Source organism: Paenibacillus silagei (assembly GCF_017874735.1).
In the GTDB taxonomy this organism is placed as follows: domain Bacteria; phylum Bacillota; class Bacilli; order Paenibacillales; family Paenibacillaceae; genus Paenibacillus_AQ; species Paenibacillus_AQ silagei.
Window position 1 is genome coordinate 287,730 of the sequence record NZ_JAGGLV010000002.1, and the last position, 57,671, is coordinate 345,400.

At 50.2% G+C, this 57,671-nt stretch carries 55 protein-coding genes (2 of these 55 cut by a window edge); 9 read left to right on the forward strand and 46 right to left on the reverse strand.

All coding sequences use genetic code 11. From position 1 onward, the window contains the following. The 8 genes from nth to J2Z70_RS04630 all read right to left on the reverse strand — a co-directional run. Positions 1-503, reverse strand: the 5' portion of a protein-coding gene (nth, locus tag J2Z70_RS04595; RefSeq protein WP_036697993.1) for an endonuclease III. It extends 205 nt beyond the left edge of the window; the window shows 503 of its 708 coding nt (coding positions 1-503); the start codon lies at positions 501-503; its stop codon lies beyond the left edge, outside the window. Positions 504-715: 212 nt separating this feature from the next. Beyond that, on the reverse strand, positions 716-3,472 hold the full coding sequence (locus tag J2Z70_RS04600) for an S-layer homology domain-containing protein (protein WP_209869892.1): 2,757 nt from the start codon (positions 3,470-3,472) through the stop codon (positions 716-718). A gap of 84 nt (positions 3,473-3,556) precedes the next feature. Continuing rightward, complete coding sequence (locus J2Z70_RS04605) at positions 3,557-4,216, reverse strand: GerMN domain-containing protein (protein WP_209869895.1); 660 nt, start codon at positions 4,214-4,216, stop codon at positions 3,557-3,559. Positions 4,217-4,321: 105 nt separating this feature from the next. Continuing rightward, a complete protein-coding gene (locus tag J2Z70_RS04610; protein WP_036727191.1) occupies positions 4,322-5,761 on the reverse strand; it encodes an N-acetylmuramoyl-L-alanine amidase family protein in 1,440 nt (479 codons plus the stop codon). A 199-nt stretch (positions 5,762-5,960) separates the two neighbouring features. Continuing rightward, positions 5,961-7,538 (reverse strand): N-acetylmuramoyl-L-alanine amidase, encoded by a 1,578-nt coding sequence (locus J2Z70_RS04615; RefSeq protein ID WP_209869898.1) that lies wholly within the window; start codon positions 7,536-7,538, stop codon positions 5,961-5,963. Positions 7,539-7,729: 191 nt separating this feature from the next. Next, a complete protein-coding gene (gene leuD / locus J2Z70_RS04620; protein WP_209869901.1) occupies positions 7,730-8,332 on the reverse strand; it encodes a 3-isopropylmalate dehydratase small subunit in 603 nt (200 codons plus the stop codon). A 29-nt stretch (positions 8,333-8,361) separates the two neighbouring features. Beyond that, a complete protein-coding gene (leuC, locus tag J2Z70_RS04625) occupies positions 8,362-9,786 on the reverse strand; it encodes a 3-isopropylmalate dehydratase large subunit (protein ID WP_036727197.1) in 1,425 nt (474 codons plus the stop codon). A gap of 170 nt (positions 9,787-9,956) precedes the next feature. After that, positions 9,957-10,706: a LytR/AlgR family response regulator transcription factor gene (locus J2Z70_RS04630; protein WP_209869904.1), complete on the reverse strand. Its 750-nt coding sequence runs from the start codon at positions 10,704-10,706 to the stop codon at positions 9,957-9,959. A 175-nt stretch (positions 10,707-10,881) separates the two neighbouring features. On the opposite strand from J2Z70_RS04630, the gene J2Z70_RS04635 reads away from it, so the two are divergent. Genes J2Z70_RS04635 through J2Z70_RS04650 form a run of 4 tightly spaced genes read left to right on the forward strand, consistent with a single transcriptional unit; the run spans position 10,882 to position 15,905 of the window. After that, positions 10,882-11,556 (forward strand): response regulator transcription factor, encoded by a 675-nt coding sequence (locus J2Z70_RS04635; RefSeq protein ID WP_209869907.1) that lies wholly within the window; start codon positions 10,882-10,884, stop codon positions 11,554-11,556. Continuing rightward, positions 11,544-12,692, forward strand: a complete 1,149-nt coding sequence (locus tag J2Z70_RS04640) for a HAMP domain-containing sensor histidine kinase (protein WP_051478161.1) — start codon at positions 11,544-11,546, stop codon at positions 12,690-12,692. The genes J2Z70_RS04635 and J2Z70_RS04640 overlap by 13 nt, the downstream gene beginning before the upstream one ends. A 58-nt stretch (positions 12,693-12,750) precedes the next feature. After that, positions 12,751-13,425: an ABC transporter ATP-binding protein gene (locus tag J2Z70_RS04645; protein WP_036727203.1), complete on the forward strand. Its 675-nt coding sequence runs from the start codon at positions 12,751-12,753 to the stop codon at positions 13,423-13,425. Beyond that, a complete protein-coding gene (locus J2Z70_RS04650) occupies positions 13,422-15,905 on the forward strand; it encodes an ABC transporter permease (protein WP_036727205.1) in 2,484 nt (827 codons plus the stop codon). The genes J2Z70_RS04645 and J2Z70_RS04650 overlap by 4 nt, the downstream gene beginning before the upstream one ends. Before the next feature lie 52 nt (positions 15,906-15,957). On the opposite strand, the gene J2Z70_RS04655 is transcribed toward J2Z70_RS04650, so the two are convergent. The 5 genes from J2Z70_RS04655 to J2Z70_RS04675 all read right to left on the reverse strand — a co-directional run bounded on the left by J2Z70_RS04655 (position 15,958) and on the right by J2Z70_RS04675 (position 21,216). Continuing rightward, on the reverse strand, positions 15,958-16,947 hold the full coding sequence (locus J2Z70_RS04655) for a S8 family peptidase (RefSeq protein WP_209869910.1): 990 nt from the start codon (positions 16,945-16,947) through the stop codon (positions 15,958-15,960). A 124-nt stretch (positions 16,948-17,071) separates the two neighbouring features. Then, complete coding sequence (locus J2Z70_RS04660; RefSeq protein WP_179090430.1) at positions 17,072-17,230, reverse strand: hypothetical protein; 159 nt, start codon at positions 17,228-17,230, stop codon at positions 17,072-17,074. 40 nt (positions 17,231-17,270) lie between these two features. Next, positions 17,271-18,305 (reverse strand): radical SAM/SPASM domain-containing protein, encoded by a 1,035-nt coding sequence (locus J2Z70_RS04665; RefSeq protein ID WP_209869913.1) that lies wholly within the window; start codon positions 18,303-18,305, stop codon positions 17,271-17,273. 3 nt (positions 18,306-18,308) lie between these two features. After that, complete coding sequence (locus J2Z70_RS04670) at positions 18,309-19,562, reverse strand: radical SAM/SPASM domain-containing protein (protein WP_209869916.1); 1,254 nt, start codon at positions 19,560-19,562, stop codon at positions 18,309-18,311. Continuing rightward, positions 19,528-21,216, reverse strand: coding sequence for an ABC transporter ATP-binding protein (locus tag J2Z70_RS04675; RefSeq protein WP_245367975.1), 1,689 nt, complete (start codon positions 21,214-21,216; stop codon positions 19,528-19,530). Before J2Z70_RS04675 ends, J2Z70_RS04670 begins: the two co-directional genes overlap by 35 nt. Before the next feature lie 301 nt (positions 21,217-21,517). Between J2Z70_RS04675 and J2Z70_RS04680 the strand changes: the two genes are divergently transcribed. Then, positions 21,518-22,429, forward strand: a complete 912-nt coding sequence (locus J2Z70_RS04680) for a LysR family transcriptional regulator (RefSeq protein WP_036727207.1) — start codon at positions 21,518-21,520, stop codon at positions 22,427-22,429. A gap of 79 nt (positions 22,430-22,508) precedes the next feature. Here the strand turns inward: J2Z70_RS04680 and J2Z70_RS04685 are convergent, their stop codons facing one another. After that, on the reverse strand, positions 22,509-22,706 hold the full coding sequence (locus J2Z70_RS04685; protein ID WP_209869923.1) for a hypothetical protein: 198 nt from the start codon (positions 22,704-22,706) through the stop codon (positions 22,509-22,511). Positions 22,707-23,148: 442 nt separating this feature from the next. On the opposite strand from J2Z70_RS04685, the gene proB reads away from it, so the two are divergent. From proB to proC, 3 genes are read left to right on the forward strand one after another with little or no spacing between them, the layout of a single operon-like run. After that, a complete protein-coding gene (proB, locus tag J2Z70_RS04690) occupies positions 23,149-24,252 on the forward strand; it encodes a glutamate 5-kinase (protein ID WP_209869926.1) in 1,104 nt (367 codons plus the stop codon). Positions 24,253-24,311: 59 nt separating this feature from the next. Beyond that, positions 24,312-25,559: a glutamate-5-semialdehyde dehydrogenase gene (locus tag J2Z70_RS04695; RefSeq protein ID WP_036727212.1), complete on the forward strand. Its 1,248-nt coding sequence runs from the start codon at positions 24,312-24,314 to the stop codon at positions 25,557-25,559. A gap of 30 nt (positions 25,560-25,589) precedes the next feature. Continuing rightward, positions 25,590-26,456, forward strand: a complete 867-nt coding sequence (gene proC / locus J2Z70_RS04700; RefSeq protein ID WP_036727214.1) for a pyrroline-5-carboxylate reductase — start codon at positions 25,590-25,592, stop codon at positions 26,454-26,456. A 326-nt stretch (positions 26,457-26,782) separates the two neighbouring features. On the opposite strand, the gene J2Z70_RS04705 is transcribed toward proC, so the two are convergent. From J2Z70_RS04705 to J2Z70_RS04810, 22 genes are all read right to left on the reverse strand, one after another. Then, positions 26,783-27,550: a DnaD domain protein gene (locus tag J2Z70_RS04705; RefSeq protein WP_209869929.1), complete on the reverse strand. Its 768-nt coding sequence runs from the start codon at positions 27,548-27,550 to the stop codon at positions 26,783-26,785. 24 nt (positions 27,551-27,574) lie between these two features. Next, complete coding sequence (gene asnS / locus J2Z70_RS04710; protein WP_076156680.1) at positions 27,575-28,870, reverse strand: asparagine--tRNA ligase; 1,296 nt, start codon at positions 28,868-28,870, stop codon at positions 27,575-27,577. A 21-nt stretch (positions 28,871-28,891) separates the two neighbouring features. After that, positions 28,892-30,100: an acetate/propionate family kinase gene (locus tag J2Z70_RS04715; protein WP_209869932.1), complete on the reverse strand. Its 1,209-nt coding sequence runs from the start codon at positions 30,098-30,100 to the stop codon at positions 28,892-28,894. Beyond that, on the reverse strand, positions 30,097-30,969 hold the full coding sequence (locus tag J2Z70_RS04720) for a 3-hydroxyacyl-CoA dehydrogenase family protein (RefSeq protein ID WP_173128977.1): 873 nt from the start codon (positions 30,967-30,969) through the stop codon (positions 30,097-30,099). Before J2Z70_RS04720 ends, J2Z70_RS04715 begins: the two co-directional genes overlap by 4 nt. Before the next feature lie 132 nt (positions 30,970-31,101). After that, a complete protein-coding gene (locus tag J2Z70_RS04725) occupies positions 31,102-32,604 on the reverse strand; it encodes an AAA family ATPase (protein WP_209869935.1) in 1,503 nt (500 codons plus the stop codon). Then, positions 32,597-33,139 (reverse strand): hypothetical protein, encoded by a 543-nt coding sequence (locus J2Z70_RS04730; RefSeq protein WP_245367976.1) that lies wholly within the window; start codon positions 33,137-33,139, stop codon positions 32,597-32,599. Before J2Z70_RS04730 ends, J2Z70_RS04725 begins: the two co-directional genes overlap by 8 nt. Before the next feature lie 718 nt (positions 33,140-33,857). Then, positions 33,858-34,379 carry a cell wall elongation regulator TseB-like domain-containing protein gene (locus J2Z70_RS04735; RefSeq protein WP_076079203.1) on the reverse strand — a complete coding sequence of 174 codons (522 nt, stop codon included), beginning with the start codon at positions 34,377-34,379 and terminating at the stop codon, positions 33,858-33,860. Positions 34,380-34,408: 29 nt separating this feature from the next. After that, positions 34,409-35,710, reverse strand: coding sequence for an amidohydrolase (locus J2Z70_RS04740; protein ID WP_209869938.1), 1,302 nt, complete (start codon positions 35,708-35,710; stop codon positions 34,409-34,411). Further along, entirely contained in the window at positions 35,700-36,350 is a 651-nt protein-coding gene (locus J2Z70_RS04745; protein ID WP_036698060.1) for a redox-sensing transcriptional repressor Rex, read from the reverse strand. The genes J2Z70_RS04740 and J2Z70_RS04745 overlap by 11 nt, the downstream gene beginning before the upstream one ends. Before the next feature lie 149 nt (positions 36,351-36,499). Beyond that, positions 36,500-39,361 carry an ATP-dependent DNA helicase DinG gene (gene dinG / locus J2Z70_RS04750; protein WP_209869941.1) on the reverse strand — a complete coding sequence of 954 codons (2,862 nt, stop codon included), beginning with the start codon at positions 39,359-39,361 and terminating at the stop codon, positions 36,500-36,502. 115 nt (positions 39,362-39,476) lie between these two features. Then, on the reverse strand, positions 39,477-40,115 hold the full coding sequence (locus J2Z70_RS04755; RefSeq protein WP_036727236.1) for a tetratricopeptide repeat protein: 639 nt from the start codon (positions 40,113-40,115) through the stop codon (positions 39,477-39,479). 114 nt (positions 40,116-40,229) lie between these two features. After that, on the reverse strand, positions 40,230-40,613 hold the full coding sequence (panD, locus tag J2Z70_RS04760) for an aspartate 1-decarboxylase (RefSeq protein ID WP_036727238.1): 384 nt from the start codon (positions 40,611-40,613) through the stop codon (positions 40,230-40,232). Continuing rightward, entirely contained in the window at positions 40,606-41,496 is an 891-nt protein-coding gene (gene panC / locus J2Z70_RS04765) for a pantoate--beta-alanine ligase (protein WP_209869944.1), read from the reverse strand. Before panC ends, panD begins: the two co-directional genes overlap by 8 nt. A gap of 1 nt (position 41,497) precedes the next feature. Continuing rightward, a complete protein-coding gene (gene panB, locus J2Z70_RS04770; protein ID WP_209869946.1) occupies positions 41,498-42,364 on the reverse strand; it encodes a 3-methyl-2-oxobutanoate hydroxymethyltransferase in 867 nt (288 codons plus the stop codon). 1,076 nt (positions 42,365-43,440) lie between these two features. Next, on the reverse strand, positions 43,441-44,241 hold the full coding sequence (locus J2Z70_RS04775; RefSeq protein ID WP_245367977.1) for a biotin--[acetyl-CoA-carboxylase] ligase: 801 nt from the start codon (positions 44,239-44,241) through the stop codon (positions 43,441-43,443). After that, entirely contained in the window at positions 44,234-45,841 is a 1,608-nt protein-coding gene (locus J2Z70_RS04780) for a CCA tRNA nucleotidyltransferase (RefSeq protein WP_209869952.1), read from the reverse strand. The genes J2Z70_RS04775 and J2Z70_RS04780 overlap by 8 nt, the downstream gene beginning before the upstream one ends. Positions 45,842-45,851: 10 nt before the next feature. After that, entirely contained in the window at positions 45,852-47,009 is a 1,158-nt protein-coding gene (bshA, locus tag J2Z70_RS04785) for an N-acetyl-alpha-D-glucosaminyl L-malate synthase BshA (RefSeq protein WP_036727254.1), read from the reverse strand. A gap of 95 nt (positions 47,010-47,104) precedes the next feature. Next, positions 47,105-47,809 (reverse strand): bacillithiol biosynthesis deacetylase BshB1, encoded by a 705-nt coding sequence (gene bshB1 / locus J2Z70_RS04790; protein ID WP_209869954.1) that lies wholly within the window; start codon positions 47,807-47,809, stop codon positions 47,105-47,107. Further along, on the reverse strand, positions 47,806-48,231 hold the full coding sequence (gene mgsA / locus J2Z70_RS04795) for a methylglyoxal synthase (protein WP_036727258.1): 426 nt from the start codon (positions 48,229-48,231) through the stop codon (positions 47,806-47,808). The genes bshB1 and mgsA overlap by 4 nt, the downstream gene beginning before the upstream one ends. A gap of 17 nt (positions 48,232-48,248) precedes the next feature. Further along, positions 48,249-49,052, reverse strand: a complete 804-nt coding sequence (dapB, locus tag J2Z70_RS04800; protein WP_036727259.1) for a 4-hydroxy-tetrahydrodipicolinate reductase — start codon at positions 49,050-49,052, stop codon at positions 48,249-48,251. Positions 49,053-49,084: 32 nt separating this feature from the next. Continuing rightward, positions 49,085-49,606: a tetratricopeptide repeat protein gene (locus J2Z70_RS04805; protein WP_036727261.1), complete on the reverse strand. Its 522-nt coding sequence runs from the start codon at positions 49,604-49,606 to the stop codon at positions 49,085-49,087. A gap of 59 nt (positions 49,607-49,665) precedes the next feature. Continuing rightward, positions 49,666-49,995, reverse strand: a complete 330-nt coding sequence (locus J2Z70_RS04810) for a nucleotide pyrophosphohydrolase (protein WP_036698080.1) — start codon at positions 49,993-49,995, stop codon at positions 49,666-49,668. A 167-nt stretch (positions 49,996-50,162) separates the two neighbouring features. Between J2Z70_RS04810 and J2Z70_RS04815 the strand changes: the two genes are divergently transcribed. Then, complete coding sequence (locus tag J2Z70_RS04815) at positions 50,163-51,035, forward strand: YitT family protein (protein ID WP_200869567.1); 873 nt, start codon at positions 50,163-50,165, stop codon at positions 51,033-51,035. A 91-nt stretch (positions 51,036-51,126) separates the two neighbouring features. Here J2Z70_RS04815 and J2Z70_RS04820 read toward each other — a convergent pair whose 3' ends face one another. The 10 genes from J2Z70_RS04820 to J2Z70_RS04865 all read right to left on the reverse strand — a co-directional run. After that, on the reverse strand, positions 51,127-52,026 hold the full coding sequence (locus tag J2Z70_RS04820; RefSeq protein WP_051478163.1) for a sporulation protein YpjB: 900 nt from the start codon (positions 52,024-52,026) through the stop codon (positions 51,127-51,129). Between the two features lie 55 nt (positions 52,027-52,081). After that, entirely contained in the window at positions 52,082-52,729 is a 648-nt protein-coding gene (locus J2Z70_RS04825; RefSeq protein ID WP_209869957.1) for a DUF1405 domain-containing protein, read from the reverse strand. Between the two features lie 87 nt (positions 52,730-52,816). Beyond that, positions 52,817-53,692, reverse strand: coding sequence for a menaquinol-cytochrome c reductase cytochrome b/c subunit (locus tag J2Z70_RS04830; protein WP_036727265.1), 876 nt, complete (start codon positions 53,690-53,692; stop codon positions 52,817-52,819). A 23-nt stretch (positions 53,693-53,715) separates the two neighbouring features. Then, on the reverse strand, positions 53,716-54,387 hold the full coding sequence (gene qcrB / locus J2Z70_RS04835; protein ID WP_036727267.1) for a menaquinol-cytochrome c reductase cytochrome b subunit: 672 nt from the start codon (positions 54,385-54,387) through the stop codon (positions 53,716-53,718). A 5-nt stretch (positions 54,388-54,392) separates the two neighbouring features. Then, positions 54,393-54,947, reverse strand: coding sequence for a Rieske (2Fe-2S) protein (locus J2Z70_RS04840; protein WP_036727269.1), 555 nt, complete (start codon positions 54,945-54,947; stop codon positions 54,393-54,395). Between the two features lie 221 nt (positions 54,948-55,168). After that, on the reverse strand, positions 55,169-55,594 hold the full coding sequence (locus J2Z70_RS04845; RefSeq protein WP_209869960.1) for a DUF2487 family protein: 426 nt from the start codon (positions 55,592-55,594) through the stop codon (positions 55,169-55,171). A gap of 123 nt (positions 55,595-55,717) precedes the next feature. Next, entirely contained in the window at positions 55,718-55,897 is a 180-nt protein-coding gene (locus tag J2Z70_RS04850) for an IDEAL domain-containing protein (RefSeq protein ID WP_036698090.1), read from the reverse strand. Positions 55,898-55,915: 18 nt separating this feature from the next. After that, the gene (locus J2Z70_RS04855; protein WP_209869963.1) at positions 55,916-56,422 is read right to left on the reverse strand and encodes a gamma carbonic anhydrase family protein; all 507 of its coding nucleotides are present in this window, start codon (positions 56,420-56,422) and stop codon (positions 55,916-55,918) included. An 11-nt stretch (positions 56,423-56,433) separates the two neighbouring features. Continuing rightward, positions 56,434-57,522 carry a hypothetical protein gene (locus J2Z70_RS04860; protein ID WP_209869966.1) on the reverse strand — a complete coding sequence of 363 codons (1,089 nt, stop codon included), beginning with the start codon at positions 57,520-57,522 and terminating at the stop codon, positions 56,434-56,436. Between the two features lie 90 nt (positions 57,523-57,612). Continuing rightward, positions 57,613-57,671, reverse strand: the final stretch of a protein-coding gene (locus tag J2Z70_RS04865) for a histidine phosphatase family protein (protein WP_036727275.1). Its footprint extends 529 nt past the window's final position; the window shows 59 of its 588 coding nt (coding positions 530-588); its start codon lies off the right edge, out of view; it ends in the stop codon at positions 57,613-57,615.

Consider the following 57,671-nt stretch of genomic DNA (forward strand, 5'->3'; position numbering starts at 1 on the left):
ACCGCCTTCATCAGCTTCTTCTCCACTTCCAGCACGGAATCTTTCCAGCCCGCAAGTGCGAGCCGTTTGGCTACCCGTTCTACATGAGTATCCACGGCAATCGCCGGAACGCCAAACGCATTGGAGACGACCACATTGGCAGTCTTGCGTCCGACACCAGGCAGGGTTACCAGCAAATCATGGGCCTGCGGCACTTCACCCCCGTACTGCTCAATCAGGATTGCGCAGAGGTTCTGAATATGCTTGGCCTTGTTGCGGAATAGACCAATCCGCCGGATATCCAGCTCCAGCTCTTCCAGCGGCACTGAGATATAGTCGATCGGAGCCTTGTACTTCTGAAACAGGTCCTCGGTCACCTTGTTCACTGTTGCATCCGTACATTGAGCTGAGAGCAGCACGGCTATAGTAAGCTCAAAAGCGTTGCTGTGATTCAGCTCACAATGTGCATCAGGGAACATGCCTCCGATAGTGTCCAGGATGTGGCGGACCTCTGCAGCTTTCATAGCGTCCCCTCCACGGAGCAGGTATGACTGCAAGTTCTCTTACAGCATATCTTCTCAAATCTGAAGAAATATAAGCAAAGATACATTATATCGTATACTTTCATAGCGTTCAAGCGAACACCCTGCTGCCCTTATATTTCAAAAAAAACGCCTTGATCCAAGGCAAAACCAAGGATCAAGACGGTGTTTCACACGGAAAATCACCAAAACGATTATTGTTTCACAATTTCTACAACCTTGCCGTTGTTGAAATACATTATAATATTATCATTTTCTTTGAGAGATTGCACGGATAAAGTCGTGTCACCTTGATGAATATATACATTTGGGGCAAGCCCAAACGTATAATTCTCAGTCAGCGTGGCGCGTTTGGTCAATATTTCATTCGTTGCGCTCTCATAACGGGCGAACGTCCGGTTCAACTGACTGAACACGGAGATGATCACTACACCGCTGGCATCCTTACGCACCAATACCCGGTCTGCTGTGGTAAGTCCGCTTAGAGCGTTCGTTGCAACACCGTCCCGGAGGATTCTCACCCCGCTGCCCGCAGTGAAAGGCTGGGAGGCTCCCGTATAATCCTTCACGGTGAACGTACCTGCTGCGGCATCCACTGCCGTTACCTGTCCGGCAACCTGTTTAACCGTCTGCAGGGACAGCGGTGTGGAACCGTCGAAGCTGAGATTCACGAAATCTCCGGCCTTCAGCTCAGTCAGCGCGATCTTCTGGCCTGCTTCGTTGGTAAGCGGCACATTCGCCAGGTTCAGCTCGCTGCTGTTGCTGCCATCCTCAAGCTTCACGGTCATTTTATTAGTGCCCGCATTGATGGTAGCAATCTCGAACTGGGACGACCCGTTCACACGCAGCACAGAGATGAGCTCCTGATTGCTGGCAAGCACTGCCGTTACCGGCACATTGAGCGGAACATCGGTGATGACTGCCCCGCTTTTGCCAAACATTTCAATGGCCTGCGGATAAGACATCGTCAGCAATTGTCCGTTGCCCAGCTTGAACACAATCGTTCTGGCCGAAGTATTGATAGCCGTCAGGGTGCCGGAATATTTGGTCGTCAAATCAACAGACATTGCACGCTCATTAATGGAGGTCACATCAATCTTGCGGTTCTCCACCAGTCTGGACCCCATCGTGGTCAGCGAAGTGGTAAGCAGTCCGCCGTACGACATCTTTGTTTTCTCATCCATTTTGACCACATGAGCCTTGCCGTTATTGTCCGTGAAGGTCAGGTACTGGGTCTTAGTGTTATAATCCACAACGGTAGCAGCAGTGTACTGTTCAATTTGACGGCTCAGCACCTCAATCTTGGTCACCTGATCATTGCTGTTCAGCGTAAGCTGCACATTGTCTCCGCCTGTTTTGTCAGCAATCAGGTCAGCCATCACCGGACTTACGGCGTTCGGAATCACAATGGCCGGATTAGTAGCAAGCAGATTAACCTCACGGGTGCCATCGCTCTTCTGATAGACTATCGTCGAATCTGTCAGCTCATAGATGAAGCCCTTCACTATGCGTTCCACTCCCGAGGTTACTTCCACGGAACGGATCGCATTATCCTTGATGGTATAAGAGACAGCAGCACCGGCTTTCAGCTCTGCGGGCTGAATAATAGAGCTCTGGGAGCTGAACAGCGTAGTCCCTTCTTCCCATTTGAAGGTTTCAACTGTGCCGTCGGCATTCTTGAATGTAATGCTCTTGGCAGCAGTGTCAACGCTTTGAACCGTGCCTTTAGCCGTCTTGTTCACAATACCGGAAGTGACCTGGACCTTCACAACCTTGCGGGAACCGGTGAAGGTTTCACGCAGCAGCGTAAGCTTGCTGCCGGCGGTAATCGAAGCAGGCTGAATAACGGCTCCATTCACATCCAGGAAAGCCGTGCCTGAATCGTAGGGATACTGATCATATCCGTTCGCGGAATCGACCCAGATGATACCCGGCGTATGCTTGGTGAATACACCTTCCGCCTGCTCAACCTGAACTGCCGAGTCTGTCAGCTCTACATATGCTGCGCTATAGGTGGCTCCAATTACAGTTACTTTCGTATAGGGCTGGATCTCGTTCAATGTGATGCGATTCTCGGAGGCACTGGTGTAGTAGGCGGTATTGGCATTCAGAGTGAATTCTAGCGTATTGCCGTTAGTGTACAATCCCAGCTTGCCGTCTTTGAGAGCACTTATTGTTCCTTTGAACGTATTGTCGTATTCCAGGCTATTATGCGCTTCAGCACGGCTGAAGAAGGTAGCCAGCTGTGCACGGGTCACAGCGCCTTGCGGATCGAAGCGGTTGCCGGTTAGCCCGTTAGCCAGTCCCAGCTCCACCGCTGTGTTAATATAGCCGCGTTTGTTCGCGGACACTTTGGCATCATCAGCAAAGCCTGTCGGCCGTCCCGCAGCCGCAGAAGCGGATGCACTCTGGCCAAGCGCACGGATCAGCAGCTCAGCGACCCATTCACGGCTGGCCTTTCGCTCGCCCCACGAGCTTTTTAGATTATCTGCAGCCATCTCCGTGGTCTTATCCAGCAGTCCTTGCTGGAAGGCCAGGATTACATATGGCTTATAATAGTTCGTAACAAGGAAATCATTAGGCAGCGCAACTTCGGTACTGGTGTTCACATTTCCCTGCAGCTTCATGAAGCGTAGCGCCATCAGCACCGCTTCCTGCTGGGTCACAGAATCGCCAGGACGGAACAGGCCGTTATTGCCGACCACAATTCCCTGGGTTGCCAGCTTATAGATATGCTTTTCGGCCCAGAAGCCTGTCTTGACATCACTGAAGATCCCTGAACCAGTTGCAGCCGTCTGCGAAGTCGCTGCAGCAACGGTTGCTCCGGTTGAAGCGTTGTCGGCAAAGGCAGCGCCTGCCCCGCCAAGCACCATCGCACCGGCCAGAACGGCAGATACCGCTTTTACAGAATAAGATTGAACCGTACGCTTTAATCGTTTTGGACCGGACAATTCGATATTCCCCTCTCTATGGCTTATCTGGATTTTCTATGTTGTTAATTTCGTTAGCCATCCGGCTTATTCCTGCCAAATAGCCTACAATCCGTTGTTCTCGCGGGTGATGGGATGCACAAGATCCACATGCCCCATCAGACTCTCCACCTGTTCTCCGTCTACCAGCACATCGATATTTTTCACTTCATCGAACTGGAAGAACATCTTGGACAATGCGTCGATCGCCAGAGCCTCGCCGCCTGCGCCAAGCTGTGCCTCATCCGGCTTATGAATATCCATCACAATCTGTCCATTGGAGAACTCAAGTGATTTCAGTTCAATCTTGTTCCACAGCGGAATCTGGTCAGCATTATCGCTCTTCTGGAGTGTTTTGAAGGCTTCCTTATATTTCTCCTCCGCATTCTTGAAGGTGATGGAGACATCAGCAGGAATCAAGTCGTTCTGTTGCAGGTCTGTATAATACGTCTTGATCTTAAGGCTCTGCTTCTCAGGCACTGCCGGTGCCTCCGTAGCCGCCGGAGTAACCGTTGCTGCAGGCTCAGGCGTGCTTGTAGCTGCCGGTGTGGCAGCGGGACTAGCGGTACTGTCATTCCCGGCATTGTTTCCTTCAGCGCCGCTGGATACCGAGGTTGAATCCTGACCGGACGCATCGGCCGGTGCAGCAGTAGGTTTGTCGCCGCAGCCCGAAATTACGAGAAGCAGCAGCGCAGCGATCCCTGCATATGTCAATTTCTTGTTCATTTGATTAACCCCCTCAGATGAATATGGGCAGGAGGGACCGCAAAGTCCTTTTGACCGCAATATAGGGTCTTTATCCGACTCTGCGGCCCCTGCTGCCGCCTGTTGTTATTGAATCCCGAGATACTCTTTAATTCCGCTGACCATCGATGCGGCTACATTGTTCTGCAGTGCTTCAGTGAACAGCAGAGCCTCGTCTTTCTTATTGCTGAGATAGCCCACCTCAAGCAGTACCGCAGGCATCTTCGTCTCGCGTATCACATGGAAGTTGCCGTAACGCACTCCCCTGTTGCTAAGCCCGGTCGCCTGCACAAGATACTTGTGCATCACATTGGCCAGAGCCTTGCTCGCGTCCCGCTGATAGTAGGTCTCCGTTCCGCTCGCAGCCGCTGATCCGCTGCTGTTGGCATGAACGGATATGAACAAATCTGCACCGAGGTTATTGGCGATTGCCGCCCTTTCCTTCAGTTCCAGGAAGGTATCATCGCTGCGCGTCAGCACCACGTCAATCTTGTTCTCCTGCCTCAGCAGCGCAGCCGCCTTCAGAATCACAGCCAGGTTGAAATTCTTCTCATATTTGCCGGTAACGCCAACAGCCCCTGAATCCTTCGCGCCATGTCCGGCATCGAGCACAACCAGCTTACGCCCGCTGTTGCCGGGCTGCGTTGAAGTGTCGCCTGGAGCCTGTGCGTTCAAATCAATGACAATGAGCTTGGAGGAATCTCCCGATACCTCTACGCTATAATTTTTGGGGGTATTAAGATCAATTACAAATCGGACAGTATAAGGATTAGTGCTATACAGCGAATAGCGGATACCGGAGACATCCGGATAATCCGTAACTGTCAGGTTCCCGTTCAGGTCAGGATCAAGTATTTGTCCTGTTCCGAATATATCCGAGAACGTGGCATTCGGCAGATCAACGATGATTCGGTCCGGTCCGCTGATCTTAGAGACCTTAGGCTCGGCATTGCCGTCTATGGCAATCGTGAACCGGTTCTCATTGAAGCTGATGCCGTTGATCATGCTCAGGCTGCTTGAGGGTTCTCCCGGCGGCACTACAACCGTCCCTCCGTCCCCATTACTTTGTTCGGGGTCAATGTTAGGCTCGGAAACCGGCGGGGTAATAAGATCTACAACCTTCTTCGTGTTATCCCATTTGACCGTAAGTCCGAACTGCTCACCAATGAACCGGATCGGTACGAGCGTCGTGCCGTTCCGCAGGAGAGGGGCCGTTGACATAATTACCGTCTTGCCATCGACGGATGCCGCAGTCTGATCTACGATCAGCTGAATGGCCTTTCCCTGCTGTTCAATCTTGATGGTCTTGCTTGTCTGATTCCAATCCACCTTGTACCCAAGGTTCTCAGCGATCATTCTTAGCGGCACCATGATGGAGTTATTTACATTTTCCACCGGAACGTCTTGTCCTGCATTCAGTTCCTGGCCATCCAGGAAGATCTTGTTCTGGCCAGCAGCGGCTTGTCCATGCCCTGGCAGCACCACAACAAAGAGCAGCAGCAACAGCATAAAAGCAAATTTCTTCATTCTTCACCTCTAAGACTCTAGTATTCCGCCCCCAATCGAGCGTTCTTGATGGCATGCCAACTGACAACCTTCGACATAGTGTAGACGCCTTTAGAACTTAAAAGTTGCGAATAAATCCCAACCAAAGTGGAAATGTCTGTGTATTCCCTATAGTTAAAAGGTATGTAGTACGGTTACAGACAACTCCGCTTATGCAGTGTTACAAACCAAGATATTCCTTAATTCCAGCTACGATTTCCCGGGCCAGATTATTCTGCAGCTGTTCACTATACAGGCCTGCTTCATCCCCCGCATTGGTCAGATAACCCGCCTCCAGCAGAATAGCAGGCATCCGGGTCTCCCGGGTGACATGCAGACTCTTCGAGCGGACGCCGTTGTCTTTGAAGCCGGTTCCCGCTACCAGATGCTTTTGCATAATCTCGGCAAGCGGCAGGCTCTCACTGCGGCTATAGTACGTCTCACTTCCGTTAACTTTGCTCCGGTTCGGATAGGATACATCCAGTGAATTCGCATGAAGGGATACGAACAGCGTAGCATTCGCCGCTTGGGCAATCTTCACACGATCCTGAAGTCCCAATGTAATATCCGATGTACGGGTGTAGACGACATCAGCCCAGCCTTCCTGCGTCAGAATAGCTCCCGCTTTCAGGATGACCGCGAGATTGAAGGTCTTTTCCAGCTTGCCTGTAAGGCTAACCGCACCCGATTGCTTTCCCCCGTGTCCGGCATCAAGCGCAATAACCGGTCTTCCGGTGAATCCCGGATTCACGGGTGCCCCCGTTTCGCTGCCCGTTACATTCAGATCGATTGTGACTAGTCCTGTACTCTCATCTGTACTTACCTGATAATTCTGGTAGCCCGTAGTCTGGATTACGAACCTGACCGTCGGGGGATTCGTACTGAATAATGCATAACGTATTTCAGTTACAAGCGGGTAGCCGCTCACATCCAGCTTGCCCTGCGGACTTCCTCCAGTAGATACGCCCGGGAAGCTCCCGCTGAAATCAGGGGCAAATGCCGCTCCGGCAAAATCCACTACGATCCGGTCGGGTCCGGTAACTCTCGTAACCGTAGCCTTGGCTCCTCCGGCAGCGGCTACAATCAGCCGGTTCTCGCTGAATACCGCCCCTTTCACTACAGGGGATGTAGCTGGCGGAGTCGGAGCAACTATAACACTTCCGTCCAATTCCTCCAGAGTCTCTGTGCCGCTCTGAGGCGGAGTGGTTGGTGACGGGGACTGAACTGCCCCTGGAGCCGCTTCGGTTGTTTCTGATGGAGCTGGGGTGGCTGACGGCAGCGGATCTGAAGCGACTGGCGCTGTCTCCGTTATTCCTCCGCTCAAGTACACCGTCTTATCCGTATTGTCCCACCCGACGCTAAGACCGAATTGCTCACTGACAAAGCGGATAGGCACCAGTACCGTCCCGCCGTTCTGCTTAGGCGCAGCATTGAGCGTCAGGTTCACTCCATCGGCTTGTGCGGTGGTACTGCCGACTGCAAGCTGTACGGATTTGCCGTCCTGCTGGACAGTTACCTTGCGGCTGCTCTGTTCCCACAGCACTTCGAAGCCCAGATTCTCCACCACTACACGGATCGGAATCATAACGCTTCCATTCACGTTCTCGAGGATTACCCCCTTAGGCAGTGCAAGCTCCTTGCTGTCCATCACGATCTTACCGGGGGTTGTTCCGGCTGCCGCAGCTTTGTGGCCGGCGAATGACAGGAGGAGCAGTGGCAGCAGCAGTAGAAGCAACACCCGTTGTCCGGCTTTCTTCATCCTTTCCTCTCCTTTGGTCCATTGATAGATTTGCAGATAAGATTAAGACGACAATAATCCCCAAAAGTTGCCTTCGCAGGCAATAATATCTCGATTATAGCAAAAAAACTTCTATTTCCGACACCCGGAAATAGAAGTTTTGTGTAAATACTAAGAATAAATATGCTTCAGCCGTTAACTTAACTTAGCTCTTAGGCAAAAAGCTTGGCTGCATGACGCTCTTCATAAGCAGCAATCTCATCGGCATGCTGAAGTGTCAGGCCGATATCATCCAGCCCCTGCAGCAGGAACTGGCGGCGGTGCTCATCCAGCTCAAAGGTGATGGCCAGACCATAATCATCACTCAGCTTGTTGTTCTCCAGATCCACTGTAAGCGTGTAGCCCTCATGCTCTGCCGTGCGGCTGAAGAGATCGTCTACCTGGGCCTCTGAGAGCTTGATCGGCAGAATGCCGTTCTTGAAGCAGTTGTTATAGAAAATGTCGGCATAGGATGGCGCTATGACCACTCTGAACCCGTAATCCATGATGGCCCAAGGCGCATGCTCCCGGGAGGAGCCGCAGCCGAAATTCGCGCGGGAAATCAGCACAGAGGCTCCCTCATAACGCGGTTTGTTCATCTCAAATGCCGGATTGTCATTCCCTGCTTCATCAAAACGCCATTCGTAGAATAGAAATTGGCCAAAGCCTGTGCGCTCGATCCGTTTCAGGAACTGCTTGGGGATAATCGCGTCCGTATCTACATTAACCCGGTCTACCGGGGCTACAATTCCTGTTAACTTCTTGAATTCTTCCATTGCTGAATCCTCCTGCTCTCTCAATTATTCTATGAGTTGACGGCTTCCGTCTTGTAGTTCCAGTCACGCACATCCGTGAAGCGTCCTTTGATGGCTGCCGCAGCCGCCATGGCAGGAGAGACCAGATGCGTGCGTCCGCCGCGTCCCTGACGTCCTTCGAAGTTACGGTTAGAAGTAGAAGCGCAGCGCTGGCCCGGCTGCAGAACATCCGGATTCATCGCCAGGCACATACTGCAGCCGGCTTCACGCCATTCAAATCCAGCTTCGGTGAATACTTTGTCCAGACCTTCCTTCTCGGCCTGCATCTTCACGCGCCCGGAGCCTGGCACAACAATAGCTGTAACTTTGTCAGAGACCTTATAGCCTTTGGCTACTTCAGCCGCAGCCCGCAGATCCTCAATCCGGCCGTTGGTGCAGGAGCCGATGAAGACATAATCAATTCCGATCTCGGAGATCGGTGTACCGGGAGCCAGATCCATATATTCAAGCGCCTTCTCGGCTGCTTTGCGTTCATTCTCGGTAGTGAAGTCAGCAGGGTTCGGTACGGTGGAGTTGATATCCGTTCCCATACCAGGGCTAGTTCCCCAGGTAACCTGCGGGATAAGTGTTTCTACATCGAATTCGACCACAGTATCATACTGGGCGCCTTCGTCACTAACAAGACCCTTCCAGGTCTCAACGGCGGCATCGTACGCTTCACCCTGCGGCACATATTGACGTCCGCGCAGATAGTTGAAGGTTGTCTCGTCCGGTGCGATCAGGCCCGCTCTTGCTCCGCCTTCAATCGACATGTTACAGACGGTCATACGCTCTTCCATCGACAGCTCACGGATAGCTTCGCCGGTATATTCGATAACATAGCCAGTTGCAAAGTCCGTTCCGTATTTGGCAATTACGCCGAGAATCATGTCTTTGGCAGTCACACCCGGATTACGTTTGCCGGTGAAGCGCACTTCCATGGTCTTGGCCTTGGATTGCTGCAGACATTGGGTGGCAAGTACATGCTCCACTTCGCTGGTGCCGATCCCGAAGGCCAGTGCACCGAAGGCTCCGTGTGTGGAGGTATGGCTGTCCCCGCAGACAATCGTCTTGCCGGGATGGGTCAGGCCAATCTCAGGTCCCATGACGTGAACGACACCTTGGTCAATATCATTCAGGTCAAACAATCTTACGCCAAAATCACGGCAGTTCTGCGAGAGCGTATCAATCTGCTGCTTGGAGATCGGATCGGTAATATTGTAACGGTCCTTGGTAGGCACGTTATGATCCATTGTGGCAAAGGTAAGTCCCGGACGGCGGACTTTACGGCCGCTCAGGCGCAGCCCTTCAAACGCCTGCGGAGAAGTAACCTCATGAACGAGATGCAAATCGATATAAATAATGCTCGGCTTGCCTTCTTCCTGATGAATAACGTGATTATCCCAAATCTTCTCAAACATTGTCTTGTTGCCCATGAATTTCACCTCATAATAGTAGAATCGTTCCTATGAAGAGAGCGTGGAGTCTCTCTTGAATGTTCTAAATATAACATCGCCACGTTTATAATTCCAAGATATGATTTCTATAGCGCTGATAGGCTGTACCTATGAGACACAAGATTTTAACAAAAGGCTCTTGCAGGATTTCACTTCCTAATATTCATACCCTCACTAACCTTCTGAAGGAACTTGTCCAGCACCAGAGACCTTTTCCGCCTGCTTAAGGGAAGCAAGGTTCCATCATCAAGACGAATTTCAATATCATCAACCGAAAAAATATATTGAATATTTACTATACAAGTTCTATGTATATCAACAAAACCCTGCTCGCTATATTGCGCTATTAAATCTATAAATTTAAATCCGTGCAATAAGTAGGTTCTCCTTTTGGTATGTAAATAGCTTTTCCTGTTTACACTTCCAAAAAACATTATATCATTTAAGGGAACTTTGATTAACGCTCTTTTATCGCCTGTGATGGTAACTTTAAAAACTTGAAGTTGCGGGTTATCATCTTTTATAGCAGTTACCACACGATCTATTATTAAAAATAATCTTTCGTTCATGAGTCTTTTAGGTAAAAAACCGCTTATATCATACTGGAAGGTATTTAAAACCTCTTGTTCGGAAGAAGTAACAAATACCAGCTTGAATTTTTTATCGAAAAGGCGCAGTTTTCTCGCCACTTCTTTCCCATCCATTACCGGCAAGTCTAACTCCAAAAAAATGATATCGTAATACGAATGATATTGCTCAAAATCATCAATTAGTTTTTTACCATTTGTATAAGTGTAGATGGTTGTATTGACTTTTAGCCTTTTGAATATTCTTTTTGCTTCAGATACAATGCTATTCAAAAATTTAACATCATCATCACAAAATGCAACATTTAGCATTCAACCACTACCCTTCATTATTTTTGTGGCATTAAATTTGGTTCGAGTCGAATCTATTATTCTTCATCCATCTGCCATTATTACCATATTTTCCTTATAATAATAGCATAAAATCAGAATCAACATTGGTCAAGATACTAGTCATAATTAAAGATTCTTAAGGAGGTTTTTTAGATTGAAGAGTAAAATTTTGCTCATTGATGATGAAAAAGGAATTATCTCTATTCTGAAGAATTACTTTGAGTCATCAGGTTATCAGGTATATTCAGCTCTTAGCGGAAATGAAGCACTTGAAAGAGTCCATTGTCAGCCCGATATTATCCTGCTTGATATCAATATGCCAGACATCGATGGTATTACAGTTTGTCAGCGAATTCGCAAGTATATTTCCTGTCCAATCCTTTTTCTAACGGCTAGAGTTGAAAGTAACGATAAAATTATCGGTTTTCGCGCAGGAGCAGATGACTATATCCTCAAGCCCTTTGATATTGATGAATTGGGGGTAAGAGTAGAAGCCCATTTACGTCGCGAAAATCGTATGCATAAGCAATCTATAATCCGTTTTTTTGGAGATCTTACCGTAAATTATTCTAACAGGGAAGTTTCTGTCTCCAGTTTTGTTGTACCACTGTCAAAGAGAGAATTTGAAATTGTAGAACTGCTTTCTATGAATGCCGGGCAAGTTTTTGACCGCGACCACATTTATGAAGCCATTTGGGGAACTGACGGAGAAGGAAGCAGCGATACGATTATGGAACATATTCGTAAAGTTCGTGCGAAACTCGCGGTATTTACTCAGAAAAGCTACATTGATACGGTATGGGGGGTAGGCTATAAATGGAACGGATAAACCATATGAGTTTAAAAAAAGCATTCTTTTTTCTATCGGCCATATTTTTACTTATCGCTTTGCTCCTGAGCGTCATATCAATTTGGGGGATCAGCGAAATTTCCAGGCATTATGGGCCGTCTATTGAATTAAAGATGGATGGCAATGATGTCAGAGCCACACCAGTGCCCCCAGAACCTGCTTACCCGGCATGGTATCACATTTTTAGCATCCTGCAATTTGCGCTTCCCACTCTATATGTACTAACAGGATTATTTTTAGCTGATTGGCTTTTTTATAGGATTAAGCTTAAAATGCCCCTGGCCGCTCTGCAAAATGGAGCCCGGCAAATTATGCACAACAACCTGGACTTCTCGATTGTATCTTCTGCAAGTGATGAGCTTGGACAGCTCTGTGACGCATTTGAAACGATGCGATGTGAGCTTCTGAAAAACAACAGGGAACTGTGGCGGCAAACTGAGGAGCGAAAGAGGTTAAATGCTGCTTTTTCTCATGACTTGCGGAATCCCGTAACCGTAATCAAAGGCTCGGTAAAGCTGCTTAAAATGGGAATAACAAGTGGAAAACAAACAAAAGAAGAGATCGGTGATACACTTTCATTACTTGAAGAGTATTCCGGCAGGATTGAAGCTTTTATAGAAACGATGAGCAGTGCCCAGAGATTAGAGGAAATGCAATGCAATTTAAAACAGGTTCAGTGGTCGGCTCTAATCCAAGAGCTTTCGGTAAGTCTGACGATATTACGTAAAGACAAGAAGCTTAATCTGCATGATAATAACGCCAACAAAAACGAGTGGATTTGGGTTGATCGGTCCATTGTTTATAATGTGGCAGAAAATCTCGTTTCGAATGCCGTCCGGTACGCCCGTAAGCAAATTAGTGTTGCTGTCACCTGCGATGATTCCAGTATGCTTCTTACTGTTCAGGATGATAGTGAAGGCTATTCTCAAAATATGTTATCCCGCGGTACAGAACCGTTTTTACGCGGAGATCATCCTTCTGGGGATTCAGGGCATTTTGGGATGGGACTGTACATTTGCCGGCTGCTCTGTGAAAAACACGGAGGCACCCTAGCCTTACAAAATACAGAGAATGGTGCAATGGCAACGGCTTCATTTAATATTTTGAAATCTTGAGCATTTTTTGAGATTTATATTCTACACTCTCCTTATCAATTGAAAAGGAGAGTTGTGTATGTATATTGAGGCAAAAGACCTTTCAAAACTTTATGGCAACGGCGAAAACAGTGTCATTGCCCTTAATCATGTTAATTTAGAAATTGCGCCTGGAGATTTCATTTCCTTTATGGGGCCTTCGGGTAGCGGGAAGAGCACATTGCTTCATCTGTTAAGCGGTCTGGACAAACCTTCATCCGGCAGTGTTATCTACGATGAGAAAGATATCTACCTCACCAGTGACAAGGAGCTTTCCGCTTTTCGTCGCCAGAAAATCGGATTTATTTTTCAACAATTCAACCTCTTACCTGTCCTGACCGCAAGGGAAAATATTATCATGCCTCTGCTGTTGGACAAACGCCAGGTGGATGAGGCTTATCTTAAAGACCTAACAGATATGCTTGGAATCAAAAGTCGAATGACCCACTTGCCCAGCGAACTCTCTGGTGGCCAGCAGCAACGTGTCGCCATTGCCCGAGCACTAATTGCAAAACCTGACATTGTCTTTGCTGACGAACCCACGGGAAACTTAGATAGTAAAAGCGGCAACGAGGTTATGAGTTTACTCTATGATATTTGGCGTACGATGCGCAAAACCCTTGTGGTTATTACCCATGACAACCAGATCGCACGCATGGCGGAACGACAATTTGTTATTGTAGACGGCCTCCTTTCGGAGGTGGCGGCGAAATGAAATCCTATCGTTCTCTTGTATGGAAAGAGTTGAATAACCAAAAGATCACTTCCGTCTTAATTTTAATTGCAATTATTCTATCTACAATTATGACTACGGTTATCGGCCAATCCCTTGGTATATTAAGTGCTTTGCGTCAACAGCAGGCTGCAGCACTTAATGGCAACCGTTATGTTACTTTTCATCAACTTACACAAGAGCAAAAAGAGAAGCTTAACTTCGATAATAGATTGTCGTTCTCAGGTAGCTTTATGAATATCGGCACCTCAGTAATACCGAATACTAAACTTTCTATTTGGCTTCGTGAATATGAAGATGATACACTTTCAGTCTACCCATCCATAACACAACTTTCATCCGGACGCTTACCTCAGTCACCCCATGAAGTTGCCTTACCACAAGATGCATTAAATCTATTGAATTTTTCCGGCAAACTTGGAGACCACATTACATTGCCGATCCGTATCTCGCTTATACGGGACGATCAGGCTCCCTTTGAATATAAGACTACCTTCACTTTAACCGGCATTTTAAAAAGTAATTACTTAGGGTATGTATCCGGCGGTGTTAACGGTATTGCCGGTCAAGGAACAGCGGAACAGCTGCTGCCGAAAAAATACCAACTGTACTCCACAGATGTTCGTATGATAAACAAAAATCACTTCCAGAACACGGTTGATGATATCGCCGCTCAATTTGCTCTGCCTGAATATTGCATTCAGTACAACGACATCCTTCTAGCAGCAGTGGGTATTGATTACACCCATAAGAGCGATGACTCAGACAATGGTTCCGGTTTTCCCTTTATGGCCGTTGCAAGCGTTCTCGTTGGTACTCTTGTTCTTTTAGCCTCCGGTCTTGTTATTTATAACATTTTGAAAATCTCTGTAACGAAACGCATCCGCGAATACGGTACATTACGCGCTCTTGGTGCGGAACGCAGTAAACTATATATATTAGTATCGCTACAGCTTGCCCTACTCTGTGGAATAGGTGTTCCTGCAGGGATCACTTTTGGCATATTGTTTGCCAAAGGAATTACCATCTCCGCAACCAGCCTCTTGTCTCCGGACCTGTTTCTAACAAGTTCATCGGAAGAATTAGCCCTGTTGATAGCCAAAAATAGTTCCGGGAAAATACTTCCTCTGCTCATCAGTACAGTAATTACATTATTGTTTGCCTATCTTGCAGCATTCCCTGCCGCAAGATATGCGGCAAAGGTTTCTCCGACGCTCGCAATGTCAGGTCCGTCAATACGGGTTGGACGAAAAAATCGAAAGGCTCGGCGTATACGTTCCTTCGAAGCCTTCTACGCAAGAATGAATATGAAGCGAAATAAAGGCAGAACGACAATTACTATCTTATCATTATTTATGAGTATAACGGTATTTATAGCATTACAGAGTTTTTCCACATTATTGGATACGAGCACTGCCGTACAAAAAATGCATATTGGTGATTACTCCATTACCAATAAGACAACTGGTTTTTCTCCAGAAGTGGTGAAGGAACTCAAATCCTTAGCAGATATAACTTCCGTTTCCACCTTGAAATATAGCCTGTATACACAGGATAGCAAGGGGCAGATGCCAATTTCCACATCTTTTTCACTACAGCCAGGCGAGGCGCTGCATATTATTGGTGTTGATGAAGATCGGTTAAAAATGATCGCACCAGCACTTACCCAACCGGAACTCCAGGATTTAAAAGCAGGAAAAGCCTGTATTATCAAAAATCCCATCGCCATAAATTATGGAGATACCCGATTAAGCAGTACCTTAATTTCCGTAGGCGATAATATATCTGTCAATAACTTGACGTTACAAGTTCTGCATGAAAGCAGTAATTCAATCACACTGGATAATGACGGATTTGTAAACGGGGTTCAAATCATTGTATATGATACGATCTACGATCAGATTACAGAAACAATCAATTATTCGGAGTTGTATCCTGTCTTGTCACCCAACGCTGATAAGGAAAATGTTGAGAAAGTTATTACTCAAATAAGTGAACAAGCTGGAGGGGGCCAATGGCTTTCTTATCAAGATACAGATACACAGCTTGCAGAAAGCTATCAGCAGATCAAATGGTTAGCATGGGGATTGATTCTGTTTATCGGGCTTATAGGAATTCTAAATATAATTAATACCGTGTACACAAATATTCATACCCGTATTACTGAAATCGGGGTTCAGCGAGCGATAGGCATGAGCATTTCAAGCTTATACAAGACCTTCCTTTGGGAAGGCGCCTATTACGGAATTATCGCAGCTATCGCCGGTTCTATAGCAGGGTATTCATGTTCAATCTTTGTAAGTGCTGCTAAAACAGACACCATAGAGCTTATCCCCGTTCCATTTCTCCCCATTATGGGAGCTGCATTTATTTCTATTGTGGTTTGCTTAACCGCAACATGTATTCCACTCCGCAAAATCGCAGACATGAGTATTGTGGATTCCATAGAGACCGTTCAATAGCGGATGAACAACTTCAAAAATACATCAGCAGAAATACTCCTGATGTATTTTTTTATTCGTCATTCATTTCTTTAGTATGTTCAATAAATTTGGTTAATGTGCTTATTGAACTAAAAACTCTATAATCAACACCATTATAATTAATGCTGACACCTGTAATCGCTTCTATTTCTTTTAAAATCTCAAAAAAATCATTTGGATACAATAAATCAATTAATTTAGTGCTCGCTAGTTGCTCTGCGGTAATATCTCTATCTCTTTTCTTAAAATATGAGAACAATATTTCTTTTATTTCGTTATTTAGTTTGCTTTGGCCTAGAACTTCAACCGAATCGAAATTTAGTGTATTAGCACCAATAACATCGTTTGTTTTCCATAGTTTTCTTTCGGCAAATGTTTGCAATAATACTTCCAGTTCCTCGTATTTCAAATCAGGTTTCTTGATTAATATATTCAATACTATACCTGTAACAGTTGCGGTAGCCTTACTCGTTCCGCCAAACATTTTATATGAATCACTTATACTCTTTACTAAATTAGGCGTTTTATTAGCGATACATTGGATCACCTTGCTTTTATTGTACCAATAATCACTGTTCCCCTGAAGTATAGCACCATTTATACCGATTGCTCCATCGCATGCAGCTGGATAACCCAAATAACCTTGATTAGGTGCTGAAGATATTATGATCTTACCCTCACTCTTGAGTTTATGTATAATTGGTTGTAGCCTTGATCTGCTTTTTTTCTTAATTGTAGTTAAGCTAAGATTAATTGTCCGAATATTAAGTTTACGCGTATACTCCAAGGCTTCTATTAAGGTATCAAGTGAACTCTCCATATTTTGATTTAATGCTTTAATCGCAAAAATATTGGGCTGCGCTTCACACATTTGCGCTATTATATTCGCACATTGAGTACCATGACCATTATCGTCTTCGAAATCGCTATCTTCATCAGTCAAACCCATACCACCGATAACATTTCCAATGGAGTTCTCTTGAACTATTCCCGTATCAATAATGATTACATCAGGATTCATTTTTGATCTCCCTATAGTTGCATATAATAAGTATGGGTAGTGATTTTAATCACTACCCATTATATAAAAATAGACTAGGAATGCTGAAATGGTTTTTTTAAGTAAATTTACCTACTTGTTCACATTAAAATGCGCAAGTAATTTTACAGCTGAATGTAACAGAGCAACCTGCTGGGTTAGAGGCACTTTTTCCAGACCAATCGGCACAATCATCTTTACAACCTTGCCCTTTTACTTCTAATGCATTAATTTTGTCCGCAATTTTTTTAATCTTTAAACTCATAATAAGTCCTCCTTCTTCGCATTCCTAGCTACTTCTATCTCTAAACTGATTTTAAAAAACTATAATTGGCATTTTCAAAAGCACATATTGTTGCTGAAGGACACAATCCGTCATCAGTTAATAATTCATTGAGGTATCGGCATCTTACAGTAAGACAACTGCTATAATTATTGCACCCTTCACATTCCATCATGTTGCAGTCATTAATTCTTGAGATATCTGCTAAGTAATCATTATTAATTCCTCCTAGATGTACTGAACCGATTTTATATTTAGTATCTCCTACAACATAGGAACACGGATAAATCTCTCCGGTTGGGTCAATGTGAATACTGCTATAACCGCCAGAACACTTATTTTTCTTGAAAATATTATTTTCTAAGATTGGAATTTCCACATTTTTTTCATCTAACCTATTCCTTAAATAATATTCTTTCAACAAACCAAGCTGATCTAAATAAGCATCTATATGTTTCTCATCCCAACTCTTATCGAAATAGTCAGGGATACAGACAATCACTAAGAATCCCAATTCTATCAAATGTTTAATACTTTCAAATAAATGAGAAACTGTTTGAGCACCAAATGTAACTCTAGCCCTAATATTCTTCCTTTTTTCCAATGTCATATTAACCTTATTTATAATTGCATCATAAGAACCTGTACCATTTGAGAATAGCCTTGTTTGATCGTGAACCTTTTTATCGCCATCAATACTTATTGAAAAATCGTAATTCATATTTTCCGCCAAGAATTCAATCTTCTTTTTGTCAAGTAACACTGCATTTGTTGTAATACCAAACATAACTATTTTTTTATATGTGGCGAATAATAATTTCAGTCGTTCAGTAATGTATGTTATTAGGTCATAATTTAATAATGGCTCCCCTCCATGGAATTGTATAATTAATGGATCCTCTGACCAATTATCATTAGTACTATAGTTCTCTTGGATAAAATTAATTATTTGATCCGCAGTATTGCGATCCATATCTATTTCCTTTTTGTCGTTTCCTTCATAACAATAGCTGCATCTCAGGTTGCATGCTTTAGTTACCCAAATTCCTATTAACATTGCTCAATCCTCCCATACAATCCTTTGGAAGTTACGTTTCAGTTCTGGACAAACACTTTCATAAAAACCATCATTGCTCTCTATAAGATCTAAGTAATGCAAGCAATTCCAGCAAAATAAATTAACATCACAATCTTTACACTTTTCATGTTTATCAGGCTGTAAATACTCCCAATTTTGATATCCATCATATTTTTTAAATTCACCACTCCCCAGAAAACTGCTTAAATCTTCTATCTCCAATATATTGCCTACATAATATTTATCTCTCTCCAATAAACCGCAAGGATATATCTGTCCTTTACTATTTATATAAATCTCTTTAAATACCCCCCCACAGAGACAAATATGAACATCATCAATGTCAAGATTCATCATTCTTATTTCTTCAATTTGAACTTCTTTTTCTTTAGGCTGCAATGAATCTTTATTATCTTTTCCTCTTCCAATTGGGCTAAAAGCCCTTGCAATGCCACGGGTTCCTAATTCTTTATTTAATTCCTCAAATTGATTGCGTAATACATAGTTCTCCTTAGTCAAGACCATTGATAATGAAATTTTATCGAAATGGTGATTTTTTAATAATTCAACCGAATGCAAGACCTTGTTAAAAACTCCTTTTCCACGTATTGTTGAACATGTGTCTTCATTAACACCATCAATACTAAAATCTATTGCTGATACATGCGCCACTAGTTGTTTCACATTTTCACTATTAATTAATGTCCCATTCGTCATTACTCTGATTTCACCATCGTAAATATCATTCAGGTGAGATAGAATCTCAAAAAAATCCTTCCTAATTAAAGGTTCTCCACCCGTTAAGCAAATACTCTTGGGTTTTGATTTAACCACTTTATTCAAAACCGTTTTTAGAACATCCGTGTCCAACGGATCGCTCAAATTTGTTAAGTCAGAATCCACGCAGCAATGTTTGCATCTGAGATTACATCTGTTGGTAATTGCTATATCAACACTGAAATTTTTATCGAACAGTAACATCTCTTCCGTATCGGCCAGCAAATTTTCTTTGTACAAAAGTTGCAACAGCTCGAAGAAGTATTCCTTATCTTCCTGGTCTTCAAACGCTTCAATCAGTTCATTAGTCGTTGCGCTTTCCTGCATGGCAAGTTTAAGTATTTCATAACATTCCTGACTCATTTTCATCCATTTTCCATTCCTTCGATTCCCTAAAATCACTTTGTTTCCATGAGTCAAAACTTTAGTAAACTGACCTAACATAATATTCCTGTTCATTTTCTTGTTCCTCCGCTAGCATTATTTTTCTATCACATATATTTAAGATTTGCTCTCTATGTGTAATAATTAATGCTGTTTTTCCTTCTAGTTTTCTTCTAATCACATTGCAGATTACCTTTTCTGCTTCAATGTCCATAGCTGAAGTGGGTTCATCTAACAAGTATATAGATTTATTCTGAAGGAAGAGGCGTATTAACGCTATCTTTTGTACTTGTCCACCCGAAAGATTTAATGAATTTTCTTTAATCATTGTATCGAGCCCATCAGGAAAATCCTTTATTGCTAAGCAAAATTCCTTCATCGTCTCAATAATCTCATGATCACTATAGCGATTTTTAGTATCCAGAACATCCCTTAAAGAACCGCTTAATATAAATTCACTTTGTAATAAGCAACCGACTTGATGATGCAGATAATCCGTTTGGTAATCTCCAATAATCACTTCATCTATTAGAATTTCCCCTTTTTGAGGTACACAGAGCTTCGTAAAGAGTTTCATTAAGGTTGTCTTCCCGCATCCATTTTTGCCTACGATTCCTACTACTTCACCCGGTTGGACCTCCAATGATAACCCTTTCAATATTTGATTGGATTCTTCATAGCTAAAATCAATTCTATTCACACTAATCTTGCCTGATAGATCGAGGTCAGGGGTGTAATTTCCTTCTTGAATAACCTCTTTATTATCCAAAACTTCAAATATCCGTCTAAAAATAGGAATGTTTTTTTTGAAAGATATATACTCACTACCAATCGAATTTATTGGGCCAAACATTCTTTGTACATAAATGATTAAACTGAATAAAACACCTACTGTCATCGTCCCTGATAATACTCTTTGCGCCCCCATGAGCAGCACTACAAAAATAATGATTACGCTATAACTTGAAACAATACTAAACAACGCAGTAATCATTCTTAATTGTTTTATTGCTTTTTCTACTACAGACCGGTTCTTCTTGCAGTAACCACAATAAGCACGTTTTACTTCACCTGCCATTTCAATATGATTCACATTATTTAGTATTTCATTTGTATAGGATGAGAAATCTGCAATTTCTTCTCTTAATGGCACCACATATGCTTCAATTTTTTTACCGTATTTTTTTTGAATTAAAGCAAATGAAAAAGTAAGCAATATTAAAATGATTCCAATAGTTTTATCTATGTAGATTAAATATGCGGAAATGCCTACTGCAATTAATGTATTGGATAAAATTCCGCTTATTGATTTTGTGAAAAGGCTTTCTATTGATGAGATGTCTTCTTCTAAAACTGTAAACATGTCTCCAACCTTGTGCTTGCTCCAAAAAGCTACATTGGTATTCATTAATTTTTCAAAAACCATTTCTTTTATTTCAGAAACAAAGCGTTGTGAAAATTTATAGAAGCTAACTTGATATAAATATTGGAAAGCAACCATCGTACATCCTACAATCAGCATAGTAATAGTGTAATTGGCAATATCTCCAATGTTCCTATTGCTTATTCCTAAGTCAACTATTTTACTTATGTAACTTGGAAATATAATTGACGAAACACTATAAATTAAAACAAATATTATGCATTTTATTTGTTGAAGTGTAAAATCCAAATATCTGAGTCGACTAGAACCGTTTAAGTACTGTAAGCACTTTATCCAGTAATACATTTAGTTTTATCCCTTCGATTTGTGTATTATTTTACTTTTTTAACATTATTATTATCTATAAGACAATCATTTTCTTTCAATACACTCATAATAAACATAAATGTAGAAATATGCCATATTCCTCGACCGAATGGTGCTTTTTTCTCACCCAATGGTTGGTTATGCCAAATTTAAATCATTTCCCCAATATGACAGCTACTGCAACCCTTGTAAAAACCGATGTAATCAGACCGATTTATAGGATATACTTATAAGAAAGCGGATTACTATTGATGGTACCTAACCTGTAAGGAGGTTTGAAATGGAACTGCGTCAACTGCAATATGTCCTGCAAATTGCGGCTGAGCGTAATTTTTCCCGGGCAGCAGACAAGCTGCATATCGCTCAGCCTTCACTCAGCCAGCAACTCTCCAAACTGGAAAAAGAACTGGGTGTCCTTCTTTTCCAGCGCAATACCAGTTCAGTAGAGCTGACTCATGCCGGTAAGAAATTCGTCGAGCAGGCTCAGACCATCATTGATGCCGTAGAACTGCTGCGCCAGGAGATGTCGGATATATCCCAGCTGCGCACCGGACGGGTTGTGGTTGGCAGCATGCCGATCACCGGTGCGCATCTGCTGCCGCATGTGCTGCCTGCCTTCAAACGCAAATACCCCGAGATTGAAATCACGCTGCTGGAGGACTCCTCCATGAATCTTGAGAAGCTGACAGCCAGCGGCCAGACAGATCTCAGCCTGCTATCCCTACCACTGGAGATTCCGACTCTAGCTCATGAGGTTCTTGGAGAGGAACGGATCGACCTGGCAGTCCCGCCTGAGCATCCGCTGGCGGCGCGGATGCTGCTGGGTACACGAACTTCGCTGACCGAGCTTAAGGATGAACCGTTCATCGTGCTCAAAGAAGGACAGGGCTTCCGCAAAATGACGGTGGAGCTATGCCGTGGAGCCGGATTTGAGCCGCGGATTGTCTTCGAGAGCAACAATATGGAGACCGTCCAATCGCTTGTAGCCACCGGAATGGGCGTAACGCTCGTGCCACATTTCATTGCACGGGCACCGCGGAGTGAATTCGTGCCTGTCTACCTGCCTTTGGCTGAACCGGTACCCAGCCGTACTCTGGTTGTCGCTTACCGGCGCGGACGCTATTTGTCCCGTGCTGCGGAAGCTTTCATTGAAACCTTCCAGACAACGGTCGCCGGACTGGCAGGCGAATAAGCCGGCGGAAACAAATGCCCATCCAGCTCTTATCATGAGGCCGGATGGGCATTTGCTGTATTTTGGCAGAAGCAATTATTTATTTGCGCAAATTATACTGCGTGATCATACGGTTCTGGTCATCGGGCATACGGGTAGTACTCTCTTCAACCGGTCCTTCTGTGCGGGAATCTCCGGCTTTTTCCTCGACAAATTCTCGGATCGCTTTGTTTTGAAATTCGGCGGCTTCTTTGGAATTCTGATTCTGTTCCTGTCGGACATTAGTCTTCTTACTCAATTCAATCCACCTCCTGGTAACTGATTATAAATACTTTACCCGTTCCCCTGAAGGACAACCAGGAAATCCGCTCCCTGCCCCAGCAGAAAAATATTCGTCCGGAGCTCTTTGCAAACCCTGCTTCCCCATGGTATTCTAAATGACAAATAGTGAAACGTGCTGACGGGACCAGTAAGAATGGACGTATATTCGTGTGCAGAGAGTAAATTCCTGAAGGCTGGGAGAATTTACCGCGAAGGTCATTCTGAATCCTACCCCTGAGCGGCCTGCCCTGCAGGACGGATACTCCCGTTATGAGAATGAAGTCGGATGAACCCTCATCAATGAAGGTGGTACCGCGGAAGTTAATCAAGCTTTCGTCCTTTGCTAAGTCTAAGGATGGGGGCTTTTTGTCATTTCCGGGTGTTACAGGCATTTCAATTCGAGAGGAAAGTGAAAGACAATGACGTCAAGAATTGTGGTCAAAATCGGCAGCAGCTCACTCACAGGTCCCGAAGGCGGCCTTAATCGTGAGGCGGTCGCCTTCTTCGCCGCCGAGATTGCAGCGCTCCGCAAGGACGGCTGTGAAGTGCTGCTGGTCACCTCCGGGGCGGTCGCAGCCGGCTTCCGGGGCATCGGCTATGCTTCCCGCCCAAGGCTGCTGCATGAGAAGCAGGCGGCGGCGGCGGTAGGACAGGTTATGCTGATGCAGGCTTATCAGGAGGCCTTCGCAGGCCACGGTATACCCACTGCTCAGATTCTCCTGACCCGTACGGACTTCTGCAGCCGCCGGGCCATGAACAACGCCATGATGACGGTTGAAGAATTGCTCCGCCAAGGCGCCGTGCCCGTGTTCAACGAGAACGATACTGTATCGGTGGATGAGCTGAAGTTCGGTGACAACGATACCTTATCGGCGCTGGTTGCCAATCTGCTGAAGGCCTCGCACCTGCTGGTGCTGACCGATATGGACGGCGTCTACAGCGGCGATCCCCGCAAGCACCCGGATGCTGTGCGGTATGAGCATATAGAAGAGATTACACCTGAGATCTATGCCATTGCAGGCGGTGCGGGCTCAAGCGTGGGCACCGGCGGCATGCGCTCCAAGATCGACGCGGCCAAGATCGCCACGCGGGGCGGCGTTCCGGTCTTCGTGGGCCAGGTTAAGGAGCCAGGGGATTTATCACAGGCCGCAGCAGGGACGGGCAAGGGCACTTATTTTGCCACCACACTCTCCTCTCTGCCGGTCAAAAAACAGTGGCTGGGCTTCATGTCTACCCCTCTCGGATCACTGTATGTCGATGACGGTGCTGTTGAAGCGCTGCTCCACGGGGGCCATAGCCTGCTGCCGGTCGGGGTTAGACGGATTGAGGGAAACTTCCATTCAGGGGATGTCGTCGAAGTGCTCGGCCCGGATGCGAAGCTGCTTGGGCGGGGCATCGTCAATTATGATGATAGCCAGCTCCGCAGCATTCAGGGGCTTCCGAGCCGCGAGATTGTGCCCAAGCTCGGTGAAGTGCACCGGCTGGAGGTGATCCACCGGGACGAATGGATCACACTGCGTTAATCTTGCACAACCTATTGTATATCCATGTGCCAACATAATTTTTTTGAGGAGGAATTGCCATGAGTGAAGTGGTTAACAAGACAACGCTGGCCAAAGCAACCACAGGGGTACTCGCAAGCCTGACTACCGCCCAGAAGAATGAAGCCCTGCTGGTGATGGCTGCCGCCCTGCGTGCCGAAGCTGATTACATTATTGCCGCCAACGCCGAAGACCTGGAGCGCGGCCGGTTGAACGGAACACCGGAGTCGATGCTCGACCGGCTGGCCTTGGATGCGGGACGGATTGACAGCATAGCCGAAGGCTTGCAGCAGATTGCCGTTCTGCCTGATCCGGTTGGAGACAATTTGGAGACGATCGAACGGCCAAACGGCCTGCACATTGAGAAGGTACGGGTTCCGCTTGGAGTCATCGGCATTATCTATGAAGCACGCCCCAACGTCACCGTTGACGCTGCCGGACTGTGCCTTAAGACCGGCAATGCCGTGGTGCTGCGCGGCGGCTCCTCCGCCCTCTCCTCCAACCGTGCCATTGCCGAGGTGCTGCACCGCGCACTTGCTGGTACCGCCCTTCCGCCGGATGCCTTGCAGCTGATCGAAGATCCTAACCGTTCCTCCGTGGATGAAATGCTGAAGCTGAACGGACTGCTGGATGTCATCATCCCGCGCGGAGGAAGCTCTCTGATTCAGAATGTGGTTCTGAACGCCACCGTACCGGTTATTGAAACAGGAGCAGGCATATGCCATACTTATCTGGATGCAAGTGCCAATCCGGAAATGGCCCGGCGTATTAGCGTGAATGCGAAGGCCCAGCGGCCTTCGGTCTGCAATTCAATGGAGACACTGCTGGTTCACCGTGCTTACGCCGAAGAACACCTCGCCGCACTTGCCGAAGCCTTCCGCGAGGCCCGTGTGGAGCTGCGCGGCTGCCAGGATACCGTTGCTCTTATCCCTTGGGCTGTGCCTGCCACACCAGAGGACTTCGCTACAGAATACAACGATTATATTTTAAATATTCGTATCGTTGACACGCTGGAAGAGGCTCTCGGACATATCGCGGAATTCGGCACCAAGCATTCCGAATGTATTGTAACTGAAGACGCGGCGAATGCTGCACGCTTCCTGCAGGAGATTGACGCTGCAGCGGTATATCACAATGCATCTACCCGGTTCACAGACGGCTTTGAGTTCGGCTTCGGTGCCGAGATCGGCATCAGCACCCAGAAGCTCCATGCCCGCGGGCCAATGGGACTGCCTGCATTGACTTCAAGCAAATATATGATTCACGGCTCCGGCCAAATCAGGGGTTAACTCACTCAACTTATAGGGGGACTGCCAGCCATGTGCCAGCAACCAGCAATTCCGCTCATCAATCATAATATCGTTTTTTACGGCGCAGGCTCGATGGCTGAGGCCATTGTGCGGGGATTGATCGCCCGGAATGTAGTGGAATCGGGCCGAATTATTATGCTGAACCGCAGCAGCAGCGAGCGCCTGGCTGAGCTCCGCAGCCGTTACGGCGTGCTCGGCTATAATGCTCCCGAGTCCAAGCTCGAGGCTCTGCGCACTGCGCCGGTCATCGTTCTAGCCATGAAGCCCAAAGACGCTGCCGAAGCGCTCCGTTCACTGGGACCGCTGCTGTCGCCGGATCAGCTCGTCATCTCCGTCATTGCCGGGTTGACCATACGTACGATGCAAGGCTTACTGGGTAATCCGCAGCCTGTGGTCCGCACCATGCCGAACACCTCTAGCTCCATCGGCCTTGGGGCTACCGGGATTGCCTTCTCCAAGGAGGTTGGCGAAGACAGCCGCCGTACAGCGCTTAACATCTTCGAAGCGATCGGCCTGACGGCGGTCATTGACGAAGAACGGATGGAGACCTTAACAGGGATCTCCGGCAGCGGACCGGCTTACATCTATTACATGATGGAAGCGATGATCGCTGCCGGTATCCGCGGAGGGCTGCCGCTTGCGCAGAGCCGTGAGCTGACCGTCCAGACCGTGCTTGGCGCAGCCCGGATGGTGCAGCAGACCGGTGAAGAGCCTGCCGCCCTGCGCAAAAAGGTCACCTCGCCGAATGGATCTACCCAGGCGGCCATTGAAGTACTGGAGCGCGGCGATTTCTTCGAGACCGTCATTTCCGCCGTCAACCGGTGTGCGGAACGTTCCCGCGAGATGGGCTCGGCTCTGGAGCAGGAGCTGCACTAATTTTTCGGCCTAGTTATTGATAACTTTCCACATTACAAACAGCCCGCAGTCCCTTCCATGTGAAGGGACTGCGGGCTGTTTGCGGGTTGTGATGCATAATCCCGCCAGCTTCAAGTGCATTTATGCCCTTCATTTTGCTCAATAAGCCACTTTTGCTCAAATCAAGTGCATTTATGCCCCTCACCCCCGCTCCCCGCCCACTCTCGGCTAACTCATTAGCAACAAAAGTAAAAAAAAGTGCCCCTTAAGCCACATACATGACTTAAGGGACACCTTAACCGGCCGGAACTTGCCCTGGACCGGCGTATATCACTAATTCGCTCCGCTCATCTGCCTCCGCCCCGGAATTTCTGGGAATAGGCTTTGACATCCTGGGCATTCTTCACCCGGTTGCGGGCCCATTCCAGCAGAATGCGGTCAATGTAACGGAAATGAACCTTTCCTGCAAAGACCGACTCCTTCAGCGCGAGCAGAATCAGCTCCTCGGGATAGCGGTCTTCATCCACCCAACCGGAAATAGATTCACATTCCATGGGGGACAGCGGACGTCCGAATTCCTTCTCGAAAATGCTGAACAGACTCCGTCCGTCTTCTGACTCCTTGTCACCCGGCACAGCCGGGCGGCCATAGCCGCCGTCCGGTGCGGTAGCCCCGGAGTAATGAGCCACTGCCCGGGCCCCCGGCTCCCGCCCGCTCTGGCCGGGCTTCTCCTGGGCATTCTCCCGCGAGAGTTCTGCCAGATAAGCTCCCAGCTTCGCGTACAGGCCGGAGAAGTTATAGCGCTCATAATGGATGTCCCTCAGCTCGTCGTTATCTCCGTCGATGCTGATGAACCCCTCCTTCATGAGCTTCTGCAGCTCTCCGGCAATCACCGGAATACTGCGCCCGGTTACTGCCTGCAGCTCCTCCAGGGAAGGGAAATCAATCCCCTCTACCTGTCTGAAGGAGAGCAGATGAATCAGCAGCATGGATTCACTGCCGGTCAGATTCAGCTTCCGGTAATATTTCAGGAGTGCATAAGGAATGACGGCCATTCCGTTCTCCAGGCCGAAGGCTACGCCCTCGCCCCAGGTATTCCAACCTTTTCCGTCCATACTTAAGCCCCCTTTCCCTATTCTTTAAGGGTAAAGACGGTACAGTGTACGAGGGAAGGCAATCGTCTCACGAACATGGTCCAGACCGCAGATCCAGGCTACTGTTCGCTCCAGCCCCAGACCGAAGCCGGAGTGTGGAACCGTGCCGTAGGTGCGCAGATCCATGTACCATTTGTAGGTGTCCATCGACAGGTTATGTTCCTTGAAGCGGGCTTCCAGCAGCGCCGGATCATCAATACGCTGTGATCCGCCGATGATCTCCCCGTAGCCTTCAGGAGCGATCATATCCGCACACAGCACCACTTCCGGACGATCAGGATGCGGCTTCATATAGAAAGCCTTGAAGGAAGCCGGATAGTGGGTAATGAAGACCGGTCTGTCGCTCATCTCGGCAATCGCCGTCTCATGAGGAGCCCCGAAATCATCGCCCCAGGCAATTTCATAGCCTTTTTCGTTCAGGAACTTAATTGCATCGTCATAGCTTATACGCGGGAATGGTGCTTTGATGTTCTCAAGCTTCGAGACATCGCGGCCCACTGCTTCCAGCTCGGCGCGGCAATTCGTAAGCACGGACTGCACGACAAAGCTGATGAAATCCTCCTGCACGCACAGGCTCTCTTCATGATCGGTGAAGGCCATTTCCGGCTCAATCATCCAGAACTCAATCAAGTGGCGGCGGGTCTTGGATTTCTCTGCACGGAAGGTAGGCCCGAACGAATAGACGCGTCCCAGAGCCATGGCTGCGGCTTCCATGTACAGCTGTCCGCTTTGGGTAAGATAGGCGTCCTCTTCGAAGTACTTGGTGTGGAACAGGTTGGTCGTACCTTCTGCTGACGTTGGGGTCAGAATCGGCGGGTCCACCTTCGTGAAGCCGCGCTCATTGAAGAACTGCTGAACCGCGCGGATAATCTCCGCACGAATGACCATTACCGCCCGCTGCTTGGAGGAACGCAGCCAGAGATGACGGTGATCCATCAGGAAATCGACGCCATGCTCCTTGGGTGTAATCGGGTAATTCTCGGTAAGATGCAGGACCTCAATTCCCGTAACCGTCAGCTCGTAGCCTGACTGGCTGCGGGGCTCCTCACGGATGATTCCGGTCACATACAGGGAGCTTTCCTGGGTAAGGCTCTTGGCATCATCCCAGACCTGCTCAGGGACCTCTGATTTCACCACAACCCCCTGGATATAACCGGTACCGTCGCGAAGCTGCAGGAACTGAATTTTACCGCTGGAGCGTTTGTTGTTGACCCAACATCCGATGACAACAGTCTCTCCGACATGCTCATTCACGTTCTTGATTACACTCTTGTTAGCCATGCCTGTAATCTCTCCTCTAATTTAGCTGTTAATTCCTTGCACAATACGATAGGTATCGCGTGCAATCACCAGCTCTTCGTTCGTTGGAACCACAAGTACCTGTACCTTGGAGCTTGCAGTAGAGATACGGCGCGGATCGCCCGAACGAACCTTGTTGGCTTCAGCGTCCAGCTCAATACCCAGGTAGGACAGGTTGCGCAGGACCTTCTCACGAAGCAATGACGCATTCTCCCCTACACCGGCAGTGAAGACGATAACGTCTGCACCGTTAAGTGCTGCGGTGTAAGCCCCGATGTATTTGCGGAGACGGTATTCGTACATTTCGAAGGCCAGCGAAGCATTCGGCTCGCCCTTCTCGTATCCTTCGATAATTTCCCGCATGTCACTGCTGATCCCGGAGATCGCCAGCATACCGCTGTGCTTATTAAGCATAGAGTTGACTTCACCATGAGTCAATTCTTCCTTGTTCATGACGTAAGGAACAATAGCAGGGTCGATGTCACCGCTGCGTGTACCCATCATCAGGCCTTCAAGCGGAGTCATCCCCATCGAAGTATCTACAGAGATACCCCCGTCTATAGCCGTGAGGCTGGCACCGTTACCGATGTGGCAGGTAATGATCTTCAGCTCTTCCAGCGGACGTCCGACAAACTCAGCCGCAGCCTTGCTTACATAATCATGGGAAGTCCCATGGAAGCCGTAACGGCGGATCTTGTATTTGCTGTACAGTACTCTTGGAATGGCGTACAAATATGCTTTCTCAGGCATTGTGGAGTGGAAGGCCGTGTCGAAAATAACGGTCTGCGGCACACCCGGCATATTGCTCTCAGCAGCCAGAATACCAAGCAGCGCGGCAGGGTTATGCAGCGGAGCCAGGTCGAACAGACGGCGGATTTCGGACTTGGCTTCCGTAGTAACAAGTGCGGATTCCTTAAAGCTCTCTCCTCCGTGTACTACACGGTGGCCTACAGCATTAATCTCGTTAATGGATGCAATGACGCCGTGTTCCTTGTCAGTCAGATTCGCCAGAACCTTGCGGATCGCTGTAGTGTGCTCCAGAATTTCGCTAACCTCGGTAACTTCCTGTTTGCCGGTTGGTTTGTGGGTAAGAATGGAGGAATCCATACCGATACGCTCAACCAGACCTTTGGCAAGTACGGATTCATCCGTCATGTCATAGAGCTGATATTTCAAAGAAGAACTGCCTGCGTTAATTACTAATACTTTCATACCCGGTCACCATCCTTGTCATACTTGAAGAAGCCTTCGCCCGATTTCGTACCCAGTTGTCCTGCACGCACCATCTTCTTGAGGATTGTCGAGGGACGGTACTTGAGCTCGCCGTATTCACGGAACATGTTCTCAAGTGCGGCAAGAACAGAATCCAGACCGAAGCGGTCTGCCATTTCAAGCGGCCCGTTTTGGAACTGGTAGCCGATGCGCATAGCGTCGTCAATATCTTCGGGAGAAGCGACACCTTCCTGCAGGACATGCATAGCTTCGTTGATGAACAGGCAAATGAGGCGTGAAGATACAAATCCGGGGGATTCGTAGATCATAACGCCTTTTTTCTCAACAATCTCATCGACAAAGGCTTTGGTATCTTCAAATGTGCTGTCCGAGGTTTTCAGACCACGCACGATTTCAACCAGATCAACCTTACCTACAGGGTGTATGAAGTGCATGCCGATAACGCGTTCCGGATACATTGTAGAGCTTGCAAGCTCAGTCAAGCTAAGCGTTGACGTATTGCTGGCAAGAATAATGTGGCTCGGACACACCTGATCGAGCTGATTGAATACCTTTTGCTTAGCTTCCAGATCTTCAACGATGGTCTCAATGACCATATCGCAGGAGCTCAGTTCAGCGAAGTGTGTAACCTTCTGGATACGGGCCAGGATGAGCTTCTTCTCCGCCTGGGTAATCGCCCATTTCTCCAGCTGCTTGTCGAGACTGGTCTCGATCATTTCGTAGGAGTAGTTCAGCCGTTCTGCAGTTTTTTCCACCAGCATGACATCCAGGCCTTTGGCTGCCAGCATTTCAGCAATCCCTTGTCCCATTGTGCCTCCGCCGATGACACCGATCTTCTTAAAATTCATGTAAAAGTCTCCATCCTTTCAGGTATCTATACTTCTGTATTGTACCTTGTCTGTCGAAAAAAATAAGTAGCCCGACATATAATGATATCTTAGCATGTCTGAAAAGTAAAAAAAAATAACCGGCATAAAGAATTATGCCGGTAAAAGGACACTGTCACGAAATTGACAACGAAATTGCTCTCCGGAGAGGACTTCTTCCTTCATTAAAATGTCAAGGGAGTAATCAAATATATTTCTCTGCTTGTCCAGCAGGTCATTTGTACGGATCATAAGATCATCCAGTATTTTACTGTTTTCCTTCATTAATTCTTCGGTGGTAACCATTTGCAGATTCGCAATACCCAGCGAAGTGAGCCCTGACTTCATCATGGTCTCCACGATATTCAGTGCCTGATCGAAGTCTCCACGGGAACCGGTACTGCGTCCGCCGTAATACAACTCTTCGGCAGCCGCTCCTCCAAGAGCAATCATGATCTGGTTCTCCAGGTAATCCTTCGTGTACAGATACTGCTCGGTCTGCGGATTATGCCGGACATACCCTAGAGCCTGACCGCGCGGGGTCAGTGTGACCTGGCTAACGCTTCCGGGGCGCAGCAGCTCAGCCATAATAGCATGTCCAAGCTCATGGATCGCTACCCGCTTCTTCTCTTCATGGTTGGTCTCACGGTCGGTCTTCTCACCCATCATGACCTTGTCGATCGCCATCGACAGATGACGCTGCTCTACCAGGGTCAGATTCTCGCGCATCATGTAGATCGCGGCTTCGTTCATCACGCTCTCCAGCTGAGCACCCGAGAAGCCGTAAGCTTCTTCGGCGATTTTATCCAGATCCACGGTATCATGCAGCGGCTTGTTCTTGGCATGCAGGTCGAGAATCGACTTGCGGCCCTTCTTGTCAGGCATATCCACCTGAATATGGCGGTCAAAACGCCCCGGGCGCAGCAGCGCAGAATCAAGCATCTCCTTGCGGTTCGTTGCGGCTACCAGCAGGATGCGCGGGGTATCGTTGTTATAAATTCCGTCCATCTCCGTCAGCAGCTGATTGAGGGTCTGATCATATTCACGCTGTTGTCCGCCTTCGCGCTTCCCGCCGATGACGTCGATTTCATCAATGAAAATAATGGCGCTTTGCTTATTCTCCTTGAGTGCGCGTGTGCGGGCATCCTTGAACAAATCGCGTACGCGTCCCGCACCCACACCGACATACATCTCAACGAATTCACTACCCGAGGCAGCTACAAACACGGAGCCCGTATAATGTGCCGCAGCCTTAGCCATCAGCGTCTTTCCTGTTCCCGGAGGACCTGTAAGCAGAATTCCCTTGAGCGGGCGAATCCCGAACTTGCTGATTTCTTCATGCCGGATCAGGAAGTCCAGCGCTTCACGCAGCTCCTGCTTGGCATTGTCCTGTCCGCCGATCTCTTCAAAGGTCAGCTTAGAGGGGCCGTTCTTCTTGCGCTTCTTATCTGCACCTGCATTAACCGTCAGACCGCCGCGGGCATGAGCAATGAACAGGAGCGCGGCAACCATGCCCAGCGCTATGATTACAGGGAAGATATTGATCCCCACAAAAGCCATAAAAATCAGCATGACCGGAACGAATCCGGCTACAACCTCTTTCCAGTACTTAGGCATTGTTCCACACTCCCATCTTGGCTGCTGCACGCGGCAGAATGATAAATTTGCTCTCTGTGCCGTTGCTCAGGCTTACATATACATTATTGTCGTCAATCTCTGTGGTAGCTGTAACCCCGCTGTACTTACTGTCCTGCTCCTTCAATCCGTCCAGCTTGGCTGGTATCAATGTATACTTCCGGCTCTCCATCGCTTCTGCTACAGAGAACATCGCTTTATCCCAATACTCATCCAGCAGTTCACTCGGCTTCTGTTCCACATCCAGCTTCAGGGTCCGTCCGTCGATAGCAGTGCTGCCTTCTCTTGATACGTACTGCACCAGCTCACGTAATTTCGTACCCGGCTGCAAATCCAGTTTCAAAGTGACCTCATTGCGTTTAATAGTAATATGGGAATCCTTCACTCCCTCGTAGGATGATACCAGCTTCTGCAGCGGCTCCTGCACCGCGAATGTACGGTAAGAATACCAGCCGCCAAACAATAATGCAGCAGACAGCAGAGACGTTAGCAGTACAGGCATAAGACGCAGTTTCAAGAAACGTCCTCCTCTCAATAATGACCGAGCATAACTTTATAATAAAGACCAGCCAGCGTGTCTAGCGCCCATCCGAGACTGACATGCTCTTAAGCATGTCTTAGTACAAGTAGTAGTATATCATAGGTGTATATACGATTTTACATAAAGTTGTGAATATATTTAAAATTTTTGATACTAATTTCTGGATGTTTCATGCGCTTATCATTTTTACCCGGTCAATCTTCAGTTCGGAGTCCGCTTGATTTCAGCCATCATATATTCCGCAAAATCAGTTAATTCGCGCGGTTCATAGCCTTCGGCGACTGCCGCACCGCTATATTCCTATTCCGCAATTATTCGGCAGACTGTCATGAAAGGCTACGATACGCCCGGCAAGTCTATGATTGACCTCTGCGGACAGCTTGTCCTCTACGACAATGAGCAGATCAATGTCGCTTGAACCTGGTTGAAAACAGCCCGATGTACATGAATGGTACTGCAATCTATATATACTGGTATATGTACACATTGACAACAGAGCAGTAGGGAGCAGCTCCGATCAATGTCTCCCCTTTATTAAGTAAGCCACAGATCCCGGCGCCTCTCAAATCCATAAACAGCTCTAGCCTATTCTCTACTCGTATATAACACGCTAAAAAAGCGGGAGTACAGTATCACTGTATCTCCCGCTTCTAAATATAGTTCAAGCCTGAACGCCCGGCCGCTTAAAGTGACGCTAGCGGTTCGGCAGACTGTACCCCTCACCGATGGCGCTGCCATCCTTGAAGCGGTAGAAGTTGTAATAGAATCGCCCGTCTTTTTTGTAAAATAGCTGCCAGGCATATTCCCCGTTGTATACACCGGGCAGCAGCCGTTCGATCGTAATGTCCGGCAGCTGAGCGGCTATGATTCCGCGCATTTTCTCTTCTGAGGTGCCATTGCTCAGTTCCTCAGCATACAGATCGTTGTCGCCTCCGGCAGGCTTGCCCTCCAAGGTGAAACGGACCCACACCATCAGCTCGGTCCCTGCTTCATTTTTACCGGTCAGCACCCAGTAGATCTCATTCTCATTCCAGACAGATTTCTGGGCCTTGGTTACCTCTGTTAGTCCGGCACGCGCCCGGGCCAGCTCCTTGGCCTCACTCCGCTCGTTCCACTGGTCCTTCATAATGTAGGCATAGAACTGGCTAAGTCCGAACAGAAGGAGCAGCACCACGGTAATCCCCAGCCAGATCCATTTTCTCCTCTTCTTCTTCACCACGCTGCTTCCTTTCCCGTTCCCCTGAATTACCGTTTAAGCAGGCTCTCGAACGTCTCCTGTGCTTTGCGGCGGATGGCTTCTTCATCAAGTGTCAGGCATTGTCCATGCTTCACAACCTGCTGGCCGTTCACCCATACATGCTCTACATCCTTGGCACTTGCAGAATATACGGCATGGGAGAGCAGATCGGTATGCGGCAGCAGATGAGGCTGGTCAATATCAAGTGCGATGAAGTCGGCCTTCATTCCTGCTGCAAGCCGGCCCACCCCGCTTAGGAAAATAGACTGCGCCCCATACTCCGTAGCCATCAGAAGCGCCTCAGGAGCCGGTACCGCTGTAGGATCACCGCTTACGCCCTTGTGGATCAGAGCCGCCAGCCGCATCTCTTCGAACATATCCAGATTGTTGTTGCTTGCCGCACCGTCTGTCCCCAGAGAGACCTTAACCCCGGCTCTCAGCAGCTCAGGAACACGGGCTACCCCGCTGGCCAGCTTCAGGTTACTGCCGGGGTTATGCGACACGCCAACGTTATGGCGGGCCAGGATCCCGATCTCTTCATCGTTCAGATGAACCCCGTGAGCAATGAGCGAAGGACGGGTGAACATCCCGAGCTTCTCCAGATGCGCGACCGGACGCAGGCCGTAGTCGGCCACGTTCTGTTCCACTTCATGGCGCGTCTCGGACATATGGGTGTGCATTGGCAGGTCCAGATCATGGGCAGCCTGCACAAACTTCATGAAAAACTCTGGAGGACAGGTGTACGGGGCGTGCGGTGAGAGCATGGTCGTAATTCTGCCGTCAGCCTTGCCGTGCCAGTTACGGGCAAAAGCAATCGCCTCAGCAAGCTTCGCTTGCTGTACCTCTTCCGGGCACAGCCCAATTACGCCGCGCATCAGCACCGCACGAATACCGGACTGCTCGGTCACTTCCGCTACCCGGTCCATATGATCATACATATCGAGGAAGGTGGTTGTGCCGCCCTTCAGCATCTCCAGCACGGACAACGAGGTTCCCCAATATACATCATCACCAGTGAATTTCTCTTCCATCGGCCACATCTTCTCCTGCAGCCAAGTCTGAAGCACCATATCATCGCCGTACCCGCGCAGCAGTGACATTGCAGTATGACCATGGGTATTGACCAGACCAGGCATGAACAGCAGACGGCTGCCGTCTACGACCTGTGCGCCATCCTCCACTACCGGCTCAGCTTCACCTATGTAAGTAATCAAATCATTCTCCAGGGTCATGTACCCGCTCAGAACCGGCTTGTCACTGCCCGGAACCAGGAAGTGCCCGTTCTTGATTATCGTGATTTTACTGCTCATCTTCAGCCTCATCCTTTCCATCATGCAAATAATAGGCCAAGCTCTGCAGATCTGTGGTGAAATCTGCGGCATGAATCCGGATATTGGCAGGCGTCTTGAGAATAACCGGTGCGAAGTTCAGAATCGCTTCGATACCGGAATCCACAAGAATATCAGCTACGTTCTGGGCTTCGCTGTCGGGCACGGTAATAATCCCGATCCGGATGCCCTGCGAACGGATGGTACTGCTTAGCTCCTCCATCGGCTGCACAACCAGCGAGTTGATCTGCTGGCCCACCTTCGGCGGGTAGGCATCGAAGATGGCAGTAATCTTCATCGTATCCTTCAAGTAAGCGTTGTAGTTAGACAAGGCATGACCGAGGTTACCGGCTCCAACCAGTGCAACATTAATTTGCTGGTCAAGCTTCAGGATATGGCGGATCTTCTCAATCAGATAAGATACATCATAGCCGATGCCTTTTCTACCAAAATCACCGAAATAAGCCAAATCCTTACGGATCTGGGCGGGATTTAGGTCAAGCTTCTGGCCCAGCTCCTGAGAAGAGACTGTCGAGATTTCACGTTTTTGGAGATCGTTCAGGAAACGCAGGTACACTGGGAGCCTGCGCACGACGGCCTCCGATATTTTATCCGATTTCATGTATTCTCCTCCTTAAAAGTTTTGTTAGCCTACACTTCATTCCGTACAATTATAGCAACCGTGCCCCGCCGCCTGCCGGAGTGGCAGGACAGGCGGGAACGGATCTTCAGGATAATCATGACTTATTAATAATAGCAATAGCAGATGAATTAGGAAACCCCGCCGTCATCCAGCCATTCGGCAATTCTCGGGACCATCTGCTCGGTGAGCATATGCTCCATCTTGGGACCGGGGAGCGAGTACAGAAAGTACTTTCCGTAATGCGATTCAATCACTCGGGTATCGTACACAATTACGATGCCCCGGTCCTGCGCCGTGCGGACCAGCCGCCCGAAGCCCTGCTTGAAGCGGATGACAGCCTGCGGCACGGACAGCTTCATGAACGGATTCTTCTTCTGTGCCTGAAGCAGCTCTGACTTCGCTTCTGCCAGCGGGTGATTCGGCGGCTGGAACGGCAGTCTGACAATCGCCAGGCAGGTCAATGCTTCTCCAGGGATATCCACCCCTTCCCAGAAGCTGCTGGTACCCAGCAAGACCGAAGCCGGGCTGTCCTGGAAGCGGCGGATCAGCTTGCTCCGGCTGCCGCCTTCCACACCTTGTCCGAGTACCGCGATATCCTGTGAGGCAAGTGCCTCCTTCAGCGGTTCATACACCTGGCGCAGCATCTTGTAGGAGGTGAACAGCACCAGCATCCGCCCCCGTGTTGTTACAGCTGTCTCAGCAAGGGAGTGCACGAGGGTGTCCACAAAGCGGGCATCCCCAATACTCCCCTTGACGCTCGGGAAGTCCCGGGGGATGACCAGGAGAGCCTGCTCACGATACTTGAATGGCGACGGAAGCAGTGCAGTCATCAGACGCCGCTGCTCTGCAGCCTCGCCAAGACCCAGGTTATCAATCATGAACTGGAAGGATTTATCCACGGATAAGGTGGCCGAGGTCAGGATAATGCTCTTCTTCTTATCGAAGAACAGCTCCCTGAGCTGGGTGCTGACATCTACAGGAACAGCATACATATGCAGCGACTTGCCCTTATAATTACCGCTTCCCTCCAGCCAATACACGATATTCTCATCGTTCAGACTCATGAAGAAGCGGATCTGCTCTCTAATGGATGCCAGATCCTTGAATAACCCGCCGATATCGGTCACAAGACTGTCTGAGGAGGATTGGCTGTCCGTGTCACGCATCTCACTGAGCATTTTGTCGCCCTTGCGGATGATATCGCTCAGACTGAGGTTCAGTGTATTCTCAAGGGCAGCCAGCTCCTCCCAATCCTTCGGCTTCTTGCCCGGCTGCAGGCGTGCCACCAGCTGGCCTGCTTCACCGGCCCCGGCATCGCTGCGCTCGGGCAGCAGGCTGAAGAGCCGGTCGCTGAGCGCATCCCAGGACTCCTTCACCGTCAGCAGATCGGGATAGATCCGGTCGATCACGCCGCTCCATTCGGAAGCCTGCTCACTGCCCGAAGACTGCAGACTCTGACGGAGGGCAGGCAGCTGCCCGCTCCGGCTATCCTTATAGAGTCGGGTGAGGGTATGGGCGAATGTGAAATATTTCATCTGCATGCCAAGATGCTTGCCGGCAATATCCTCCAGATGATGGGCTTCATCAATCACAAGATGGTCGTACGCCGGAAGAAGCTGATGCCCGGCTTTGACATCTGCGAACAGCTTGGAATGATTGGTGACCACCACATCGGAGATCCCGGCTTCATGCTTGGCCCGGTGGTAATAGCATTTGCGGAACCAGGGACAGGCGCGTCCCAGGCAGGAGTCAGTATCACTGGCTACCGTCTCCCAGAAATCGCCGCCCCGTCCGCTTAAGTTAAGCTCCTCATCATCGCCGGTCGTCGTCTGAGTCAGCCAGACAAGCATTTGCGCAGCGGTGAGCGCTTCTTCCCTTGGACTCGTAAAGTCCTTTTTGTTCATTCGATGTTCGAACTTGCGCAGACACAAATAGTGCCCTCTTCCCTTAAAGATGGAGGCCTTGAACGGGAACGGCACAACGCTGGTTAAGAGCGGAATATCCCGCTCCCGCAGCTGGTCCTGAAGGTTAATGGTATGCGTGCTGACCATCACCTTCTGATCGCTTTTCACACTATGGTAGATGGCCGGAAGCAGATAACCCAGCGATTTGCCGGTGCCTGTTCCCGCTTCAATCAGCAGATGCTTGTCCTGCTCAAGCGCTGTAATGACCTCATGGATCATCAGCTCCTGGGCTTCTCGGCTCTCATACTGGGGAAGAACAGCCTTCAGCCGCTTGGTTACCTCATCCATATATTCTTCAAAGGTAATATTCTCCAGCGGATTGACGCTTCCATCCTCCCGTGGCGTAGCCAGCTCTGCCCAGTCCCCCACAGCCAACGCAAGCTGGCGGTAGAAGCTCAGCTCACCTTCCGGCTGAAAGGTCTCCATCTCCCGCTCCCGCAGCAGCCCGTCGAAATACCAGGCCAGATCACTGTCTTCGTCCGCGAACAGCTCATTCAGCCGCTGAATCGTCAGCAGCGGCAAACTCTGCAGCTCTTCCAGACATTTGAGCAGCACAATAGCCGTGGCAAGCGCATCACTGTCCGCCTGATGGGGACGGTCATGCGTAATGCCGAAGTGGCTGCTTACCGCGCCAAGCTGATAGGTGCTCAGCGAGGGAAAGCATATTTTGAGAAAATCGATCGTATCCAGAATCCGCCCCTGAAACGGCAGGTAGCCGCAGCGGTCCAGCGCATTCTGCAAAAAATGAAAATCAAACGCGACATTGTGTCCGACGAGGACTACATCATCCAGCAGCGGCACCAGCTCCATCATCATCTCATCGAGCTCCGGCGCATCCTGTACATCGCTGTCTGTAATTCCGGTCAGGCCCGTAATAAAAGGAGGAATTGGCGCTCCGGGCTTGACATAGGAACCATACACCCGGGAGATCGTCCCGTCTTCTTCTATAATGGCAAGGCCAACCTGGATGATCTCTCCCACAGATTGGGTTCCCGTAGTTTCAAAATCAAGCACGGCAAATTTCATTATAAGTTCTATTCCCTTTCACTTGAGACTCTTTATCAGCATAACAGAAGTTACGAAAAAAGGCGATGCACACCCCGGGAAGTGGGGCGCATCGCCTAAAGAAACCGAGGATAAATTATAAAAGCGAAACCAGCTGATGGCCAAACTCCAGCTTCCCGCCCCGTCTGCGGCACACCTCCAGATTCACGTTCGGCTCCGGCAGATCAGGATCATGCAGCAGCGACAGGCTGAACAGCTCACTGGCTTCATTGAAGCGTTCCTGGGAAGCCCGGATACAGCCCAGCGCATTATAGATCATCGCCTTCAGCTTCACCTCACGGATCAGGCCCAGCATGTGATTCAGATGTCCCCAGGCGGTATCGCCTTCTCCCTCCTGCAGATAAGCCATGGCCAGATACAGGCGGGCAGCGAGGCTGTCCGGATATTGTGCCGTAACCTCCCTGAACTGTTCAATGCACTTGCGGTACATCAGCAGCTTATAATAGCCCTGGCCCCTGACAAAAGCATCCATCCCAAGCTCAGGGGCCTCCTCTTCCGGCAGCTCCTCCGGCTGAACCTGAAAATCCGCCTGTTCCCGGAACTCGCTTAGCTTCTCGGCGAAGACCAGCCATTCGTCCATTACATTATCACTGATGCGGTGGAGCATATTATACTTGGATAAAAGATCGCTTCGGCGGGCACCCTCCGCAGTAGGATAGTCGGCTTTGATCTCCTGGAGCATCTTGTTCATCTCAGCAAATAAATGTTGAAACACCGGACATCCCACCCTTACTGATAATGAAGTCAGCTTAAGCTTGCCTTACTTCATTATCAGCAAGTACAGGGGTCTTCATCCCTGCCATTGATTACATGGCTCAAAGCTCAGAATTCAGGCAATCGTCGCATGAATCTCATGATCCGCCAGCTTCACCGGCTTGTTGCCCGCATCAACGAACACTACAGTCGGCTTGTGTGCCGCCAGCTCCTCGGAGGACATGACAGCGTAGGATATAATAATCACTGTATCGCCAGGCTGTACCAGACGCGCCGCTGCCCCGTTCAGACAAATGACGCCGCTGCCGCGCGGACCTGGAATGACATAGGTCTCCAGACGGGAACCGTTATTATTGTCCACGATCTGCACCTTCTCGTTCTCCAGCAGGTCTGCGGCTTCCATCAGATCTTCATCAATGGTAATGCTGCCCACATAATTGAGATTGGCTTCAGTGACCGTTGCCCGGTGGATTTTGGATTTCATCATATGTCTAAACAAGGGCGTGTGCCTCCTTAGGAATAAATACATTATTATCAATCAGACGGGTTCTGCCGAACTTCACAGCCAGAGCCATTATAACCTCTCCTCCCGCATCCGTCAGCCTGCTGCCGCCTTCCAGCTCTTCCAGATCAGGGAAGGTTAGAATCTCCGCATAATCAATGACCGCAAGCGGCGATTCAGAAATGACCGAGACCAGCAGGGCCCGTGCTTCATCTACGGTACGAATGCTGCCCTCTTCCATAGCCTGGCGCACCTCGCGCAGGGAACGAGACAATACCAGGGCCTGTCTGCGCTCCTCGCTGCTCAGATAGACATTGCGGGAGCTAAGCGCCAGCCCATCTTCCTCGCGCACAATGGGACAGGAGATAATGTCCACGTTCATGTTAAGGTCAGACACCATCCGGCGGAGAACCGCTACCTGCTGGGCATCCTTCAGTCCGAAGAAGGCGTAATCCGGCTGCACGATATGAAACAGCTTGCTGACCACAGTAGTTACTCCGTCAAAATGTCCAGGACGCGAAGCGCCGCAGAGCTGCGACGTAAGCGAGGAGACCGATACGCCTGTACGGATCGGCTGCGGATACATCTCTTCTACACTTGGGATAAACACCAGGTCCGCACCTTCACGTTCAGCCAGCGCCAGATCACGCTGCTCATCCCGCGGATAGGAAGCAAAGTCCTCATTCGGGCCAAATTGCAGCGGATTGACAAAAATACTCATCACCACCGTGCCGCTCTTCTCCCCTGCCTTACGCAGCAGACTGGCATGTCCTTCATGCAGATATCCCATGGTAGGTACAAAACCAATAGGACCATGGCCCCCTTGACGCATATATTCGAGCGCTTCGCGCAGTTCAGCAATCGTTCGGATCACTCTCATTTTATTTCACTCCTTTGCCGGCATTGCCGTATAAAGATTCCAAAACGGTCTCGTCCGCGCGAAACACATGCTCTTCCGCAGGAAACGAGCGGTCCTTCACTTCCTGAACGTAGCTGGTGATGCCTTCACGAATTAGAGTGCCTACATCGGCGTAGGTTTTGACGAACTTTTTCTCCCGGTAAGGTGAGGCATACCGCAGGACATCATGGAATACCAGAACCTGTCCGTCACAGTAACGCCCGGCACCGATGCCGATGGTCGGTATGCTGACTGCCTTGGAGATGGCTTCTGCCACTTCCTCCGTGACCAGCTCCAGTACAATGCCGAATGCCCCGGCTGCTTCCAGTGCCTTCGCTTCGTCCATCAGCCGCTGCGCATCCTTGGCATCCTTCCCCTGAATCCGGTAGCCGCCGATCATATTGACCGATTGCGGGGTCAGGCCGATATGGCCGAGCACCGGAACTCCGGCTGCTACTACAGCCGACACTGCGGAGCAGATCTCAAGACCGCCTTCCATTTTGATCGCATGGGCCTGGCCTTCCTGCATCAGTCTGCGCACACCGCGCAAGGTCTCATCCACGCTTCCGTGGTAGGTCATGAACGGCATATCAGCCACTATAAAAGTATTAGGCGCCCCGCGCTTCACCGACCGGGTATGGTAGACCATATCCTCTATGGTAACCGGCAGCGTGGTGTCATAACCAAGCACGACATTTCCCAGGGAATCACCGACCAGAATCAGGTCGATTCCGGCTTCTTCCGCCAGCAAGGCTGAAGGGTAGTCATACGCGGTCAGCATGCTCAGGGGCACCCCGTCCGTTTTCATTTTTTTCATTTTGATAATATTCAGTGCGTGTTTGTCTGCCATGTCGCTCTCATTCCCCTTTTCCATAAAATACGCGGTATCCGCGCAAACAAAAAAACCCTTTAGCATGGTCCGCTAAAAAGGTCCGAAGGGCAAAAAAGAGTCACTCGCGATCGTCCCTTCTGTCTCGGTCCTTACGGCTCAGAGCAGAATCCAACGTAACCGTTACATCCAGTTATGAAGGTAAATCCGGTAAATAGGTGTCCTGTTAAAAGATACAATTGCGTGAGTACAGCTCGCCATGCGATGCCGCCTCATGAGGACAGTATACCAAAAAAACACAAAAATAAACACCTCAAGTGGAAACAGCTTTGCCGTCCTTATAAAGGACGGTACCGTTTCAGTGAGAAATAGAAGGATAAGTTATCGTGTGAAACAGATAATTCTTATATTTTAAAATATGACAAGGCCGCTCCCGTGGTCGTGAGGAGCGGCCTAGTTGACAATTTTCGAACTATATAAATTGCAAAATAATTTCAGAATGTGATGGTCGTGACTCCAGAGAAGTTTTGGGCTTCCGGCCGCTGTTGTCCCCAGATTCCCTGATTTAAACCGCTGTTCGCGGTAGAAATCCGGTGACTAGCTTATGCTTACGATGCGAGCTTTCCTAAGGAAAGCTTTCAGGCGGACGCTACCGCTCCTACAGCTCCAAAATTCCCCTCCGCCACTTTTCCCTATCTGTTTAAACATTCTAAAATCCTCTAAAATGCGGCAGTTCCAGCCACCTAGTAGTTCATCAGATCTATACGTATGAGAAATACTTTAACTAATGGCTTGCTGAGGGTTTACCTCACCCTGATTAAGGTGCACGGAGTAGTCTTAGTTGTAATTTGTACAACTAAATCGCCGGATGTGCTGCCGAATCTCTGTTTAGTTGTATTTCCTGCAATTAAAATGCCTCTATTTCTGGATTTTCGCCAATCCGAGCAAATTTAGTTGTACAGACTACAATTAGAAGAGGAAGTCTGCCCGTTTCACTGTTTTTAGTTGTACAGAATACACTTATCCCTGTTTTTTCGCTACGAACGTAGCTTCATCCCTTTATGGAATGAAATCACTTGTTCAATTCTGATGGTCTACTAGAACATTTCAATTTCGCCGGACAGTACACTCACTACCTCACCAGATTCGTTACGCAGCAGCAGCCCGCCGTTATCGCTCAGTCCGACAGCAGTGGCTTCAGTGCGGCCTTGGGGAGTGTTCACATATACCTGACGCCCCAGTGTCACCGACATGGACTCCCACAGCTCCTTCACGGGCTGGAAGCCTTGCTCCATATATACATGATACAAATACTCGAGTTCCTCCAGCACGGCTTCCGCAAGCCTTGTGCGGTCTACAGGAATGCCCCCGCCTTCGATCAGCAGCGATGTACCGATCCCGCGCAGCTCCTCCGGATAGTCTTCCTCCGTCAAATTCGCAGCGATGCCGATACCGGCGATGCAATAATGCAGTCCGCCTTCGCGAAGCGAGGATTCCAGCAGGATTCCGCAGATTTTGCGGCCGCCGGCCAGCAGGTCATTCGGCCACTTGATGCCGGCCGGCACACCGGTAACCTCACGGATGGCTGTACAGACAGCTACTCCGGCGAGCAGCGTCAGCTGCGGAGTCAAGGCCAGCGGCAGAGCTGGACGCAGCACCAGGCTCATCCAGATTCCTTTGCCGTGGGGGGAATGCCATTTACGGCCCATCCGCCCGCGTCCGCCGGTTTGCGCTTCGGCCATGACCGTTGTTCCCTCCATGGCGCCGCCCTCGGCGAGTAGTTTGGCTTCCTCCTGTGTGGAACCGACAGTATCCAGCCGCTGAATGCCTTTGGCCCAGCCGGGAACGAACGCCTCCCGCTTCAACGCGCCGGAATACTGCGCATGACCGCTATTCATCTCTATCCATCCTTTGCGCTGCTTGCAGCAGTAATTGGTTGTCATTGGCAAGGTCACCTGCCGCGACAGCCAGAAGAAGCTGGTTCAGCAATACGCCTAGCCACGGGCCGGGACGCTTCTCCAGCGCCGCTGTCACCTCATGTCCGCTCACCGCCAGCTCAGCGAGCGTACGGATCGGCATCTCTGCGGTCCAGGACCGCAGGAGTCTGGTGGTGACAGGGGGGATGGAGCTTGCCATTGTAGGCGCGTCAGGGACGCCTGCCGATCTGGCGGGTGCGCCAGCATCTGCGGCCGGGACGTCCTCCGTCGTGGCGGGTGCGACTGGAGCTGTGGCAGGGACGCCTGCCGATCTAGCGGGTGCGCCAGCATCTGCGGCCGGGACGTCCTCTGCCGTGGCGGGTGCGACTGGAGCTGTGGCAGGGACGCCTGCCGATCTGGCGGGTGCGCCAGCATCTGCGGCCGGGACGTCCTCTGCCGTGGCGGGTGCGACTGCGGCTGTGACAGGGACGCCTGCGGCCGGGCCGCGCGCACCTGCGCCAACAGCGGACGCGGCGTCAGGCCCCGCCGCCTCAAGCAGCGTCAGCCACCCTTCGGCGGCTGACTGGCCATGGCCCAGCACGGCGGCGATCCACCGCCGCCGCAGCCGCTCCCCGGCGCCGGAAGCCTGCGGCCGCGCCGAGGACAATGCCGCGTCCCAGGCTTCGCGGACGCGGAGCACGGCGACGACGCCAGTGCGCGTCGCCCCGGGGAACGTCCATGCCCGCAGGAGCTCATCGGCGCACTGCGCCGACGATCCCAGGGCATGCAGCAGGAGCGCCCAGCGCAGGCGGGCGCTCTCCAGGTTCCCGAGACCGGCGAGGCGGGCGGCGGCAGCCGCCAGGTCCCGGCCGGTCCAGGGGAACGGCGCTTTGCCGCGCGGCAGCAGGCCGCTGCGCAGCAGGAGCCCCAGCCCGCGCTGCGGGTGCGGGCCTTCCAGGATGCGCTCCACCTCGGCGCGCACCCGCTCCACAGCAATATGCGCCAGCTTGTCACGCTGGCGCAGCAGACCGCGCCAGGTATTCTTCGCAATCGCGAAATCCAGCACGGAAGCAAAACGTACGCAGCGCAGCATCCGCAGCGCATCCTCCTCGAAGCGTTCCTCCGCTTCGCCTACACAGCGGATCACGCGGAGCTTGAGATCCCGCTCCCCCCCGAAAGGGTCAATCCGCCCGCCGTCAAGGCCGCAGCAGATGGCGTTGATCGTGAAGTCACGGCGGCGGAGATCCTCCCGCACATCCCTGACGAATACGACATGCTCCGGACGCCGGTGATCGGCATAGCCGCTCTCCGTCCGGTAGGTCGTAACTTCCAGGCTGTAGCCCTCCTGCAGCACAGTGATCGTGCCATGCGCCAGTCCGGTAGGGACGCAGCGCGGAAACAGGGACATCACCTCCTCCGGCAGTGCGGAGGTAGTGATGTCTATATCATGCACCGGACGGCCCAGCAGCTCATCGCGCAGGCAGCCGCCGACGAAATAAGCTTCATGGCCGCCTGCCACTAGGCCTGCAACAACTGTCCCGGCGGCTTCAGCCATACCGGGTGGTGCCATTCTCCATTCCATATCGTACTCCTTACCCCAGAATCGGGTCTAATCCGGATACCTTGCGCCCGAGCACACGGTAATAAATATCTTCATATTGATTGGTGATCATATCTCTGCTGAAATCATTGCAGGACCGCTCCAGGCATGCGCGCCGGAAGCTCTCAGCCATCGCCTCATCCGAGAGCAGCCGGACGGCATATTCTGCCATCGATTCCGTATCGCCGACTGGCGCAAGGAATCCGGTCTTGCCATGCTGAATCAGCTCCGGAATCCCACCGGCCTGCGAGCCAATGGTCGGAACGCCGCAGGCCATCGCTTCCAGGGCGACCAGCCCGAAGCTCTCCTTCTCAGAAGGCAGCAGCAGCAGGTCCGCCAGCGAGATCACCTGGGCAATCTCGTCCTGCTTACCCAGGAAACGGACATGATCATCGAGGCCCATCTCGCTGATCTTGGCTTGAATCTTAGGCAGGTCAGGGCCTTCGCCGACCAGCAGCAGCTTGGAAGGCACCTGCCGGTTCACCTTGGCGAACACATCCACCACATCACTCACCCGCTTGACCGGGCGAAAATTGCTGATATGCATCAGAATCTTCTCATCCGGGGCCGCGAAGTCGCCGCGCAGATCCGTTACATCCCGGGGATAATAGACACGCTTATCTACGAAATTATAAGTCAGATCAATTTCACGCGTAATATCAAGCGCCTTGCGGGTCTCCTTGATCAGATCACGGGAGACTGCGGTCACCGCATCACTCTCGTTAATGCCCAGCCGGATCAGATCCTTCAGGGATTCATCCTGGCCCAACACTGTAATATCCGTACCATGCAGCGTGGTAACCACTTTGATATCATTACCAAGGATCTGCTTGGCCAGAAAAGCACATACCGCATGCGGAACTGCATAATGCACATGGAACAGGTCCAGATTTTGCATTTTGGCTACCTGCGCCATCTTGGTCGCCAGCGCCAGATCATATGGCGGATAGCGGAATACATAATAATCGTTAACCTCTACCTCATGGTAAAAGATATTTTTCTGAAATGTTCCCAGCCGAAACGGGATGCTGTGTGTGATAAAGTGAACCTCATGGCCTTTTTCAGCCAATAGTTTGCCCAGTTCAGTTGCCACCACGCCCGAGCCGCCTAGAGAAGGATAACAAGTGATGCCTATCTTTAGCCGCTCCATAGCTCCGCCCCTTCAATTTTAACTTAAGTCTATTACTTCAAGTAACGATATGAATTAATTATAGTTGTTTTCCGGGCGTTGTCGAGTGGCAACCTCTATTTGCGGGCAGCATCGAACAAATCTACGGTATACGGAACCTTGCCGGCGAACCCTTCGGCATAAGGAATGAGCCTCCGCTGACCGAGCAGCATGTCTCTGGAACGGACGCGTTCGATATACCCTTCCGTCAATGGCGTTGCAACGGCATCTTCACCCGGAGCGAGTCCAAATTGGGAACGGTAGCAGGACAATGCCTGCTCCTTCAGCGGATACTGCGCAGTCACATCTACGATTAGATCCGTCCGTCCAAGATCATTAATAAAGTAGAAATATAACCCAGGCTCGGGGATAGCGGGCTTGTCCGGCATATATTTGCGCAGCTTGGCATTAAATACCGCTTCCTCCACCAGCTTACTGCAGGCAATATGATCAGGATGGCGGTCTTCCCAGTAAGGGGCAAATACCATAGACGGGGCATAGCGGCGGATTTCCGCTGTTACTGCCGCCAAATGGCCCTCTGTTATATACAGGCCACGGTCAGGCAGCCCCAGATTACTCCGCACCTCAGCGCCCAGCACTGCGGCAGCCTGCTGTGCTTCCTGTTCCCGCAGCTCCACCGTGCCGTTCGAGGACATCTCTGCCCGGGTCAGATCGCACATTCCTACCTTGAAGCCGGCAGCAGTATGCTTGGCAATGGTCCCTGCCATGCCGATCTCGGCATCATCTGCATGCGCGCCGAATACCAGAATGTCAAGCTTCATGACTCGTCCACACCCGGCTTGTATTTATGTACCAGCTCACGCCAGCCGAAATCTCCCCGGTCAATCGCCTTCACCAGAATTTCTGCTGTAGCGATATTCGTAGCCACCGGAATCCCGTACACATCGCACAGACGTAGCAGCGCTGTAATATCCGGTTCATGCGGCTGGGCCATCAGCGGGTCACGCAGGAAAATAATTAAATCCAGCTCATCCGTAGCCACCATCGAGCCGATCTGCTGGTCGCCGCCAAGCGGCCCCGACATGTAACGGTGAATGGAGAGCTTGGTCACTTCCATGATACGCTGGCCCGTGGTTCCGGTGGAGAATAATTTATGCCCTTCAAAAACATGCTCATAAGCAGTTACGAAATTAACCATTTCATCTTTTTTGCGGTCATGTGCGATAAAAGCAATTTTCAACATTCTGTTTCTCTCCCCGTCTATTCTATAAAATGCTCAAAGCCGTAAATCAAGCCGGTATAGCCCATCACCTTTTGAATCCCGAGCTTGACTCCAGGCATATAACCCGCGCGCTCATAAGAGTCATGACGGATCTTCAGCGATTGTCCGAACCCGCCGAATACAACCTCCTCCTGGGCAAAAACACCCGGAAGACGCACACTGTGAATACGGAAGCCGTTATAATACCCGCCGCGCGAGCCTTCAATAATCTCTTCTTCCTCAGGATGTCCCTGGCGGAGCTCCTGCCGCGCCTCAGAGATCATCTCTGCCGTCTTAATCGCTGTTCCTGACGGAGCATCCAGCTTCTGGTCTCCGTGATATTCGATAATTTCGAGATGAGGGAAATACTTTGCGGCCTGGGCAGCGAATTTCATCAGCAGAATCGCGCCGATGGAGAAGTTAGGCGCAATCAGTCCGCCGATTCCCTGCTCCTGGCATTGCTTGTCCAGCCCGGCGATCTGCTCCGGCGTGAAGCCGGTGGTACCGATAACCGGACGGACGCCGTATTTGACCGCCAGCGCAGTATTGCTATATGCAGAGTGTGGAAGCGTAAAATCAACCATTACATCCGCCTCTGTATCTGCAAGCGCAGTCTCCAGATCCGGAGTCACAAGTACACCGCAATCCTCAAGGCCAACCAGCCGTCCGGCATCTCTGCCATGTGCAGAGCGGTCAACCGCTGCTGCCAGCTCGAGTTCATCATCCTGCAATACCAGCTTCACAACCTCTTTGCCCATTCTGCCTCCGGCTCCGGAAACAATAATCCTGATCTTGTCACTCAAATGAATTCTCCCCGCTTTCCCTGGCTCTGTTATTATTGTATATAGTGTTGCAGCGATTTCTGCAGATCCTTCATCAGCAGACGCAGTCCGCTGTCATCCGGGTGCAGCGACATAACTTCTTTCAATACCGCAATCGCCTGCAGATGTTCATTCATCCGGCTGTGCGCAATTGCCAGCCATACATAAGCATCCCCGTAGAGAGGGTCAAGCGATACAGCTTCCTTAAGCAGCGTAATCGGATGGTACGGATTCACACTGTCCGCTGCGTCATCCTCCAGCAGCCGCTTTGCTTCCTGCACAAGCTTAAGAGCCTGCAGATGCTGAAGATGCAGCTGATACTCCGGTTTGGTTCCATCCAGTCTGCGTGCGGCTACAGCATGTTCAAGCGCTTTGTCCAGCATGCCGCTGCGGGCATAGGTAATAGCGCAGCGGTATCTGACTTCCGCATCATCAGGACTTGCGGCAATGGCCGCCTCGAACAAGGTGATGGCCTCAGCAAAGTCACTGCGGAGTATTGAGCGGTAGGCCGCTTTTACATAATCATTATGGTCCATATCCTCACCATCCTTACGGCTAAATCCCGTTCGTTTGGTACAGCATATGTAGCATAGGCCTAATCGGTGTTTTTGGGCGTCCAGCGCCCGGCATCACGTGTATTGAATTTGTGCATAACCTTATTATGAGCCTCAGTTAAGTCGATACCGAGTGAATTGGCGAAACAAACGGTAATGAAGAGAATGTCGCCCAGCTCCAGCTCAATCGAATTATCAGCTTCATCTGCTTTTTTCGGCTTCTCGCCGAATTGATGGTTGACTTCGCGCGCCAGCTCCCCGACTTCCTCGGACATCCGGGCCAGCATCGACAGCGGACTGAAGTAGCCTTCTTTAAACTGTGAGATATAGGCATCCACCTCACGCTGAATGTCACCAAGACTTTTATCCATAAATTGCCCTTTCACCCCCGTGTGTTCTTGCCTTCTGTTTGCCCCTATGTTATCGTAAAGACGTTTTGAAGACAAATCTTTTTTGCAATGCCGCCTGGAGCTTGTGTGCTCTCCGGGGGGATCATTACATATAAATTGCCCATTTAGAGGCGTAGGCGAGGGATGTTATGAGTTCAACCATTAAAATCAGCACAGTCAGCAAAACAGTGGCCCCCATCATGCTGGGCACGGCCATCTACGCATTCGGACTCCTGTATTTCATTATTCCCAACCAGCTGATGGAGGGCGGAGTTACCGGGATTACCATCCTGCTCAATTACGCCTTTAACATCCCTATCTTCTTAACCACACTGCTGCTGAACCTTCCGCTCTTTCTGCTCGGCTGGAAGGTGCTCGGGGCGAATCAGATCGTCTATACCGGACTCGGCATCGGCTCCCTGTCTTTTTTCCTCTGGTTATTTGAACGGATGATTAAGGCAGGCTGGATTGTAACGTTCAGTACAGAGCATGATTTTATTCTTGCTTCATTATATGCGGGGGTTACCCTGGGTCTGGGCTTGGGGATTGTCTTCCGCTTCGGAGGCACCACCGGGGGTGTAGATATTGTGGCACGGATACTCGGACGCAAGTTCGGCTGGAGCATGGGACAGATTATTCTGGCCGTGGATATCATCATTATCGGGGCTTCCCTGCTCTACATTCCCCGCGAAAAAATACTGTATACGCTCGTGGCAGTCTTCATCGCCTCACGCGTCATTGATTTCATCCAGGAAGGAGCCTACGCCGCCAAAGCCTTCACCATCATCAGCGACGAGGCTCCGCAGATTGCCGAGCTGATCACCGTAGAAATGGATCGCGGCGTTACCTTAATCCCGGCGATCGGCGCTTATTCCAAGCAGGCGAAGCATATGGTCTATTGCGTGGTCTCCAGACAGGAGATCCGACGGCTAAGCCTGCTGGTGAAGTCGGTGGACCCTAAGGCCTTCGTCATTATCAGTGAGGTTCACGACGTTCACGGCGAAGGCTTCCGGGAGACCTGAACTATACACACATAAGGGCGGACCCCACAAGCCAGCAATGGCTGCTTGTGGGGTCCGCCCTCTTTGTATCCTCTGTTGCCGCCGCTCAAGCCTACACGGGTTTTAGATTCTGCTTCTGGCCGCGGTACTTACGGTAAGCCGTATACACGAGCACCGTAAGGATGAACGCGCCTGCCAGCAGGGCCCAGCCCCCGTATTGCTGCGGAGCCAGCGGCAGAGACAGGACCGGCTCGCTGCGGTCCTTGCCGAACATCACTCTTGCTGCATCCTGCCCATAGGATACAATCTCCAACAGGCGGGCCCGTTCCACGGGCTGCTCCGAGCCTGCCACCCCTCCTGCGTAAGACATCCAGGAATCAAAGGTGCTCACCGCCTCAGCAGGCCGGGAGATGATCACCGCAGGCCGGATATTCGCATACCGGCTCTGAAGTCTTGCCAAGGCCGCTGTCCAGCTCTTCAGATCATTCGCGGCAGCGCTTTGCTCCATATCGTTCAGATCCTCACGGACCAGCTTATAGTACTGCAGCCACATGGGCTGGCGGGGATGATTCAGGCTGTTAGCGGCAAGCCGCAGCTTCGCCGCTGCCGCTTCCCATCTCTCCGGGGACGGCTGGGCCGCAGCCAGTGCCGACTTCATGTCCAGGATCACAGAGGATAGTGCATTGACCCCCTCCACTGAGGTCATCCCTTCAAAGGACGAGGAGATGAAGATCTGCGAGACCTCCTCTGCTTCCTGGCGGGCCTTCAGCACATCGCCTTCAAGCACATAGCCATATAGAGCTTCCGCAGCCTGCTCCAGCCGCTGCGCTCCGCTTCTGGCCGTGAGAGCAGCGGGATCACTGGGTACACTTCCGGCTGCTTCTATGTAAGCCGTACTTCCCTGGTCTGCAGCAGCATCCCCTGCTTCAGCCTGAACGCGGCCTCCGCTGATACCGGCCAGCAGCCAGCACAGCAGAATTCCTGACAGTATGAATACTTTTCTGCGCGGCATAAGACATCCCTCCCACCTTAATGTATGGCGGAAGGACAAGAGTTAGAACAGAGGCTCAGTGCTTCATGGCAGTGCTGTCCGGAAGTGCCGGACGCCTTGTCCGGCCGCAGAACAGCCAGGCAGCAGCCGTACTGAACAGTGTAAGCCCCATGGTGAGGTACTGAACAGCGATAAGATCATCATCAAGCACAGAAGGCAGCCATGGATACACGCCTTGTGAATAATCCACTATATCATTAGCGAATGTCCACGCAAGCGCCACAGGCAGCATTCTCCGGAAGGTGAAGAACCGGGCATAGATCAGAGCTTCCACAGCCATTCCGGTATGGGAGATCATCAGCATCCAGTCCTTCCAGGTGATGGAATCTCCCTGATAACCGCCGGCCACAATGATGCTGACCGCCCATATTCCGTACTTCACAGAGGTTAGGACTGCCAGCGCTTCAATCAGCTCACGTATCAGCGTCCCTGCAAGCCCTCTTGGCGGATACAGCAGCAGCAGTAATGCAGCCGTGAAGAACAGACTGGCCGTAGGGCTGTCAGGAACGAACGGCAGTAGCCAGAGCGGTTCAGTCTGCGCCGTGAACGTGAGCTGGTTGCCATACCACATATATCCGTAGACCGTTCCGAGCAGATTCACGATAAACAGCAGCCATATTATTCTTCGGTCCCTAAATAATTTCTCAAACCAATGACCCGGCATACAAACAACTTCCCCCCGACTGTTGAAGCTTCATGACATAACAAAAACCTGAGCGCATACACGATCAGGTCCTGCGTTACTGTTATTTTACTGTCCGCTTTTTTGTTTGGCAAGCCAGCCGGCCAGCTCATCGATATCCTGCTCGGTCAGCCCTGCTCCCATAGCCGTCTCCACCATTGGCGGCATCTGACCCTTACCTTCTTTTATAATAGTAAGAATCGCCGCCTTATCATGCTTATCGCCTACACCCCGAAGCGAAGGAAAACTGCCGGAGCCCTTCATATCTACCGCATGGCAGGTTATACAGGTTGCTTGCTTATAGAGTGCCATCGCCGGATCATCCTTGTCCACAATGGCAATATCCTTCGGCTTGACGGCACTTGTGGTTGGCAAGCCCGCCGCCCTGTTCTCGGCCGCTTTCTCCTCGCGCTGTACATCCTCTGGAATCTGGCCGGTCTCAGCCATCTCATGCTTGTATTCTGTCCAGGCTGTGTTGGTCAAATAGACGATTGCTGCGAGAGACAGGAACATCAGCGAGGACGCAATCGGTCTGCGGTAGAACCGCCGCTCGGGGCCGGTATCCAGGAAAGGCGCCAGCAGCAGCGCCCCGAAGGCCACCCCAGTCACACCAAGCGTTCCCAGCACGATATAGTCACCTGATGCATAAGGAAGCTTCAAATACTGATAGAGGAAGAGAAAATACCAGTCGGGAATCGGAATTACCGTTGCTGCCGGATTGGCAGGGAACCCTAGCGGAGCCGGCTCCGAGATGGTCAGAACCAGAATTCCCACCAACACCACTACACCAACCATCCATTCCTTGAGCAGAAAGTTGGGGATAAAGGCTTCCGATTTGCCCGGATACGCCGTATAATCCGGCGGGGTAATGAATCCGTTTCCTCTGCGGACCCGGGAATCCCCGACGAATATCACCTTCTCTTTGGAGTCGTCTCCGTGTGCCATGACCGTGCCTCCTATACGTTATTTTACAGCGGACCGGATATGCCTTGTCTGCGGATCATAATGAAGTGCCCGACAAGCAGTATAAGCAGAACCGCCGGGAGGAAGAATACATGTAAGGCGAAGAACCGGGTCAGCGTCTCGGCGCCGGCAATACTGCCGCCCTGCATCAGCTCCTTGAGCACCGGTCCCATGAACGGAACCGAATTGGCGATCTCGAGCGTAACCTTGGTGGCGAAGTACGCCTTATTGTCCCATGGAAGCAGGTAACCGGTAAGTCCCAGTCCCAGCATGACAAAGAAAATCAGCATCCCCACTACCCAGTTCATCTCGCGCGGAGCCTTATACGAACCGGTGAAGAACACACGCATCGTATGAAGGAACATCATGACAATGACGAGACTCGCGCCCCAGTGGTGCATGCCGCGGACGATTTTACCGAAGGCGACCTTGGTCTGCAGATATTCTACGCTGGCGTAGGCATTAATGATATCCGGGACATAATACATGGTCAGAAACATTCCTGAGAGTATCTGGATTACAGTGATGAAGAAGGTTAGTCCGCCGAAGCAGTACACAAAGGCTGAAAAGTGGTGTGCGGGATTGACATGCTCGGGGACCTCGTGGTCGGCAACATCTCTCCAGATCGGTGTAATATCCAGACGTTCGTCAATCCAGTTATATACGTTTTTGAACACGCCGTTCACGCCTCCTTCGCCGAAACAGTATTAGGGACGATTTCACCGAGATATACCCAGCCTCCGTCAATCTTGGTGGTGTACTGGTCCAGGGGCTTGGCAGCCACGGCCAGTTGCCGGCCCTGCTTCGTATAGCGGGCGCCATGGCAAGGACAATGATATTCATCAGGATGCGCCTTGTTATTATTCCAGCCTACGGTGCAGCCCAGATGCTTGCAGATCGGTGAAAGCGCATAAATATCTCCGTTCGCGTCTTTACGAATCCACGCCGTAAGCATCGCTGTACTGGCATACCATCCGTCCTGCTGCGGAAGCTCGAAGGTGAACTCCTGGGGCTCTTCGGTAATTTTGGACGCTTCCGCTACCTTGATGAATTCTCCCTCGCCTTTTTTCTGCAGAATCGGATCTACAGCAAACCGGACCATCGGCAGGATAACTCCGGCACCCATAAAGGCGGTAGCCCCTCCTAGTGTGTAGGTCAAAAACTGTCTGCGTGACATCTCGTTTCGGCTGGGCGGTTCTTGCGGAAGTGATTCTTCTTCTTCATTAAGGCTGCTCATACTGTATGTAACCCCCTTTTCAAAATGTGAGAAGGCACCTGCAGAGTTGTTGCATAGGTTTTTTAGGTAAAAATTCCGTTTTCAATGAAAAATATCACAGTTCATATAAGTTCATCCTAATCATAGCTTAGGGTCTAAAACCCGTCAAGAATATTGTCTAAATTGTGACAGGCGTTTAAGGTGCTTTTTTGATAAATTGTTGATTTTCCGTCACATTTAACTCATTTCCCATTCTCCCATAGGGCCTGGATTTCACTCCGCACACACACGCTTACCGAGGCTCTGGAATCGGCCGCTATCTCAGGCAGGCAAAGGAGTAAATCGCTTTCAAATATCTCCTCCCTGCGCAGCCCCTCATTGGCAGACATCACGATGGCGTACTGGAAGCCGCTGGATTTGACTTTTCGGCAAAGCTCATTCATCAGTGCTGTCATTCCAGGCCCTGCATACTGTACCGCCGGATAAGTCACGACCCGCCCTTTGTACGGTTGCTCGGCCAATTCCAGGAAATCACGCTGCCGTTCAAGTAACTTAACTGTCTCAGGCGGAGTCTCCGTGCCTTGAAGTCCGCTATACGGAATGATGCAGGTATCATAGTATTGTCCATCGGTCTCCCAGGCTCTACTGTCAAAATCACTGAATTTCATAGATTCGCCCCCTCTAGCCGCATCACGCAGCATGCATTTAACTTTAAAAGCATCATAAACAAGTGTATTCGGCTTGGCAATCCTTAATTTTGAGAAAAAAAAGAAATGCGCCAGGCGCATTTCCTATGCCAAACTTTTCAGTTCTTCAGTCAGATTCCGGAAAGCCGCCTCATCACCAGCAGCCAGCGCCGTGTCGATCTTCCGGTACAACATGTCGGTACGACGCTTTCTTAACGCTTCATCCCACACCATTTCCGCAGCCAGCCCCAGCATCACTTCATAAGTAGCCTTCATTTTGTCCATTCGATACACCTCCGCTGTTTAAGAAATTCCGTATTCCAATGCTTTTTTAACATAGCTTTCACTTGTGCGTGCCATCCTCAGCAGATCCTGCTCAGTCAATTCACGGACCACTTTGGCCGGTGTGCCCAAGGAGAGCGTATACGGAGGAATGATGGTATTCTCGGTTACAAGCGAGCCGGCTCCTACTAAAGCATATTCACCAATCTCTGCTCCGTTCAGTACAATTGCACCCATTCCGATTAATGTGCCCTTGCCTATCCGGCAGCCATGGATGATTGCTGAATGCCCGACCGAGATGTCATCCTCCAGCATCAGCGGCAATCCGTCCGCCACATGGCCGACCACACCGTCCTGAATATTGCAGCGCTCCCCGATGATCACCGGCGCCAGGTCACCGCGGAGTACGGAGTTGAACCAGACACTGGATTGTTTGCTTATTCTTACATCGCCAACGAGCTTAGCGCCTTCCGCCACATAGACTGTCTCGTCAAGCTGCGGTATGTAACTCCCATAGGCAATCCGCATCTCTCTCCTCCTTACCTGAGCAGATGCTTCGGCACAGCCGCCTCACATCCCCAGGGTGTCATCATGACCACTGTTCCTGCGGGTTCCTCACCAAGCTTAAGCATGCCCAGATGCAGCATCATCCGCAAGATTCGCTGTTCGAGAATGGAAGCGGCATCATCGTAATAAAAGGGCTTGATCAGCCAGCCGATTCCTTCTGACAGCGAGGCTGTGGTCACCCATCTGCCGGCACTTAGACTAATCCAGTAGACCAGCGAAGGCAAATTGGGAATAGCCCCTTTATACAGTCTTAACCAAAAGGAGAATAACTGCATCAGCTTTTCCGATTTCCCCTCCGCCAGAAAATGCCCGCCTGCCGCTGTAAGCTGCAGCCTGTAGCCCTCCTCGGAGATCCAGCGGCGGTGGCGGGCATAATCGTACAGCAGGGCAAATCTCGGCGGATAATGCTCACAAGCCCTGCCGTAGCCGAACCTCCAGCCGCCCTTGCCGAGTAAAGGCTCTGCAATCTGCAGCGCATTCATCACTCCCTGCTGATTGCGCTTATAGAGCGCGCCTTCCTGGTTCAGCTCAGGCTCATTCTCCTTCACATACCGCAGGAACAGCAGCAGATCCCCGGCCAGCAAATCCCCCTCCCCCCTGTACACCGCCGGCTCCGGGCCCGGAACAATCCGCTCCTGCAAATGCTGGCCCATCTGCTCACGGAAGCGCTTCTTCAGATCCAGCGGCACCTGGAACAGATACCGGCTCTGCTGGGAAGCTCCGCTGAACAGCCAGCCGCTGTTCTTAAGCCGGCTGACCAGCTCGCGGTAGTCACCGCTTTTGCCGGGCGGGGTATCGAAGGAAGCCTGCCTGGCTGCAGCCAGCAGATCCTCCAGGCTGAAGTGGCTGCGTTCATCGAAGAGCAGGCTGTTCAGCAAACGCAGCTCTCCCGGGGAACTCCCCTTAATATGGGACTCCATGAACTCCCGGCTGCCCAAGGTGATCAATATACTCTGAATCAAATCATGTTTGGAATTCCGTTTGCATTCACACTGATAGCGTCCCGCAATGGCGGTCAGCTGACCAATGTCTGCATAAGTGAGCATATCCGCCAGATTCATCTCTCATCGCCTCACTGTTTTACTACCATTATGGGAAATACAGCCCTTTTTATTCCTTTTGCCGCAAAAAAAATAACCCGAAGGGTCGGGTTAATGCTGTTTTTGTAAAATATGACGGGTACAGTTGTACAATAAAGGATTCCATTCCT

Coding starts and splice junctions, on each gene's coding strand:
- J2Z70_RS04725 (WP_209869935.1), bottom strand. CDS start 32,604: ATGCCTAAGTACTGGAAAGAGGTTGTAGCCGGATTCGTTCCGGTCATG.
- J2Z70_RS04605 (WP_209869895.1), bottom strand. CDS start 4,216: ATGAACAAGAAATTGACATATGCAGGGATCGCTGCGCTGCTGCTTCTC.
- J2Z70_RS04680 (WP_036727207.1), top strand. CDS start 21,518: ATGGAACTGCGTCAACTGCAATATGTCCTGCAAATTGCGGCTGAGCGT.
- J2Z70_RS04630 (WP_209869904.1), bottom strand. CDS start 10,706: ATGCTAAATGTTGCATTTTGTGATGATGATGTTAAATTTTTGAATAGC.
- J2Z70_RS04695 (WP_036727212.1), top strand. CDS start 24,312: ATGAGTGAAGTGGTTAACAAGACAACGCTGGCCAAAGCAACCACAGGG.
- J2Z70_RS04855 (WP_209869963.1), bottom strand. CDS start 56,422: ATGCGGATTGCCTATGGGAGTTACATACCGCAGCTTGACGAGACAGTC.
- J2Z70_RS04670 (WP_209869916.1), bottom strand. CDS start 19,562: ATGAACAGGAATATTATGTTAGGTCAGTTTACTAAAGTTTTGACTCAT.
- J2Z70_RS04820 (WP_051478163.1), bottom strand. CDS start 52,026: ATGCCGCGCAGAAAAGTATTCATACTGTCAGGAATTCTGCTGTGCTGG.
- J2Z70_RS04640 (WP_051478161.1), top strand. CDS start 11,544: ATGGAACGGATAAACCATATGAGTTTAAAAAAAGCATTCTTTTTTCTA.
- leuD (WP_209869901.1), bottom strand. CDS start 8,332: ATGGAAGAATTCAAGAAGTTAACAGGAATTGTAGCCCCGGTAGACCGG.
- J2Z70_RS04650 (WP_036727205.1), top strand. CDS start 13,422: ATGAAATCCTATCGTTCTCTTGTATGGAAAGAGTTGAATAACCAAAAG.
- proC (WP_036727214.1), top strand. CDS start 25,590: ATGTGCCAGCAACCAGCAATTCCGCTCATCAATCATAATATCGTTTTT.
- J2Z70_RS04665 (WP_209869913.1), bottom strand. CDS start 18,305: ATGTTAATAGGAATTTGGGTAACTAAAGCATGCAACCTGAGATGCAGC.
- J2Z70_RS04610 (WP_036727191.1), bottom strand. CDS start 5,761: ATGAAGAAATTTGCTTTTATGCTGTTGCTGCTGCTCTTTGTTGTGGTG.
- J2Z70_RS04715 (WP_209869932.1), bottom strand. CDS start 30,100: ATGAAAGTATTAGTAATTAACGCAGGCAGTTCTTCTTTGAAATATCAG.
- J2Z70_RS04745 (WP_036698060.1), bottom strand. CDS start 36,350: ATGAAATCGGATAAAATATCGGAGGCCGTCGTGCGCAGGCTCCCAGTG.
- J2Z70_RS04830 (WP_036727265.1), bottom strand. CDS start 53,692: ATGGCACACGGAGACGACTCCAAAGAGAAGGTGATATTCGTCGGGGAT.
- J2Z70_RS04815 (WP_200869567.1), top strand. CDS start 50,163: ATGAGTTCAACCATTAAAATCAGCACAGTCAGCAAAACAGTGGCCCCC.
- J2Z70_RS04645 (WP_036727203.1), top strand. CDS start 12,751: ATGTATATTGAGGCAAAAGACCTTTCAAAACTTTATGGCAACGGCGAA.
- J2Z70_RS04615 (WP_209869898.1), bottom strand. CDS start 7,538: ATGAAGAAAGCCGGACAACGGGTGTTGCTTCTACTGCTGCTGCCACTG.
- J2Z70_RS04675 (WP_245367975.1), bottom strand. CDS start 21,216: ATGTATTACTGGATAAAGTGCTTACAGTACTTAAACGGTTCTAGTCGA.
- J2Z70_RS04860 (WP_209869966.1), bottom strand. CDS start 57,522: ATGAATCTGGCGGATATGCTCACTTATGCAGACATTGGTCAGCTGACC.
- panB (WP_209869946.1), bottom strand. CDS start 42,364: ATGGCAGACAAACACGCACTGAATATTATCAAAATGAAAAAAATGAAA.
- J2Z70_RS04805 (WP_036727261.1), bottom strand. CDS start 49,606: ATGGACCATAATGATTATGTAAAAGCGGCCTACCGCTCAATACTCCGC.
- J2Z70_RS04660 (WP_179090430.1), bottom strand. CDS start 17,230: ATGAGTTTAAAGATTAAAAAAATTGCGGACAAAATTAATGCATTAGAA.
- asnS (WP_076156680.1), bottom strand. CDS start 28,870: ATGGCTAACAAGAGTGTAATCAAGAACGTGAATGAGCATGTCGGAGAG.
- proB (WP_209869926.1), top strand. CDS start 23,149: ATGACGTCAAGAATTGTGGTCAAAATCGGCAGCAGCTCACTCACAGGT.
- J2Z70_RS04705 (WP_209869929.1), bottom strand. CDS start 27,550: ATGGACGGAAAAGGTTGGAATACCTGGGGCGAGGGCGTAGCCTTCGGC.
- J2Z70_RS04720 (WP_173128977.1), bottom strand. CDS start 30,969: ATGAATTTTAAGAAGATCGGTGTCATCGGCGGAGGCACAATGGGACAA.
- leuC (WP_036727197.1), bottom strand. CDS start 9,786: ATGGGCAACAAGACAATGTTTGAGAAGATTTGGGATAATCACGTTATT.
- J2Z70_RS04840 (WP_036727269.1), bottom strand. CDS start 54,947: ATGAGCAGCCTTAATGAAGAAGAAGAATCACTTCCGCAAGAACCGCCC.
- bshB1 (WP_209869954.1), bottom strand. CDS start 47,809: ATGAAGCTTGACATTCTGGTATTCGGCGCGCATGCAGATGATGCCGAG.
- mgsA (WP_036727258.1), bottom strand. CDS start 48,231: ATGTTGAAAATTGCTTTTATCGCACATGACCGCAAAAAAGATGAAATG.
- dinG (WP_209869941.1), bottom strand. CDS start 39,361: ATGAAATTTGCCGTGCTTGATTTTGAAACTACGGGAACCCAATCTGTG.
- J2Z70_RS04845 (WP_209869960.1), bottom strand. CDS start 55,594: ATGAAATTCAGTGATTTTGACAGTAGAGCCTGGGAGACCGATGGACAA.
- J2Z70_RS04655 (WP_209869910.1), bottom strand. CDS start 16,947: ATGAATCCTGATGTAATCATTATTGATACGGGAATAGTTCAAGAGAAC.
- panC (WP_209869944.1), bottom strand. CDS start 41,496: ATGAGAGTGATCCGAACGATTGCTGAACTGCGCGAAGCGCTCGAATAT.
- J2Z70_RS04825 (WP_209869957.1), bottom strand. CDS start 52,729: ATGCCGGGTCATTGGTTTGAGAAATTATTTAGGGACCGAAGAATAATA.
- J2Z70_RS04850 (WP_036698090.1), bottom strand. CDS start 55,897: ATGGACAAAATGAAGGCTACTTATGAAGTGATGCTGGGGCTGGCTGCG.
- bshA (WP_036727254.1), bottom strand. CDS start 47,009: ATGGAGCGGCTAAAGATAGGCATCACTTGTTATCCTTCTCTAGGCGGC.
- J2Z70_RS04740 (WP_209869938.1), bottom strand. CDS start 35,710: ATGAGCAGTAAAATCACGATAATCAAGAACGGGCACTTCCTGGTTCCG.
- J2Z70_RS04775 (WP_245367977.1), bottom strand. CDS start 44,241: ATGAATAGCGGTCATGCGCAGTATTCCGGCGCGTTGAAGCGGGAGGCG.
- J2Z70_RS04780 (WP_209869952.1), bottom strand. CDS start 45,841: ATGGAATGGAGAATGGCACCACCCGGTATGGCTGAAGCCGCCGGGACA.
- J2Z70_RS04810 (WP_036698080.1), bottom strand. CDS start 49,995: ATGGATAAAAGTCTTGGTGACATTCAGCGTGAGGTGGATGCCTATATC.